Annotated in this window: 41 protein-coding genes and 3 pseudogenes (1 of these 44 running past the window's edge); 17 read left to right on the forward strand and 27 right to left on the reverse strand. The window is 53.2% G+C overall.

What is annotated here, in order from left to right; translation table 11 throughout:
* The 4 genes in view from queC to queF are tightly spaced (at most 12 nt apart) and all read left to right on the forward strand, a layout consistent with a single transcriptional unit that may run on beyond the window.
* On the forward strand, window positions 1–400 hold the 3' portion of the coding sequence (gene queC, locus DL239_RS04280; RefSeq protein WP_167682636.1) for a 7-cyano-7-deazaguanine synthase QueC. It extends 293 nt beyond the left edge of the window; 400 of the gene's 693 nt are visible here — the last part of the coding sequence; its start codon lies off the left edge, out of view; its stop codon occupies window positions 398–400.
* On the forward strand, window positions 400–756 hold the full coding sequence (locus DL239_RS04285; RefSeq protein ID WP_167682638.1) for a 6-pyruvoyl trahydropterin synthase family protein: 357 nt from the start codon (window positions 400–402) through the stop codon (window positions 754–756). The genes queC and DL239_RS04285 overlap by 1 nt, the downstream gene beginning before the upstream one ends.
* Entirely contained in the window at window positions 753–1,481 is a 729-nt protein-coding gene (gene queE / locus DL239_RS04290) for a 7-carboxy-7-deazaguanine synthase QueE (protein ID WP_167682640.1), read from the forward strand. The genes DL239_RS04285 and queE overlap by 4 nt, the downstream gene beginning before the upstream one ends.
* A gap of 12 nt (window positions 1,482–1,493) precedes the next feature.
* A complete protein-coding gene (queF, locus tag DL239_RS04295) occupies window positions 1,494–1,961 on the forward strand; it encodes a preQ(1) synthase (RefSeq protein WP_167682642.1) in 468 nt (155 codons plus the stop codon).
* A 460-nt stretch (window positions 1,962–2,421) separates the two neighbouring features.
* Here queF and DL239_RS04300 read toward each other — a convergent pair whose 3' ends face one another.
* The 5 genes from DL239_RS04300 to DL239_RS04320 all read right to left on the reverse strand — a co-directional run bounded on the left by DL239_RS04300 (window position 2,422) and on the right by DL239_RS04320 (window position 6,924).
* Window positions 2,422–3,348, reverse strand: a complete 927-nt coding sequence (locus DL239_RS04300) for a carbohydrate kinase family protein (RefSeq protein WP_167682644.1) — start codon at window positions 3,346–3,348, stop codon at window positions 2,422–2,424.
* A gap of 18 nt (window positions 3,349–3,366) precedes the next feature.
* The gene (locus DL239_RS04305) at window positions 3,367–3,990 is read right to left on the reverse strand and encodes a nucleoside/nucleotide kinase family protein (protein WP_167682646.1); all 624 of its coding nucleotides are present in this window, start codon (window positions 3,988–3,990) and stop codon (window positions 3,367–3,369) included.
* Window positions 3,987–4,754, reverse strand: a complete 768-nt coding sequence (locus DL239_RS04310; protein ID WP_167682648.1) for an ATP-binding cassette domain-containing protein — start codon at window positions 4,752–4,754, stop codon at window positions 3,987–3,989. The genes DL239_RS04305 and DL239_RS04310 overlap by 4 nt, the downstream gene beginning before the upstream one ends.
* Window positions 4,754–5,815, reverse strand: coding sequence for an ABC transporter permease (locus DL239_RS04315; RefSeq protein ID WP_167682650.1), 1,062 nt, complete (start codon window positions 5,813–5,815; stop codon window positions 4,754–4,756). Before DL239_RS04315 ends, DL239_RS04310 begins: the two co-directional genes overlap by 1 nt.
* Window positions 5,816–5,910: 95 nt before the next feature.
* Window positions 5,911–6,924: a sugar ABC transporter substrate-binding protein gene (locus DL239_RS04320; protein ID WP_167682652.1), complete on the reverse strand. Its 1,014-nt coding sequence runs from the start codon at window positions 6,922–6,924 to the stop codon at window positions 5,911–5,913.
* A 195-nt stretch (window positions 6,925–7,119) separates the two neighbouring features.
* Here DL239_RS04320 and DL239_RS04325 point away from each other — a divergent pair, with 195 nt between their 5' ends.
* Both DL239_RS04325 and DL239_RS04330 read left to right on the forward strand, forming a co-directional pair.
* The gene (locus DL239_RS04325) at window positions 7,120–8,319 is read left to right on the forward strand and encodes an ROK family transcriptional regulator (RefSeq protein WP_167682757.1); all 1,200 of its coding nucleotides are present in this window, start codon (window positions 7,120–7,122) and stop codon (window positions 8,317–8,319) included.
* 90 nt (window positions 8,320–8,409) lie between these two features.
* Window positions 8,410–8,871: pseudogene (locus DL239_RS04330) on the forward strand (tyrosine-type recombinase/integrase); the annotation flags it as partial.
* A 253-nt stretch (window positions 8,872–9,124) separates the two neighbouring features.
* Here DL239_RS04330 and DL239_RS21790 read toward each other — a convergent pair.
* A complete protein-coding gene (locus DL239_RS21790) occupies window positions 9,125–9,259 on the reverse strand; it encodes a hypothetical protein (protein WP_255456223.1) in 135 nt (44 codons plus the stop codon).
* Between the two features lie 269 nt (window positions 9,260–9,528).
* On the opposite strand from DL239_RS21790, the gene DL239_RS04335 reads away from it, so the two are divergent.
* The gene (locus DL239_RS04335; RefSeq protein ID WP_167682654.1) at window positions 9,529–11,736 is read left to right on the forward strand and encodes a vWA domain-containing protein; all 2,208 of its coding nucleotides are present in this window, start codon (window positions 9,529–9,531) and stop codon (window positions 11,734–11,736) included.
* A gap of 404 nt (window positions 11,737–12,140) precedes the next feature.
* On the opposite strand, the gene adh is transcribed toward DL239_RS04335, so the two are convergent.
* From adh to feaR, 4 genes are all read right to left on the reverse strand, one after another.
* Window positions 12,141–13,664: an aldehyde dehydrogenase gene (gene adh, locus DL239_RS04340; protein WP_167682656.1), complete on the reverse strand. Its 1,524-nt coding sequence runs from the start codon at window positions 13,662–13,664 to the stop codon at window positions 12,141–12,143.
* Between the two features lie 126 nt (window positions 13,665–13,790).
* Window positions 13,791–14,750: a helix-turn-helix domain-containing protein gene (locus DL239_RS04345; RefSeq protein ID WP_167682658.1), complete on the reverse strand. Its 960-nt coding sequence runs from the start codon at window positions 14,748–14,750 to the stop codon at window positions 13,791–13,793.
* A gap of 724 nt (window positions 14,751–15,474) precedes the next feature.
* Window positions 15,475–16,221, reverse strand: coding sequence for an SDR family NAD(P)-dependent oxidoreductase (locus DL239_RS04355; RefSeq protein WP_167682662.1), 747 nt, complete (start codon window positions 16,219–16,221; stop codon window positions 15,475–15,477).
* A 120-nt stretch (window positions 16,222–16,341) separates the two neighbouring features.
* Window positions 16,342–17,262: a transcriptional regulator FeaR gene (gene feaR, locus DL239_RS04360; RefSeq protein ID WP_167682664.1), complete on the reverse strand. Its 921-nt coding sequence runs from the start codon at window positions 17,260–17,262 to the stop codon at window positions 16,342–16,344.
* A 324-nt stretch (window positions 17,263–17,586) separates the two neighbouring features.
* Between feaR and DL239_RS04365 the strand changes: the two genes are divergently transcribed.
* The 6 genes and pseudogenes from DL239_RS04365 to DL239_RS04390 all read left to right on the forward strand — a co-directional run bounded on the left by DL239_RS04365 (window position 17,587) and on the right by DL239_RS04390 (window position 23,946).
* A complete protein-coding gene (locus tag DL239_RS04365) occupies window positions 17,587–18,855 on the forward strand; it encodes an ABC transporter substrate-binding protein (protein ID WP_167682666.1) in 1,269 nt (422 codons plus the stop codon).
* Window positions 18,856–18,917: 62 nt separating this feature from the next.
* The gene (locus tag DL239_RS04370) at window positions 18,918–19,643 is read left to right on the forward strand and encodes an ABC transporter ATP-binding protein (RefSeq protein WP_167682668.1); all 726 of its coding nucleotides are present in this window, start codon (window positions 18,918–18,920) and stop codon (window positions 19,641–19,643) included.
* A complete protein-coding gene (locus tag DL239_RS04375; RefSeq protein WP_167682670.1) occupies window positions 19,630–20,334 on the forward strand; it encodes an ABC transporter ATP-binding protein in 705 nt (234 codons plus the stop codon). The genes DL239_RS04370 and DL239_RS04375 overlap by 14 nt, the downstream gene beginning before the upstream one ends.
* Window positions 20,331–21,203: a branched-chain amino acid ABC transporter permease gene (locus tag DL239_RS04380; protein ID WP_167682672.1), complete on the forward strand. Its 873-nt coding sequence runs from the start codon at window positions 20,331–20,333 to the stop codon at window positions 21,201–21,203. Before DL239_RS04375 ends, DL239_RS04380 begins: the two co-directional genes overlap by 4 nt.
* Window positions 21,196–22,206 carry a branched-chain amino acid ABC transporter permease gene (locus tag DL239_RS04385; protein ID WP_167682674.1) on the forward strand — a complete coding sequence of 337 codons (1,011 nt, stop codon included), beginning with the start codon at window positions 21,196–21,198 and terminating at the stop codon, window positions 22,204–22,206. Before DL239_RS04380 ends, DL239_RS04385 begins: the two co-directional genes overlap by 8 nt.
* A 695-nt stretch (window positions 22,207–22,901) precedes the next feature.
* A pseudogene (locus tag DL239_RS04390) lies at window positions 22,902–23,946 on the forward strand (tyrosine-type recombinase/integrase).
* A 393-nt stretch (window positions 23,947–24,339) separates the two neighbouring features.
* On the opposite strand, the gene DL239_RS04395 reads toward DL239_RS04390, so the two are convergent.
* Both DL239_RS04395 and DL239_RS04400 read right to left on the reverse strand, forming a co-directional pair.
* The gene (locus DL239_RS04395) at window positions 24,340–25,257 is read right to left on the reverse strand and encodes a transcriptional regulator GcvA (RefSeq protein ID WP_167682676.1); all 918 of its coding nucleotides are present in this window, start codon (window positions 25,255–25,257) and stop codon (window positions 24,340–24,342) included.
* A gap of 583 nt (window positions 25,258–25,840) precedes the next feature.
* The gene (locus DL239_RS04400) at window positions 25,841–26,809 is read right to left on the reverse strand and encodes a LysR family transcriptional regulator (RefSeq protein WP_206188331.1); all 969 of its coding nucleotides are present in this window, start codon (window positions 26,807–26,809) and stop codon (window positions 25,841–25,843) included.
* 96 nt (window positions 26,810–26,905) lie between these two features.
* On the opposite strand from DL239_RS04400, the gene DL239_RS04405 reads away from it, so the two are divergent.
* Window positions 26,906–28,645 (forward strand): arylsulfatase, encoded by a 1,740-nt coding sequence (locus tag DL239_RS04405; RefSeq protein ID WP_167682680.1) that lies wholly within the window; start codon window positions 26,906–26,908, stop codon window positions 28,643–28,645.
* Between the two features lie 353 nt (window positions 28,646–28,998).
* Window positions 28,999–29,632 (forward strand): annotated as a pseudogene (locus DL239_RS04410) (tyrosine-type recombinase/integrase).
* 284 nt (window positions 29,633–29,916) lie between these two features.
* On the opposite strand, the gene DL239_RS04415 reads toward DL239_RS04410, so the two are convergent.
* The 14 genes from DL239_RS04415 to DL239_RS04485 all read right to left on the reverse strand — a co-directional run bounded on the left by DL239_RS04415 (window position 29,917) and on the right by DL239_RS04485 (window position 47,047).
* A complete protein-coding gene (locus DL239_RS04415) occupies window positions 29,917–30,582 on the reverse strand; it encodes an ankyrin repeat domain-containing protein (RefSeq protein ID WP_167682682.1) in 666 nt (221 codons plus the stop codon).
* A gap of 56 nt (window positions 30,583–30,638) precedes the next feature.
* Window positions 30,639–31,121, reverse strand: a complete 483-nt coding sequence (locus DL239_RS04420; protein WP_167682684.1) for a GlcG/HbpS family heme-binding protein — start codon at window positions 31,119–31,121, stop codon at window positions 30,639–30,641.
* 91 nt (window positions 31,122–31,212) lie between these two features.
* The gene (locus tag DL239_RS04425; RefSeq protein ID WP_167682686.1) at window positions 31,213–31,821 is read right to left on the reverse strand and encodes a response regulator transcription factor; all 609 of its coding nucleotides are present in this window, start codon (window positions 31,819–31,821) and stop codon (window positions 31,213–31,215) included.
* On the reverse strand, window positions 31,818–33,332 hold the full coding sequence (locus tag DL239_RS04430; protein ID WP_206188332.1) for a sensor histidine kinase: 1,515 nt from the start codon (window positions 33,330–33,332) through the stop codon (window positions 31,818–31,820). Before DL239_RS04430 ends, DL239_RS04425 begins: the two co-directional genes overlap by 4 nt.
* Before the next feature lie 814 nt (window positions 33,333–34,146).
* The gene (locus tag DL239_RS04440; RefSeq protein WP_167682690.1) at window positions 34,147–34,722 is read right to left on the reverse strand and encodes a sarcosine oxidase subunit gamma; all 576 of its coding nucleotides are present in this window, start codon (window positions 34,720–34,722) and stop codon (window positions 34,147–34,149) included.
* Complete coding sequence (locus tag DL239_RS04445) at window positions 34,715–37,672, reverse strand: sarcosine oxidase subunit alpha family protein (protein WP_167682692.1); 2,958 nt, start codon at window positions 37,670–37,672, stop codon at window positions 34,715–34,717. The genes DL239_RS04440 and DL239_RS04445 overlap by 8 nt, the downstream gene beginning before the upstream one ends.
* Window positions 37,669–37,956: a sarcosine oxidase subunit delta gene (locus tag DL239_RS04450; protein ID WP_167682694.1), complete on the reverse strand. Its 288-nt coding sequence runs from the start codon at window positions 37,954–37,956 to the stop codon at window positions 37,669–37,671. The genes DL239_RS04445 and DL239_RS04450 overlap by 4 nt, the downstream gene beginning before the upstream one ends.
* 11 nt (window positions 37,957–37,967) lie before the next feature.
* Entirely contained in the window at window positions 37,968–39,218 is a 1,251-nt protein-coding gene (locus tag DL239_RS04455; RefSeq protein WP_167682696.1) for a sarcosine oxidase subunit beta family protein, read from the reverse strand.
* Between the two features lie 102 nt (window positions 39,219–39,320).
* Window positions 39,321–41,156, reverse strand: a complete 1,836-nt coding sequence (locus DL239_RS04460; protein ID WP_167682698.1) for a BCCT family transporter — start codon at window positions 41,154–41,156, stop codon at window positions 39,321–39,323.
* Between the two features lie 100 nt (window positions 41,157–41,256).
* On the reverse strand, window positions 41,257–42,267 hold the full coding sequence (locus tag DL239_RS04465; RefSeq protein ID WP_167682700.1) for an Ldh family oxidoreductase: 1,011 nt from the start codon (window positions 42,265–42,267) through the stop codon (window positions 41,257–41,259).
* A gap of 12 nt (window positions 42,268–42,279) precedes the next feature.
* Window positions 42,280–42,927, reverse strand: a complete 648-nt coding sequence (locus DL239_RS04470) for a DUF3726 domain-containing protein (protein ID WP_167682702.1) — start codon at window positions 42,925–42,927, stop codon at window positions 42,280–42,282.
* Window positions 42,924–44,618 (reverse strand): hypothetical protein, encoded by a 1,695-nt coding sequence (locus DL239_RS04475; protein WP_167682704.1) that lies wholly within the window; start codon window positions 44,616–44,618, stop codon window positions 42,924–42,926. Before DL239_RS04475 ends, DL239_RS04470 begins: the two co-directional genes overlap by 4 nt.
* Before the next feature lie 3 nt (window positions 44,619–44,621).
* Window positions 44,622–45,596: a membrane dipeptidase gene (locus DL239_RS04480; protein WP_167682706.1), complete on the reverse strand. Its 975-nt coding sequence runs from the start codon at window positions 45,594–45,596 to the stop codon at window positions 44,622–44,624.
* Complete coding sequence (locus tag DL239_RS04485; protein WP_167682708.1) at window positions 45,596–47,047, reverse strand: aldehyde dehydrogenase family protein; 1,452 nt, start codon at window positions 47,045–47,047, stop codon at window positions 45,596–45,598. The genes DL239_RS04480 and DL239_RS04485 overlap by 1 nt, the downstream gene beginning before the upstream one ends.
* 97 nt (window positions 47,048–47,144) lie before the next feature.
* Here DL239_RS04485 and DL239_RS04490 point away from each other — a divergent pair, with 97 nt between their 5' ends.
* Both DL239_RS04490 and DL239_RS04495 read left to right on the forward strand, forming a co-directional pair.
* Window positions 47,145–48,035 (forward strand): LysR family transcriptional regulator, encoded by an 891-nt coding sequence (locus tag DL239_RS04490; protein WP_167682709.1) that lies wholly within the window; start codon window positions 47,145–47,147, stop codon window positions 48,033–48,035.
* A 484-nt stretch (window positions 48,036–48,519) separates the two neighbouring features.
* Entirely contained in the window at window positions 48,520–49,119 is a 600-nt protein-coding gene (locus tag DL239_RS04495; protein ID WP_240931716.1) for a dimethylsulfonioproprionate lyase family protein, read from the forward strand.
* Between the two features lie 539 nt (window positions 49,120–49,658).
* Here DL239_RS04495 and DL239_RS04500 read toward each other — a convergent pair.
* On the reverse strand, window positions 49,659–51,896 hold the full coding sequence (locus DL239_RS04500) for an ATP-binding protein (protein ID WP_369410536.1): 2,238 nt from the start codon (window positions 51,894–51,896) through the stop codon (window positions 49,659–49,661).
* Window positions 51,897–52,825: the final 929 nt, after the last annotated feature.

Raw genomic sequence — 52,825 nt, forward strand, 5'->3', positions numbered from 1 at the left:
TGCCATCATGTTGTCGATTGCCTTTGGTGTGGCTGCAGCCAAACAGGCCAATGCGGTTGCAACCGCAGTACATGGGGGCGACCATTTCATCTACCCAGATTGCCGCCCTGACTTCACCGAGGCCTTTGAGGCGATGCAGGCCAAGGCATTGGATGGCTATGCCAATGTGAAGCTCTATACGCCGTTTGTGCATGTCCCTAAGTCGGCCATCGTGACCGAAGGTGCCAAACATGACACGCCCTTTGCCGACACCTGGTCCTGTTACAAAGGCGGCGAACAGCACTGCGGGCGCTGCGGTACCTGCGTCGAACGGCGCGAGGCGTTTCATGTTGCCGAGATCCCGGATCCGACAGATTACGCTGATCCTGACTACTGGAAATCTGTGCTGGAGAGCGCCTGATGTATCGGATTACCAAAGAGTTCCACTTCTCTGCAAGTCACCAGCTCTGCTCTCTGCCCAGTGACCACCCCTGCGCCCGCATGCACGGGCACAACTACATCGCCGAAGTCGAATTGGCCGCAGAGGAGTTGGACCAGAATGGCTTTGTTCTCGACTATCGTGAGCTGAAACCCTTAAAAACCTGGATCGACAATGAATTGGATCACCGCCATCTGAACGAGGCTTTTGACCACGACATGGTCACCTCCGAATACCTGGCCAAGAAAATCTATAACTTCTGTCGGGCACACTGGCCCCAAACCAGCGCCGTACGAGTCAGCGAAACCCCCAAAACCTGGGCTGAGTATCGACCATGAACCGCTTACGTATCGCCGAGATTTTCGGCCCTACCATACAGGGTGAAGGCGCCGTGATTGGTGTTCCGACTGTCTTTGTAAGGGCCGGTGGATGTGACTATCGCTGCTCGTGGTGTGACAGCCTGCATGCGGTGGACAGCAAATTCCGCCACGATTGGAAACCAATGACAGCCGCTGACATCTTTGCCGAGATCGAGCACCTGTCAGGGGGCGTGCCCCTAGCCCTATCCCTATCCGGTGGCAATCCTGCCATTCAGGATTTCTCGCAGCTGATCGCCTTGGGCCAAGCCAAAGGGTATCGCTTTGTCATGGAAACCCAAGGATCAATTGCACAAAACTGGTTCAGCGAGCTGTCCACACTGATCCTCAGCCCCAAACCGCCATCTTCGGGGGAAACGGTGGACTGGGCCAAGTTCGACGACTGCATCACCCAAGCCAAACAGGCCGAAACGGTGATGAAGATCGTGATCTTTGATGTGGCCGACTACAATTGGGCACGCGAGGTCGCGACGCGCTATCCAGACCTGCCGCTATATCTGCAGCCAGGCAACCATACTCCACCACCGCTTGAAGCCGAGGATGCCGAGGATGCCGAAATCAACATGGAAGGTATCATGAACCGCTACGAGTGGTTGATCGACAAAACTTTGGGGGATCACTGGTATTCCCCCACAATCCTGCCACAGCTGCATGTGCTCGTCTGGGGCAACAAACGTGGCGTTTGAAGGAACATGACAATGGCAAATGACGACACCTATGCAAACCTGACCCAGCTTGGCGGCAAAACCGAGCTGCCAAACTCGCCAGAAGAAGCGGTGCTGGAACGCGTTCCAAACCCGCAGGCCGGAGCTGACTATGCAGTGCGTTTCACTGCGCCCGAGTTCACGTCGCTGTGCCCCATGACCGGGCAGCCCGATTTCGCCCACATCGTGCTGGACTTCGTCCCCGGTGATTGGTTGGTCGAAAGCAAATCGCTGAAACTGTTCCTTGGTTCGTTCCGTAATCACGGCGCTTTTCACGAGGATTGCACTGTTAGCATTGGCAAGCGGCTTGTGGAATTGCTCGAGCCCAAGTGGCTCCGCGTCGGCGGTTATTGGTATCCACGCGGAGGAATCCCGATCGATATTTTCTACCAAACTGGCGAGCAGCCATCGACAGTTTGGATTCCGGATCAGGGCGTCCCGACATATCGTGGCCGTGGATAATCAAAGTTAGACCGTGTTTGTTTCAGCGAACACGATCAATTCTGCTTTGTCTTTTGACAAACTGTGAACATCTGAGGAATTGCTCCTCATTGCTTAATGTATGCTCACTGCAAGGCTATGAGGTTCACGGCTTCACTGTCTCTGGATTGAATCGCCGTTATTCACGCCCCATAGCGGCACGCCCAAAAAAATTTGAAGGCGTCAGTTAGGGCCGTTTAGTTCCTGTCAGGGCAAGCTGCGGCCGGACTATGCAAAGTTCGCTTTCTGAGCGTTGTTGCCATTGAGGATGATTGCATTCTATGGCCGGTTCCAGCCCTTCTACGACATTGGTGCCCAGTGCAGCAGGAGGAACGTCTGGAGCAGAAAGGGCGAGTTCCGGACCTTCGCTGCTGTTAAATTCAAAGTCTGCTTTGGGCAACGCAAATTTAGTGACGACTGGGCTTCAGTTTATTGCCCCTTTTTAAAGTTCATTGGCCCAAGGGGGATTAGAACCTGCACGTGACACAGCAATCGCGGCGGCTCTGGCACCATTCAGTAGAGCCTGTTCCAGTGCTTGCCCGGGTAGCGTTTTTAACTCGCTCTTCCTGAGCTGGTCAAGTTCGAACAATTTGGCCAGAACCCCGGCATTGAAAGTGTCCCCGGCTCCAACCGTGTCGACAATTTGTGCCTTCTCTGCGGCGACCGCCACCTCGGTTCCGTTGGGCAAAAAGCCCGTCGCCCCTTTGCTTCCTTGGGTCAGGAAAATCACAGACGGCCCCTTTTCCAGAAGCATCCCGGCTTTTTGAGATAGCGACATCGGCCCCGGTAACATCCAATTCAGGTCATCATCAGATACCTTGACGATATCCGACCGCGCGATCATTTGCTCTATCCGGACGCGGTACCGCGTTACATCCTGGATAAACCCTGGGCGGATGTTCGGATCCAGCATCACCACCCGATCACCCCCCTCCCGTTCCAGCAAGGCGGCATAGGCATCTGCGCAGGGTTCGCAAGCCAGGCTGATCCCACCGAAAAACAGCGTCGACACGCCTTCTGTTAGGTCAGGAATTTCTTGAAGCTCCAGCATTCGTCCGGCAGTGTTTTCATCAAAAAAACTATAAGCTGCTTGTCCATCGATGAGTTGCACAAATGCGAGTGTGGAAGGCCGATCAGAAGCAACGACGTTTGATGTATCAACGTTGCTAGCTTCTAGCGCAGCCATAAGCTGCTGGCCAAACATGTCGCTTGAAATTCCGCTCAGCAAACCTGTCTGAACCCCAAGCCGCCCCAAGGCGATTGCACTGTTGAACACCGCACCACCCGAATGAGGCGCAAAACCTATGCCTCCAGCGGTAGTTGATGATGGTATCATGTCGATCAATGCTTCACCGCAGCAAAGTATCACTTACGTTTTCCTTTTTGGTTAGATAATAATGTCTGCGTGCAAGGCGAATGAGTCTATCAACTTTGCATTCGCCAAATCGTTTTCTTCGGCTCGTCTTCTGGCTTGTTCAGGTGACAGACCATACGATAGCCAACGTTCTATTAGTCGACGTTTTAACGTGACCCCCGGAACCTCCAACCTCAGCGCCAGGTCCCAATGGTGACGCAGGTCTCTCCAGCCCGGTTTATCAAACAGTAGGTAGTTGCCTTCGACAATTACGGTGTCGCACGCCTTGTTCACACAACCCGCAGCCGCGATGGCGATATCCCGGGACCGGTCAAATGTGGGGAAGTAGACTTCGGGTTCATCGTGAAGCCGAGTGATAAGTTGCAGGAACCCATGCATGTCAAATGTTTCAGGAGCCCCCTTGCTGTTAAGAAGACCGCGTTCGACAAGGATCTCGTTGTGCAAGTGGAAGCCATCCATCGGCAAAACCTGGGCAGAGCAACCTTTTTCATTCAACCGATTGACAAGTATTTCTGCCTGGGTGGACTTGCCACTGGCCGGTGAACCGGCCAGAGCCACCAATCGACGCACCCCCGACCGGGGGGACGCCAGAACTTGTTCCGCCAGATCCTCGATAGAGGGATTAATACTGCTCATGCCGCTCTTGGGGCCTCTTTGGCGCCGGTCATAAATGCAACAGCGTCGGACATTGTATAATCCTTGGGATCAATGACACAAAGCCGTTTGCCAAGACGATGCACATGGATGCGGTCAGCGACCTCAAACACATGTGGCATATTGTGACTGATCAGAATGATCGGAATGCCGCGTGATTTTACGTCCTGGATAAGCTCCAGAACTTTGCGGCTTTCCTTGACCCCCAATGCCGCAGTTGGTTCGTCTAGGATGATGACCTTGGACCCAAAGGCCGCTGCCCGCGCCACAGCAACCCCTTGGCGTTGCCCTCCTGAAAGCGTTTCGACAGCCTGATTGATGTTCTGAATTGTCATCAAACCCAGCTCCGTCAGCTTGTCGCGGGCGAATTTCTCCATCGCGGCGCGATCAAGCTGGCGCAGCCATTTCCCTCGAAACCCCGGTTTTCGCAGTTCGCGCCCCATGAATATATTGTCAGCAATCGACAGTGCAGGCGACATGGCCAGTGTTTGGTAAACAGTTTCAATCCCAGCTTCGCGTGCCTCGATAGGAGAGGCGAAATTCACGTCTTTCCCTTCCAGTGTCACGGTGCCTTCGTCTGGGATCACGGCCCCGGACACAGCCTTGATCAGTGAGCTTTTACCCGCGCCATTGTCGCCAATGACGGCTAGGATTTCACCTGGCATGAGGTCAAAGTCACAGTTGTCGAGTGCGGTAACCTTGCCATAGCGTTTGACCAATCCGCGGCCTTTCAAAATCGGTTCCATTATGAAGCTACCTTTCTGATCCACTGGTCTACGGCGACCGCAGCAATGATAAGCGCCCCGATAAGCAGGAATGTCCATTGAGCGTCAGCGCCAGACAGACGCAGGCCCAGAGTGAAAACCCCAACAATTAGAGCCCCAAACATCGTACCCAGAATGGAGCCGCGTCCGCCAAACAAAGAGATGCCTCCGATCACCACGGCGGTGATGCTTTCGATATTGAGAAGCTGGCCGGATGTGGGCGACACCGAGCCAATCCGACCGATCAGCGCCCAGCCTGCAAAAGCACAGATCAAACCCGCTAAAGCGTAGACCGAGATCAGCACCTTCTTGACGTTCACGCCAGACAGTTCAGCAGCTTCTGGGTCATCGCCTACAGCATAGACATGGCGCCCCCATGCGGTGTGTTTCAACACATATGCTAGGGTGAGAACCAGGACAATCATCAGGACAACACCCAATGTAAAGACGGCGCCGCCAACTTTGAATTTGGCCCCCAGCAATTGCAACAGTGGGGCCTGTTTTGCGATGTCTTGTGAGCGGATGGTTTCGTTGGCAGAATATAAAAAATTAGCTGCCAGAACAATCTGCCACATACCGAGTGTCACGATAAATGGTGGCAGTTTCATGCGGGCAATCAGCCAGCCATTCAGCGCACCAATGGCGGTTCCAAATGCTAAACCACAGGCGATGGAAACCACTGGCGGCACACCATAGCGGAATGTGAACTGCCCCATCACCACCGAGGATATCACCGCAATCGCCCCTACGCTCAGGTCGATACCAGCGGTCAGAATGACAAGCGATTGCGCCGCAGCGACGATGCCCACAATCTGAACCTGTTGAAGGATCAGCGTCATGGCAAAGGGTGAAAAGAACTTCGAACCCAGAATAAGACCAAAGACAACAACTGCTGCCAATAGGACAATTAATGGGACAAGTGCAGGCGTGGTGTGCAACGCGTGGTGAAAACGAGCAACCAGCCCTTTCTCTTGATCCTCAAATGAGGCGATTTCGGGCTTCGCATTGCCTGCGGCGACCTCGAAATTATCGGACTGGGTCATTGGTTTCCTCCCCGTCGATGAAACAAACGGTATTTGTAGAAAAGGCGGGTCGTTGCCCGCCCTTTCCATCAGTATTCAGGTGAGTTGGGTATGGATCAACCCCAGCAGAGATCTGCACCCTTAGCGGTGTCGACACTGGAGACGCCATCCACTGGATGATCTGTGACAAGTGCCACACCGGTATCAAAGAAGTCTTTGCCGTCAGTCGCCTGCGGCTTGACACCATCTTTGGCCCAAGCGGCAATCGCCTCGATGCCTTTGGATGCCATCAGTAGTGGATACTGCTGCGATGTGGCTCCGATGACACCGTCCTTGACGTCAGCAACGCCAGGGCAACCACCGTCAACCGACACGATCAGAACCTCATTCTCGCGTCCAAAGGATTTGAGCGCTTCATAAGCTCCGGCGGCAGCAGGTTCGTTGATTGTGTAAACAACGTTGATCGACGGATCCTTGGCAAGAAGGTTTTCCATCGCCTTGCGGCCACCCTCTTCGTTTCCTGCAGTCACATCATTACCAACAATACGCGGGTCTGTTTCATCACCCCATTTGTTTGGGTCGCCCAGATCAATACCAAAACCCTGCAAGAATCCCTGATCGCGCAGAACACCAACGGTTGGCTGGCTTACGCCCAGATCAAGCATCGCAATTTTCGCATTTGCAGCATCATCACCCAAAGCAGCGGCGGCCCATTGTCCAATCAGCTCACCGGCAAGGAAGTTGTCGGTCGCAAAGGTCATATCTGCAGCATTGATCGGCTCAAGCGGCGTATCCAGCGCAATCACCACTAGACCCGCATCGCGTGCTTGCTGAACAGCAGGAACGATCGAACTGGTGTCAGACGCGGTCAGCAAAATGCCGTTGGCGCCATTGGCGATACAGGTCTCGATGGCCGCAACCTGGGTTTCGTGGTCGCCGTCGACTTTGCCAGCATAGCTGCTGAGCGTGATGCCCAACTCAGCCGCCTTGGCCTCTGCGCCTTCACGCATCTTAACGAAAAACGGGTTGGTGTCAGTTTTGGTAATCAAGCATGCACTGATGTCATCAGCCGAAGCGGTGCCGACCATCGCAGCCAAAGCCAGGGTCGAAGAAGTCAGAAGTCTTTTCATAATGTCCTCCCGAGGATCATTCTAATTTGTCGGATCAGGCTCCTCCCAAATCCGAACCCCAGCAAATGCAATGCCGTGGGTTGCCCTCTTAGAAGCTTCGATTCTGTCCGCGCTGTCAATAAATAAATAAACTTTATTAATTAATCAAACTTCGATAGCTTCCCTCTGTGAAAGGAGGTGATTATGGTAGGCCTCATGGATGGCGGTAAAATCAGAAGCTTAAGTGGGGGCGTGAACCAAAGTGGGGTTCGCGACCATAATGAACGCCTGCTTTTGTCGATGTTGCAGCGGCAAGGGGCGATGCCGGGAAGTGACATTGCCCGGCGCGCTGGATTGTCCGCACCTGCTGTCTCAACGATTTTGCGCAAGCTGGAAAAAGACGGTTTTCTAAAACGCGGAGAACCGGTGCGCGGAAAAGTAGGTAAACCATCAATCCCGATGAACTTGAATGCCGACGGCGTATTGTCAATCGGTGTAAAGATCGGGCGGCGCGGCGTTGATCTACTGTTGTCGGACTTCACCGGAAATGTACGACTGCAAGACCACATGACCTATGATTACCCCATACCAGACACCGTGTTCACCTTCCTTGAAAAAAGTCTCTCGGATATTCTAGACGGGATGAGTGCTGACACAAAAAACCGGCTGTGCGGAATTGGAATAGCCACCCCGTTTGAACTCTGGAAATGGAATGATCTGGTCGGCGCACCCGCCGAGAAGTTTCGGTCCTGGAAAGACGTGGATTTTGATCAGGCCATTCGCCGGTTCAGCGACCTGCCAGTTTTTGTCGTGAACGATGCGACGGCGGCGTGTAGGGCCGAACATCTTCATGGTCGTGGTAAGGAATTCAGGGATTACGCCTATTTCTTTATTGGGTCGTTCATCGGTGGCGGTATCGTTATGAACAACACCGTGTTTGAGGGTAATCAGGGCAACGCCGGAGCGCTCGGAGCGATGCGCACAACAGGCCCACTTGGGGAAAGTCGGCAATTGGTCGATGTCGCCTCTATTCATCTGCTTGAAGCACGTTTGATCGAAGCTGGCCTAAACCCTGATATACTCTGGCAACAACCGCAGGACTGGAGCGCTTTGTCGCGCTATGTTGATCCTTGGCTTGGTGAAACAGCACAAGAACTGGCCAAGGCAGCCTTGTCGATTTGCTCGGTGGTTGATTTCGAAGCAATCCTGATCGACGGTGCTTTTCCCGCCGCTATAAGAGAAGAATTGGTCGATCGCGTACGGCGATACCTGGTCAACCAAGATACTCGGGGATTGATTGCGCCACAGATTGAAACCGGCAGCATAGGTGAAAATGCGCGGGGTATCGGTGCCGCTAGTACCCCAGTTTTCTCACAGTTCTTCTTGAACACAAATGCAGGGTTGTCTGCAATGTAGTATGAACCTTTTCAGATTTTGAAATTATGTACACAGTCGATGAAGCCGTGGAGCAACCCGAAGCGCATCGATCCGACGTGATGATATCTTCTGACCAATCCAATTCATCGCGTGTTCTTTGAACTACTCCTGTTTATTGGTCTTAGAAGAACCGAGGCACTTACTCTTCAATTGAGGCAAATCCAGGAAGATCAGATTCACTTGCCGATGACGAAAAACGGCCGGAGTTTTGATTTACCTATCCGGCAGGCACACCATGAGATCCTGGCACCGCTGCGCCCTCTCAGCCGTCAATGGGTGTTTCCGTCTCCAAAATCGGTGGCAGGGCACATCACAAAACCGGAAAGGATCAAATTCAACCCTCACATGCATCGCAGGACATTTGCGACGGTTGCCATGGAAGCTGGAGTTCTGGAAGAGGTCGTCGGTCGGTTGCTGAACCATACGCCGCTGTCGATAAATGGGCAGAGATATACCCGGCCATCTTTGGATGCACTTCGGCCCGCCATGGAAATCGCATGCAAGGAAATCTCGGATCGTATCGAAAACTAGCGCCGTCAGCTGAATAATACTTCAGAACCGGACTGCGGTTGCTAGCTAAGTTTGGGGGGCGACCTGAGCTCAATGGGCACTGCCCTCCCTGCCCGAGAGAGACAGCAGTGCTGGCGATGATGTTCTACCGACGGGTCACGAATGCATTGTAGAGGTTCTCACATGTGACAAGAAAGGCCTCGCCGGTCGGATACCCCTGCTGTGTCGAATAAGCTAGTACCCCGTTACCATCCGTCTTCAAAAATATATCGGTTCACCAACCTGTTCGACCATGGCACTTAGCGGAGATTGCAGGGTTGGGGTTGGCGTGCTCAAGTTCGGACGAGGTCAGGAACTGGGTGTAGCCTGAAATATCTGCGATCAATAAATAGCCGGTGTGAGTGGTCATCGCGCAGCCTCCTCGGGCATTTCATGCGTTGCAATTCTTACCTTAGAAACTGAACTGGTTTGAATTAGAAGAAAGGCCATCTATTTGATTGCAGACCAGAGCACGTGTCGCTGGTCTGCAAGTATTAGCGCCCAAAATATGATGGCGGGCTGGGGCGGAAGTTTGTGCTTTGCCAATTCAAGACGGCCACAGTGTGACGCGCACTTACACAAAGCCACGATAAATCCGACTAAAATTACCTCATGTTGCTATGCAAAGGGACTGACGATATGACTAGATTATTTCTTACCGTCTGCACCGCCTTGTTCGTCGTCTTATCGTCCACCAGTTTCGCACAAGAGCAGTCACGGGCTATTTTAGTGCTTGATGGCTCTGGTTCAATGTGGGGGCAGATCGACGGCACAGCTAAGATTTCAATTGCACAGGACGTAGTGGGCGACTTACTCCAATCATTGCCCGAGAATCAAAAACTGGGGCTGACGGTCTATGGTCACCGCCGCAAGGGAGATTGCAGCGACATCGAGACTATCATCACCCCTGAGGCTGGTCAGCATGGGGCTATTGTCGAGGCTGTGAACTCGATCAAACCCAAAGGGAAAACGCCGATGACGGATGCGGTGATCGCCGCCGCCGAGGCTCTGCGTTATACTGAGGAAACAGCCACTGTTATCCTAGTCTCTGACGGGATTGAGACCTGCAATCCAGACCCTTGCGCCGCGGCACGCGCGTTGGAAGAAGCGGGTGTAGATTTCACCGCCCATGTTGTGGGCTTCAATATCGGAGACCCCGAGGCAATTGCCCAGATGCGCTGTATGGCCGAAGAAACGGGCGGCACATTCAGAACTGCAGATACTGCAGCCGAGTTAAGCAACGCGTTAGCAGTGATAGCTACACCGGTGCCAGCTCCAGAACCAGAACCTAATCCTGTCAGCCTGCAGGCCTATGCTATCGATGGGCGAAATGGCCCGCGCATCACCGACGGTTTGATCTGGAACCTGACCTCGCTCGACGGTGTAATTCTCGAAAATCAGGCTGTTTCTGACATCAGGGTCGAAGTGGAGCGCGGTGAATACGTGATCTCTGTTCTGCGGATTGCCGACGAAGCCTTTGATGAGCAGCGGTTTGGCATAGGATCAGTGGACAAGCAGATTGTGCTGGAGCTGCCTGAACTTCGCCCTCCGGCTACGATTGAGGGACCTGCGACTGCGATTGCCGGGTCCACGGTACAGGTGCGTTGGTCTGGTCCAGATCAAAAGGGAGATCTGATTTCTGTCGCCGATCCGGAAGCCTCCTCACCCTGGATCAACTATGCCTATACAAAAAACGGCCCGCTTCTAGATCTGGTGATGCCTTCGGTTGAAGGGGAATACGAAATGCGGTATGTCTCAAGTGACCATCGCAAGGTGCTGGCCACTCAGAAAATCTCAGTCACCCCGGTTGAGGCCTCGGTTACGCCGCCTGAGGCCTTGCCTGCCGGTGCCACTGTATTTGTCGACTGGGTCGGCCCCGATTATCAAAGTGATATTATTGCTGTCACCGCACCGGGAACGGACCAACTGATCAACTACGTCTACACTAGGCATGGATCACCTGCAGAGCTCATGCTACCAACTGATCCCGGCAACTATGATATTGTCTACCGAATGAGCCAGAAAAACCGGATGCTGGCCCGTGTGCCGGTAACTGTTTCAGGCTTGCAGTATTCAGTGAGCGGACCGGCGTCCGCGCCAGCAGGAAGCGATGTGCAAGTCGATTGGGTTGGTCCGGACTATCGCAGTGACATCATTGCGGTGGCCGAACTCGGCGCCGACAACCGGAAATACCTCACCTACACCTATACTAAGGAAGGCAGCCCGCTTGATCTGACCCTCCCGCTGGAAACAGGGCAATATGAAATCCGCTATATTCTTGGACAAGATCGTGTGGTGCAGGCGACAACGGAAATCGAAGTGACCGCGATTACCGCCAACCTGAAAGCCCCACAGACTGCATCTGCAGGCAGCATCATACAAATTGATTGGTTAGGCCCGGACTACAGAGGCGACATCATTGTCGTCAGCAAACCCGGTGAACCAGATCGCAGCTACCTGAACTACAGCTACACCAAGGGCGGCACACCGCTCGATCTTACTCTTCCTGCATTCCCCGGTAACTACGTTGTGAAATATCTGGCCGGGGCTGCGCATAAGTCACTTGCGACATCTAACATCACCGTGACGGAAGTATCAGCCACGTTGTCAGCACCGGCAAGCACATCCGTCGGCGACAAGATTGAAGTAACCTGGACCGGCCCCGATTATCGAGGCGATTTAATCGCAATTGGTGAGCCTGGTGAAAACTACACAACATACGCATACACAAAGAAAGGATCTCCGTTGACGGTCGCCGCCCCCAACAAACCGGGTAGCTATGAAATCCGATATGTCATGAGCGCTGACAGACGGATTCTGGCTGTGACTCCTCTCACTGTCCAATAATTTCAATAGACCAGGCGGTAATTGAAGCCCCCGCTTCAATCAGGCTGGCGACTTCGTTGTATCAGTTCCCAACGGCGGTTTATTTTTTCTGCAGCGCAACGTCTCCGAGGCAAGGCGAAGGTCGGCTTAGGGCGGTGATTACTCGACTTCGGCTTAAAGTGAACCCGACGTTGCAAAGGGCGTTAACTGCGCATTGCTTCCGTTGGTATTGATCTCGTCTAATGGCCGATCCCAGCCCAAACCAAACCTCTGCTTTGCTAGAAAGTCGCTAGGAAGCCCCTGCAGGTTAGGCAGAATTTCTGTTATGCACTGCAATCCACGCCATCGTCTGCTCTGTGCGTTTGGCTGTTATTCACTGCAAACATCAGAAATATGCGGGCGCCTTTTGGCACCCGCGTTTTGATTTAGAAAAAGCCCAGTTTGTTGGGGTTGTAGCTCATCAAGATGTTCTTGGTCTGCTGATAGTGGTCCAGCATCATCTTGTGGTTTTCCCGTCCGATGCCCGACTGTTTGTAGCCACCGAACGCCGCATGGGCGGGGTAGGCATGGTAATTGTTGACCCAGACGCGGCCTGCCTCAATCGCACGCCCAAAGCGGTAGCAGGTGTTTGCATCACGTGACCAGACACCTGCGCCGAGCCCATACATACTGTCGTTGGCGATCGCCAATGCTTCGGCCTCGTCCTTGAAAGTTGTCACCGAAACAACCGGGCCAAAAATCTCTTCCTGGAAGACACGCATCTTGTTGTGGCCTTTCAGGATGGTGGGCTGAATGTAGTTGCCCCCCGCCAGTTCACCGTTGAACTTGGCTGCGCCGCCACCGGTCAGCACCTTAGCACCCTCCTCGACACCAATTGTCAGATAGGAAAGGATTTTTTCCTGTTGTTCGACAGAGGCCTGTGCACCCACCATGGTGTCGGGATTGCGCGGATCCCCCTGTTTGATTGCTTTAACGCGGGCGATGGCGCGTTTGATGAACTCCTCATAAATGTCTTCCTGAATCAGTGCGCGGCTGGGACAGGTGCAGACTTCGCCCTGATTGAAGGCAAAAAGCACAAACCCTTCCACTGCTTTGTCGAGAAACGCGTCATCTTTGGCCATCACGTCACTAAAGAAGATGTTCGGACTTTTGCCGCCAAGCTCCAGTGTCACAGGAATCAGATTTGCGGTTGCCGCTTCCATGATTTTACGCCCAGTCGCTGTGGAGCCTGTGAACGCGATCTTTGCGATGCGCGAAGAGCGGGCAAGAGGCGAGCCCACTTCCAGCCCGTAGCCGTTGACGATATTTAACACACCTGCAGGCAGGAACTCCGCCATGATCTCAGCAAGGATCATGATGGCCGCAGGTGTCTGCTCGGCGGGTTTAAGCACAATGCAGTTGCCCGCCGCGAGAGCCGGGGCAAGTTTCCAGGCCGCCATCAGGATCGAAAAATTCCACGGGATGATCTGTCCTACTACGCCCAGAGGTTCATGGAAGTGGTAGGCGACTGTGTCCGCATCGATCTCACTCATATTACCTTCTTGACCACGCAACACACCTGCGAAATAGCGGAAGTGGTCGGCGGACAGCGGAATATCTGCGGCCATGGTTTCACGAATGGGTTTGCCGTTGTCCCAAGTTTCAGCCAGAGCAAGACGCTCGAGGTTTGCTTCGATTGCATCAGCAATTTTCAATAGGGTATTTGAACGCTCGGCGGCCGGTGTTCGGCCCCAGCTTTCCTTGGCTGCGTGGGCGGCGTCCAACGCCAATTCAACATCAGCCTCATCGGAACGAGCACATTCAGTGATCGCTTCACCGGTGATTGGCGTGACGTTGGTGAAATAGCGGCCATTCACAGGTGGCGTGAATTTCCCTCCGATGAAATTGTCATAGCGGGGTTTAAAAGGCGAAACATAGGTGCCTGCCTCAGTGTGGGTCATGTCGTTCATTTGGTATCTCCTCCAAAACCGGACCTCCTCCGGAATTGCTAAGGAGCGTGGCTTGCAGAAGGAGCGCTGTCTGCGGGCCGGGCCATGGCGTTTTGCAGAAGTGTCTCAGGGCTGAGACAGAAGCGATTAGGTTTGATCCAATCCCAACCGTTTCATACGGCGGTAAAGTGTCGCGCGCCCAATGCCGAGTTGGCGGGCAGCTTCGGAGACATTACCGCCCGCGCGCGTCAGTGCGCGAATAACCGCGGCCCGTTCGGCCTTTTCAAATCCGGTTGGCCCGTCCGCGCGGCCCAACACATCATTTGCCGGGCGTGGGGCCAATGCGCCCAAAGGGTCAAAGCCGAAAACGCGTCGAGCTTCGCGCGTCGCACCAATGATCAGATCATGGTCATCGACGGCAAGAAGTGTAGCAGCCTCGGCATCGTCGCTTTCGGCTACAACAATGCGGGCCTTTTCAAAGGCCGCTCGAAAATTTGCTTCTTCGATAGCGCGCGCGGTTTGGGCAACCTGCGCCCCAATCAGGCGATTGAAGGCTTCTGTTTGATCGGCCCGCGCCGAGGACACGTCCAGCGCCGCCATGATCTGGCCTTCTGCGCCATAAATGGGCGCATCAATGCAGCTCATCGCCGTGTTGCGGGCGTAGAAATGTTCATCTCGGTGGATGATGACCCTCCTTTGCTCAGCCAGACATGTCCCAATGCCGTTGGTACCCTCGTGCCGTTCGCTCCAGTCAGCGCCGACACACAAGCCCCAAGCCTCAAAAACAGCAGTGTCCGCTGCGGAAATTCGCTGATCCAGAACCACCCCATCATCATCAGTAAGTAGAACCGCACATCCCGATTGGCCGACGAGAGAATATAAGTTGTCCAATCTAGGCGCGGCTACAGTCATGAGTTTTTCGAAGGCGCCGAGGCGCTCACACAGGTGGGTACCCTCCAGTCGCCTGGGTCCTCGGTGCTCGCCCGGATCGAGACCGTGCCTTTCCGCGGAACGGCGCCAGCTTGCAGCCAGCCTTGAGAGAGCTGCGGCAGAGGTGGAATTCGCGACCTCCAGAACTTTTTCGATGTGGGCGACAGTTTTGGTCATGAGCTTTCGACAAAGTGGATTGATGCAGCCTATGAGAAAGAGATTATATAAGCAAACTGCGGGAACCAATTCTGTCTCAGAACTGAGACAGTCGGACATCCTCTTTTGATAACCGCTAACAGTATCTCTTTAGGTCGAGTGATCTTGCATCCGCCGGATGAGTGGAAAATGGATTCCACTGACAGCGCGATTGGCTTTAGTCGTCGTAAAATTCCGCTTTGAACCGGTCTTGTTAGTCCAGTAAGACTGATACGGCCGACTTTGTAAAATGTTACTATCTGCGCACAGCCGCCACTGGGTCTCAGCTCAGCGAACTCCCTCTTTCAGCCCGAAGCGGTCATCGACCTCAGTTTGTCTGTTTTTACAAAGCGGTTCCTCACTGGGCTGGGGGAGGGAAACTAGTTTACAGCGAAATAACTACTTTCCAACTCATTCAATTTGCGCCGAACACGCAAAACGCGCTTCAGTATATAGCAGTGTCGAACTGGCTCGTGGACAACAGCTCCTCAACTGCCACCAAATTTGCGGACAGCGTTGCGGTTTCCTACGATCCGTCAGGCCCAGATGATGTAACTGCCCCGACGCAGTCGGTGCATCACGGAGTGTCTGCAATGATCCAGACGGTAGGTTTAACGCTTTAATTTTCTGGCTAAGCAAAGCCGCTCGGTTTACCGCAAAGGGTGACACGTGCCCCCCACAAACAGCCCGGGCACATGGCTGAAGCTCACGTGCTCATTCCGCCGTCAACCATGAGGGTTGTGCCGGTGGTGTAACTTGACTGGTCCGAGGCAAGGTACAGGACGGAACGGGCAATTTCATCTGCTCTACCATGACGTCCCAACGGGGTTTGGGCATCAAAAAAGGCGCCTCCATCAGACTGAAGCAAATCGCTCAAGTCGTCTTCCACGGCTTTTTGAAACGCGTTGTCGATAGCCCCTGGATGAATGGTGTTGACCCGGATATTGCGAGGAGCCAGTTCCTTGGCGAGACAGCGCATCAATCCGATTTGTGCATGCTTTGCAGTGATGTAGCCATATACGCCGGGGTCTCCGCGGGTGCCTGCGACGCTGGATGTAATGACAATACTACCGCCGTCGCGAATATGGGGGACCGCATGTTTGCAAATCAAAAACGCGCCTTTTACGTGGACATCATAGACCGAAGAAAATATCTCTTCGGGGTATTGGTCGATTGGGGCGACAACGCCAAAATTGCCAGCGTTACTAAAGACGACATCAATTTCACCCCAACGATCAACGGTTTGCGATATCAAATGGGCTACGGCCTTGGCATCTGTCACGTCGGTTTTAATATAGGCGAAATTTTCACCCGACAGCCCCTCGGGGGCATGATCTGCGAGGTCGGCCAGCATGACTTTGGCACCCTCGGATGCAAAGAGCTTTGCGGTTGCAAGCCCGATGCTGCCTGCGCCACCGGTCACAATACAGACCTTGTTTTCAAGTATACCCATGTCGCAAGCCTCGTCTGGAAATTAAACTTTCAAAAGACGATAACTGCGCTGACGTCCACGTTTCTTGACTGGCACTGCCTGTTAATTGATCGGCAATGCCGGACTTGCCCCAAGACTGTATTAGTTCTGTTGTCGATACGCGCGCGGCGACATACCATATTTTACCTTAAAGGCGCGCGAAAAGTGAGCGGCGTCACCGAACCCCCAGCGGAACGCGATGCTGGTAATATTTTCGTGTTGGTGTTGGGGGGCGCGCAGTTGGCGGGCGCATTTCTGAAGGCGTTGTTCGCGAATATAGGTACCCAGTGTTCCCTTGCGGCCCTCAAACAACCGGTAAAGTGAACGAACCGACATGCCGACCGCCACAGCAATGTCCTCTGGTGCCATTTCATTCTTTAGGTGCTGATCAATAAAGGTCGCGACCCGCGAAAAATCCCCGATGTTCCCGCCGGTCCGTTCAGAATCATCTGCCATGGGCGCCAGCAAAGTCACCATTGCCTCTTCCATTGCCTGGCTTTCGTGGTCGCCAAATAAGCGGTGGCTGGGCGACATCTGGTGTAGAAAACCGGCCAACACTTTTCCAACCGGGGATTGCGAGGAAAGGGTTTCGCAGACCCGGGCCGAGCCAAATTTTAGGCGTGGTTCCAAAATATCGCAGGGTATGTGGAACGAGTAATGCTGGGTCGCCTCCAGATATGTGAATTCGGACTGATACCGAGAGTCAATCAGAGCGAAATCTCCAGGATTTAGCAATGCCTGTTTGTCCTGCTGCGACAAAACTGATCGGCCAGAGTTTTGATAAATCAGGAAAAAATCTGATGGGTCTTCCGATTTGATGTGCTTAGGCAGCTTACGAAGCGAGTGGGCGTTTGTCCGGATTGAGGCAAATTCCAAACTGGAAAGTTTTTCCAGTGAGATGCATCCCATGAAGTCCGAAACGTTATCCTGAGACTTTGTCTCAAAGCCGCCACAGATGAGCTGAATTTGCTTGCGCCAACTCTCAAGCCTCGCTCTTCCGTCGGAAAAAACGGGGCGATCCATAACGTGATCTATCTGCAAGTTTTGCGTCGCATCCAACGTACTCAATACCAATACCACCCCCGAATTTACGAAAACCGTAACAACAGATCCCAAATTTAGTCAAGAAATACGGTGAATTGGAAATCTCGGGCATTTCGGCGGCAATTGGCGATGCTGGTCAATAACGTGGCAACAGCAGTCAAGAGACCGCGGATTATCCTTCCTAACCTGAGCCCCACAATAGATGAGAATTTGGGACATCAATTGCTGTCGGCAGAAACAGCAAAAGCATGTGTGTCAGATGGAAACGGCCAAACGTCCCAAACGCAACAAAGGGAGAATGACATGAGTTTAAGTAAAGGCACATCAAGGCTTGCGCTTCTAACATCGGCGGCGGCACTTACCCTTGGTCTGGGTGCAGCAGGCGCGTGGCCAGATACAATCAAAATTGGTTACATCAGCCCACTGACGGGCTCGCACGCCGAGTTCTCTGAAACTGATCCATTTGTGCTGGCGACAATGCAATCGTTGCTGGAAAACGGGTTGGAGATCAGCGGAGAACATTACGATGTCGAGATCATCTCAAAAGACAGCCAGTCCAGCACTGACCGGGCCGGCAATCTGGCAGCTCAGCTGATTTATGACGACGATATCGACCTCTTGCTCATTCAGGACAGTCTTAGCTCCATCACCGCCGCAGATCAGGCAGAACTGAACGGCGTGCCTGCAATTTCAACCATGATGCCATGGCAGGCGTGGATGTTCCCGCGCGGCGGCGATCCTGCGGTTGGATTTGAGTGGAGCTATCATTTCTTCTGGGGTTTGGAAGACGTGATTGCGGCCTATCAGGATATCTGGACATCGGTTGACACCAACAAGACAGTGGGCGCGATTTATTCGGCCGATCCGGGTGGCGAGGCGTTTGGAAGCGCAGATTTTGGCATTCCCGCAGCGCTGGGGCAGCTAGGCTTTGGGCATGTGAACTCGGGCCATTTCCAAGAGGGCATTGCAGACTTCTCACCGCAGATCTCCAAGTTCAAAACCGAAGGGGTCGAGATCATTGCCGGGCATTCGCACGTACCTGATTTTTCAACCTTCTGGACCCAGGCGGCCCAGCAGGAACTGGAGCCAAAAGTTGTGACCATGGCAGCAGCTTTGCTGTTCCCGTCCGGGCTTGAGGCGCAGGGTGATCGCGGTGACGGCCTAACCACAGAAGTCTGGTGGACACCGGGCTTTCCTTACAGTTCATCGTTGACCGGGCAAAGCGCTGCAGAGCTGGCTGGGCAGTATGAAACCGATACAGGCCGCCAGTGGACACAGCCGTTGGGTTATTCGCACGCGATCTGGGAAATCGGGATCGAGGCGCTGAAACGCGCTGGTGACCCGCATGATAAAGAAGCCGTGCGTGATGTTCTGGCGAGTGGAAATTTCGATACCATTGTTGGGAACGTCAACTGGGCAGACACACCGATCAAGAACGTTGCCAAGACCAAAGTTGTTGGTGGCCAATGGCGCTTGGGTGGCGATCATCAGTACCAATTGCTGATCACCAACAACGCTTCCGCACCTGAAATCCCTGTTGAGGCAAGCGTGGTCCTTTTGGGCGACCTGTAAGAGACGACCATTTCTGCGCCCGCCCAAATGCGGAGGGCGCAGATAATTTCGGGGGTAGGGAAATGCTTGAACTGAAGAATTTGACCAAGGCCTATGGGGCCTTGCGTGTTGTCGACGATATGACGCTTGAAATCGCCCAGGGGGAAACGCTGGGTATCATTGGTCCAAACGGGGCGGGAAAGACATCGTTGTTTTCGGTCATTGCGGGACAGGTCGCAGCCGACAGCGGAGAGATCCGGTTTTGTGGTCAGGACGTGACCCGCAGACCTCCATTTGAGCGTTGCAAGGCAGGGCTGGGCCGGACGTTTCAGGTCCCGCGTCCGTTTCACGGCATGACTGTCTTTGAAAGCGCTCATGTCGCGGCCAGTTTTGGTGCTGGGCTGTCAGGGCAAGCCGCCAGTGATTTTGCTGCCCAGGCGGTTGAGCGGACCGGGCTTCTCCGGCACCTAAACGAACCCTGTTCGTCACTTACCCTGTTGGACCGAAAACGGATGGAGTTGACCCGTGCGCTGGCAACCAATCCCAAGATGCTGCTGCTTGACGAAATAGGTGGCGGGCTGACCGATCATGAAATCCACGAGCTGATCGATATTCTGAACCAAATCCGGGACTCAGGCGTGTCAATCGTCTGGATCGAGCACATCGTTCATGCGCTGACATCTTTTGTCGACCGGCTGATCGTCATCAATTTTGGACGCAAAATCGCGGACGGAAACCCCAAAGAAGTCATGGCCCTGCCTGAGGTGCATGAGATTTACATGGGGGTCGATATTGATGACGCTGCTTGAGGTCGAAAATATCAAATCCGGTTACGGCCCGATCACAGCTTTGTTTGGGGTCAGCCTGTCGCTGAGCAAAGGTAAAACGCTGGCCCTGATCGGTGCCAACGGTGCGGGAAAAACCACACTGCTGCGCACCCTTACCGGCCTCAATAAGGTCAGCGATGGCAGTGTTACTTACGAAGGGCAAGACATCTCATCCCTGAGTTCTCATCAGATCGCGTCACTGGGCATCACAATGGTGCCCGAAGGGCGTCGGTTGTTTCCGTCGCTCACGGTTGAGGAAAACATTCTGATGGGGCGCTGTTCGGGACGCAATGGCCCATGGGAACTGGACAAGGTGTACGAGCTGTTTCCGATCTTGAAAGAGCGGCGCAATCACCTTGGGACAATGCTGTCCGGAGGGCAGCAACAGATGGTCGCCGTTGGCCGTGCGCTGATGTCGAACCCGCAGGTCCTGCTGTGTGACGAACTGTCTCTGGGACTGGCGCCAATCATCGTTCAGGACATCTATAAAACCCTTCAGGTGGTTTCAGATGCCGGGGTCAGCCTGATTATTGTTGAACAGGATATCCAGCAGGCTATCGCCAACTGTGATGAGTTCATGTGCATGCGGGACGGGTTGATCGTTTTGCAGGGTACCAAAGAGACCGCAAATAGAGCGGAAATTGCACATGCTTACTTTGGGACAGACAAATGACCGGATTGATTGACATGTTGGTGCAGGGCCTCCTGCTCGGGGGCTTCTTTGCGCTGTCCGGGCTTGGGTTGTCCCTGAGCTTTGGCATTATGCGCATCGTGAACATTGCACATGGTGATTTTCTGGTGGTTGCGGCCTATCTTGGCGTGGTGATCACCGGGCTCTTTGGGATAAACCCGATCGTCGCCATCGCTTTGATTATGCCGTTGATGTTCGTTCTGGGCTGGGGATTGCAAAAAACCATTCTGAACAGGGCCGTAGATGGCGGAGAGCTGTCGCCGTTGCTAATCACCTTTGGCCTGTCGATTGTGTTGCACAATGCACTACAAGAGATCTTTTCAGCCGACTTCAGAAGCCTTGATGCAGGTCCGGTCGAAGTGGCCAGCCTTGCCATCGGCGACATTCGGATAGGCTGGTTTGCTTTGTCGATCCTGATCGTAGCAGTTCTGGTTTACGCACTTGTGAGCTGGCTTATGCGCAAAACCACCTTTGGGCGCATCGTGCGCGCCACAGTGGACGATCCAGAGGTTTCGGGACTGATGGGTGTAGATACCAAAAAGGTGTACTGCCTTGGCATGGGTATTTCGATGGCCATTATCGGTATTTCGGGTGCTCTGTACGGCATCAAATCCTCGTTTAGTCCGCTCACCGGCGGCGATCAGTTATTGTTTGCCTTTGAGGCGGTGATTATCGGCGGAATGGGGTCGATCTGGGGCACCTTACTAGGGGGGCTGACACTTGGGATTGCGCAGGTCATCGGGTTCTCTATCCACTCTGGCTGGGGCGCGTTTGCCGGGCATTTAGTGTTCTTCCTATTCCTGTTTCTAAAGCCGTCGGGCTTGCTTTCTAAGGGAGATTCCCATGTATGATGCCCTAACCCAAAGCGCGGTCTGGCGGGTAAAGACTCCCAAATCCGGACTGGTTGCTATTGCTTTGGCCGCGATTGTTCTGGCCTTAGCGCCGGTCGCTATTGGACCCGGAAGCCTGCGGCTGTTGGTCGAGGTTTTTACAATGATCGCTCTGGCGCAGGCCTGGAACCTGTTGGCGGGCTACACTGGATTTGTTTCGGTCGGACAACAGGCGTTCATCGGCATCGGGGCATATGGGATGTTCGCCGTGGCATTGAAGATGGGGTTGAACCCATTCAGCTCGGTCCTCGTGGGGGGCATAGTCGCTGCTGTGATCGGGGCTTTTGCGGCGCTTGCCCTGTTTCGGCTAAGAGGTCCCTATTTTGCCATTGGCACATGGGTTCTGGCCGAGCTGTTTCGGATATTCTTTATCAACACGCAGTACTTCGGTGGCGCCAGTGGTCTGACTTTGGCTCGGGTTCTGCGCGGCATCCCACGCGATGTCCGCCTTAACACAACCTATTGGCTGGCTCTGGCTCTGGCTCTGGGATCGACCTTGTTAATCTACCTACTGTTACGCTCACGCTTTGGTCTGGCGGTTCGCACCGTACGGGACAACGAAGCCAGCGCAGAAAGCGCCGGCGTCAATGTTTGGGGCACCAAGTTCATGGTGTTTGTTCTGGCCTCTTTCATCACCGGTTGTGCAGGTGCGATCCTTTATCTCAACACCATGTTTGTGGGCGCCAATGCCGCCTTTTCGGTGAAATGGTCCGCTCTCATCATTTTCGTGGTGATCATCGGCGGTATCGGGACAATCGAAGGTCCGATTGTCGGGGCTCTGGTGTATTTCACACTACGTGAATACCTGTCTGACTTTGGAACATGGTACATCATCACCTTTGGCCTTGTGGCCATCGCGGCAATGATTGTCGCCCCGCAAGGAATATGGGGCTATGTTGCTGGCCGGTTCAAGTATCATCTCTTTCCGGTAGAGGCCGAAATTTCAAAGGACTTGCCGCGGTAACTCGACTTTGGTGATATGCCCCCCGACGGTATTGATGTACCAAGGTGGGGCAGCGACGTTTCACTGGGGAGAGTGGTCATGTCGGAGATTGTCACGGTTGGTTTCGACTTGGAAAATGTGTTTCAGCTTCACGGATCTGACGACGCGAGCGGAGCGGCTCTGCGTAAGGCGTTGCAATGAGAGCAGGTGTTGGAATTTTTTGGTTTCGCGAGCTTCCGACACGTCCTGCCTGACGTCAGCGCTTATTGGTCCCGATAGGGCAATTTACTAAGAGGGGTTTTCACGCTCATCGTAACTACTGAAGAGTGACCGATGGGAAAACAACCAAAATCCCTGCGGGCAGATCGCCAAAGACCTAGCGACTGACATGGTGCAACTTACTAGCCAGGCCAAACATTGATATCCAAGCCAGTTGCACAATACCCGACGGATGCCATGCTTTCGCAGTCGTTCGATACTGCAATCATTTTGCAGTGAAAGTCCTCTTGACCTCCTAAAGTCAATAAAATAGATCCTGAAAATGTAGAGTGGGCGTTGTGTAATGATAAGACCTCAGCCTTCCAAACAAAGCTCCTGAGTTTCGTGGCGTATCACTGAGCCTCTTAGTCTTTCTTTTTGTTGACTTTTGTATCGCATCTGGTTGCATAGAGTAGCACCCAGTTGCGTACTGCTACCTACAAAAGGCCGACAAAGTTATGCCGAAGCTCACAGAGACATTTGCCAAGAAATTACCTCATGCAAATTCCAGTACGGACAAATACTGGGATGCCGAAGTTAAAGGCTTGGTATTTCCAGAAAGATGTTGGCGGTCAGACCAAGCGCATCTTGATCGGCCGGTTCCCGATCATCTCGGCGCAAGCTGCGCGGCAGACAGCCCTTGGGTTTGCTCTGGAGATGGGCAGAGGCGCTGGGAAAGTGGCGCAAATCGGAGCACCTACTCTTGAGGCTGCGATGGAGCTGTATCTTGCGCGCCCAAAACTTCGCTCAGAGAACCACAAGAGCGGAACACGTGCCCAACTGGAACGACACCTCAAGGATTGGATGCGGTTGCCTCTAGACGAGATCAGCAAGGCGATGTTGGTGCGTCGCCACCAGGACATGGCCAAGACACCATCTGGTGCCAATCATGTTCTGCGCAGTTTCCGGACAATCTACAACCATGCACGCCGGACCTACGATCTGGCTGAGTGCCCTACGATGGCTATCGAGTGGTTTGAAGAAACACCGGATGGCCGGATCATTGGGGATTTGAAGGAGTAGCGGCAAACAATCGACGATCTGAGCAACCCAATTCATCGCGTATTCTTTGAATTTCTCCTGTTTACAGGTCTCAGAAAGACCGAGGCACTTACTCTTCAATGGAAACAAGTCCAGGAAGATCGGATCCACTTGCCGATGACGAAGAACGGCCGGAGTTTTGATCTGCCTATCCTGCAGGTACACCATGAGATCCTGGCACCGCTGCGCCCTCTCAGCCGTCAATGGGTGTTTCCGTCTCCAAAGTCGGTGGCAGGGCACATCACGAAGCCGGAAAGGATCAAATTCAACCCGCACATGCATCGTAGGACATTTGCGACAGTCGCGATGGAGGCTGGGGTTCTGGAAGAGATCGTTGGTCGGCTGCTAAACCATACGCCCCTATCGATAACCGGGCAGAGATACACTCGGCCATCTTTGGATACGCTTCGACCCGCCATGGAAATCGCATGCAAGGAAATCTCGGATCGTATCGAAAACTAGTGCCGTCAGCTGAACAGAATTTCATAGCCAGACTGCGGTTATTGGCTTAGTTTTGGGGTCGACCCGAGCTCAATGTGCACCGCTCTCCCCTGCCCGTGATAGACAACTGTGTCAACGTCGAGTTGTCGATGCAGATGGGCTTGCCTATTGGTGAAGTGACCATCGTTGCTCACGGAGTCTGCAGCGGCTTAGCGGGCCCTCCAGACCGCCACAGGGATCAGTGAAACTGAAGCTTCAAACCTGACCGGACTCCATCAGATTGCGTCCAACCGCAGGTTTGGATGGCCCTGCGCATCACCTATTTTGATGTAAACGCCAAGTCCGGACCTTGTTCGATCCTTGCAGCTTCATCAACTCTGCTCGTTTCCATCTGGGTTTGTTCAGAATTTGTCCCTAAGCAATTCCCGTCCTGTTGCTTTCAGCTTCAGCCAGCAGCCATTCGCAGAATACATTTACTTTCATTTGGCGCCTGCGTCCCACTGGGCAGACTAACCAATAGCCCATATCCGTCCGCAAGGTAAGATCAAAAGGCCTGATCAATCGGCCCGCCTTCAATTCTTCGGCAATCGCAGAATGGCTGATCAAGGCAATACCATCCCCGTTTATTGCCGCTTCGATTGCCATGCTTTCGATCGTAAAACGGGGGCCGTGGTTCACTTTGACACCTTCGACACCGGCTGCCTTGGTCCACATGTTCCAATCCGGTATTTGTATCGTCATCTTACCCCAATCTACGTGGATCAGACGGTGATGCTTCAAGTCGTCCGGGGTTCGCAAGGGGCTATTACCATTCAGAATTTTCGGACTACAAGCCGGGCTAACTTCCTCCCCAAGAATACGCGTTACCTCCAGTCCGGGGTAATCCCCCATCCCGAGGCGAATGCCAACGTCGATACCGTCACGATCAAAATCCCGGGTTTCCAGGGATGCATCCAACCGCACATCGATATCAGGATAAAGATTGGAGAAATGAGGTAATCGTGGCAGCAACCATTTGACTGCGAAGGTGGGGACACAACTGACGGTCAAAAGGCCTGACGCCTCGTTCTGAGCCAGCCGGTCAACTGCTTCTGCTAGCTTGTCAAACCCTTCTGTGACCAATGGCAAGACCGCCCTAGCCTCTTCGGTCAATTGAACCGCCCGTGTCATACGACGAAAGAGGACGACGCCGAGATAGCTCTCCAATTGCTTGATTTGCTGGCTGACCGCGGCAGGTGTTACGAACAGCTCCTCAGCAGCCTTAGAAAAACTCAACCATCTTGCAGCAACTTCGAAGGCTTGCAATGACTTAAGCGGCGGTAGGCGACGCATACAAACCTCCGGAAACGCGACGATTAAGAAAAACTAACCCACAGACATAAAAAACATCGTTTGTGGAAAATGTCCAGAAGAGGCTAACGGAAACTATCAATCAATTATCATCCCGCAGCCAGGAGACACAAGAAAATGAACCACCCGATCAACCAATACCCCGCGCGGTCGACTGCCCTGTCGATGCTGATTTCCGAAGCGTCCTATCGCTTTGTTGTCGCCGTTGCGCGCCGTCTCCAGCGACCACAAAGCTAGCCCATACCAAACACACGATGGATGCTTGAGGTTCCATTTTAACAACGTTTATCAAGCGTGTGGATCGCAGCGAATGTCGGTACACGGCCTTCTGGTCGAAATGTAAATTGTGCAGCAATTAGGTCACTTCACGCGTCCATAAATGTAGCGAACGACCCTGAGCCGACATTCGTCACAAACCCGTTTAATGGCCGTTTCCAGACCATTGTGACAAAGGTTGCTTCTCCAAATGTGCAAATCTGACTTTAGCGGCCAATTTGCGCCCCGTGGGTTATCACAACACAGCGGACATTAAGCAGATGTGTCGAACTGATGACAAAGACTGGTTCTACTCGGCAAAACGACAGGTCAGCACTTCCCAAAGAACATCAAGCGCAGGAAAGGAAACCTTTTTGCGGCGCGCAGCACAGATGTTCCAGTTGAGCACTTGTTTGGTTTGAATTTCCTTCAGCAAACCAAGCGCGGCATGTTGTGCGACGGCATCGGCCCTCCCTCCGAAGATCAAGTCTTTTTTCGAAGCCAAATCAGCCAAAAGGCCATAGTCATCACATTCTATTTTCGGGATTAGCTCCACCATTTGCCAAGCCGTGCGGTCACCCCCAAGGACCTCAGCGATGGCGGATTTCCAGTGTTTATGAAATTTCGGAGCGATCAGGTGTTCGCGGAAGATATCCGCCAAGTGAACAGGTGCATCACTATGTATGGGGTGTTGTGGGCGGGCCCAAAAAGAAACCGGTCTTTTCTCAATAACTTGAATATCCAAATCGCTAAGATCAGGAGTGTGGGTCAAATCACAAATTGCCACATCCAGCGTCCCTCGTCGCAAGGCCTCGAGCGGTTCCTTGGTGGCACTGACCATGATCCGAATGCGCAGTTCCGGCATTTCCTGCAAAAGTTGTTCTATCAGAGGGTTAATCAGGGTGCGTGTGGTCAATGGACCGCAACCAATGTTCAGGGTCGGCGTACCAGTTGACTTTAGCTGCTCTACGCCCTGTTCAAAAATGCTACTGGCATCTTCCAGAGCATCAAGCAGGTTTAAAAACTGTTGCCCCGCTGAAGTTACCTGCGCACCATTCCGGCGGCGCTCGAATAAAATATTCCCTGCATATTCTTCGGCCTGAGTGATGTAACGGGAAAAACTTGCAGGTGAGGCCCCCACAGCTTGAGCCGCTTCACGGAAGCTTTCGTAACGGGCAAGTGCTTTCACTGAACTGATGATCTTCGTGCCAATCACAGGAGTTACTCCATCCGTTCCAATTAATGAAACGTAGTTACCAAGTCGCGATCCTGCTGTCATCACCTGTCGCATGGGTTGAGCGGACATGCATAATAATTGGCGCAGTAAACAGCGCACCATTCGCAAATTAACTTTCAACTCAAATAGGAATTTCCAATGTTTCAGAGACAAATACTCTATTCCACGTTAAGCGCATTTGCGTTTTCGTTAGGTGGGTCGGGAGCCCAAGCTGACGAGACGCGCCCCAATATCCTTATGATAATAGCAGATGATATGGGGTTCTCCGATGTCGGTGCCTTTGGCAGCGAAGTCGAAACCCCAGCCATCGACCAGCTTGCCGCCGACGGTATGCTGTTTACCAATTTCCATGTCGGCGCGTCTTGCTCGCCCACACGTACGATGCTGATTAGTGGTGTTGATAATCACCTCGCCGGCCTGGGGAATATGGCTGAAATTCAAGCTGATAACCAATTTGGAAAACCCGGATATGAGGGACACTTGAACGACACAGTTGTTACGATGCCGCGCCTGTTGCAAGATGCTGGTTACCACACATACATGACCGGCAAATGGCACCTCGGCAGCAAACCGGGATCAATCCCGCATGATCGCGGTTTTGAGAAATCATTCATATTGGCCGAAAGTGGTGCCGACAATTGGGTCGAACAGCCCTATGCGCCCTTCTATGAGCGTGTGCATTACTTTGAGGACGGAGAGCTCGCGAGCCTCCCCAAGGAGGACTACTTCTCATCGAATTTCTATACGGATCGAATGATCGAATACATCGACAGTAACCTTGATGATGGCAAACCTTTCCTCGCTTGGGTTGGATATCAGGCCATGCACTATCCCCACCAGGCCCCAAAAGAATTCATCGACAAATATGACGGTGTCTATGATGAGGGGTTCGAAGCACTACGTTCCACGCGCCTTGCCCGTCAGAAGGAACTGGGCTTGGTTTCGCCAGACGTCGGGCTCGATCTTGAGATGCTCAACACGTCTTATGAGCCATGGCAGATGCCAGATTGGGAAGCACTTACCGACGAGGAAAAGGCCTTCCGCTCACGGCAAATGCAGACTTATGCAGGCATGCTCGACAACATGGATGTCAATATCTCAAAGCTGCTTGCCCATCTCGAGAAACGCGGCATTGCGGATAACACAATCGTTGTCTTTTTGTCTGACAACGGTCCAGATCCCAATCAGCTGCCGCTGTCCGAGGCCTACCGCGAGTGGTACAAAGCCAACTACGACAAGGTTTATCTAGAGGACTTTGCTGGCGACTATTCGAGCATGGGCCAAAAAGGCGTTTACGCCGACTATGGCCCGGGTTGGGCAGCAGCGTCTGCAGTGCCGGGTAGCTATTTCAAGACATTCTCAACCGAGGGCGGCCTGCGTGTTCCTTTGATCGTGCGCTTCCCTGGCGTAGTTGAGCCAGGTAGCCGCATCGACAGTTTCTCTTATGTGCGGGACATCATGCCAACGCTACTCGAAGTAGCCGGTGTTGACATGCCTGGTCCGGTTTATGATGGCCGGAAAATCAATGTGCCGGATGGGATTAGCATGCTTCCTGTACTGATGAGTGAAACCGATACAGTTCGCGGCGATGACAATCCCGTCGGCTATGAACTTGCGGGCTCCAGCGCAGTGTTTCAGGGTCGTTATAAGTTGATGCAAAACCTTGAGCCAAAGGGAACTGGCGATTGGGAACTCTATGACATTGAGGCCGATCCGTCCGAGCTTACTAACCTTGCTGGTCAGATGCCTGATCTCGTAGAAGAGCTAAAAACTTTCTATGCATCCTACTCTGAACGGGTGAACCTTGTTCCTGTTCCGGAAGGCTACAACCCGCTCGAACAGACGGTAATTAACGCCAAACGCGGCGGTACCCACTGACAACCTACAATCTTGCACCATCCCGTTTCGGGGTGGTGCGCATATCCTTTTGTACTGCGACCCCTTGCTAATGGCCCCTTTGCGGGATCGTCTCTTCAAACTCTCGCAGTCTAACCTGCGTCATCAGATGTCCACACTCGGCTTTGCAAAGGTCACTATCTGCGCATTGCCGCCGTCGGCTCACACTGCAACGAAAGTCTGTTCTCCGCCTTAGCGTCGAAATATGCATGGTGCATCATCCGGTTTTTTGTGTTCAAACTAGGCTTTCTCAGTTCTTCTCCGGTTCGTGGTAGACAGCTGTGTCAACGTCGGGTTGTCGACGTGGATGGGCGTGGTGGATTGGAGAAAACATCATGCAATTGCAAAACTTGCCTGCTATTCGTGCCTGCCGCCCGGCATGGAACAAAGGGCGCATTGTCGGGCAAAAGCGACCACTGCTGCCCAAACACGTCTGGGCGATCCGCGTTCGCCTGGAGATCGCGGGCAATCATCGCGATCTTGCACTTTTCAACCTAGCCATCGACAGCAAACTTCGAGGATGCGATCTGGTTTGCCTAAAAATCGCTGGCGTATTTGCGGCAGGACAGGTCAAAGAGCGCGCATCGATCATCCAGAGTAAAACAAAAAAACCCAGTCCGGTTTGAGATCACAGACCGAACGAGGAAATCGCTCTTATGCTGGATGGCCGACCCATTGATGAAAGGGTCTAAGTACTTGTGGCTGGGGCGGTTCCATGAACGCCTGCACATCTCGACACGCCAATATGCGCGGCTGGTTCGTGAATGGTTCAAATCCATTGGGCTTGAACCATGCGCCTATGGAACGCATTCGATGCGCCGCACCAAGGTTTCGCAGATTTACAGGAAGACCGGCAACTTACGCGCGGTTCAGCTCCTGCTTGGTCACACAAAGATGGACAGCACGGTCAGATACCTCGGCGTTGAGTCGGAAGACGCTCTGGCAATCTCTGAAGCGGTTGAAATCTAGAAAGTTGGGCCGATTTTAGGGTCGGCCCACTCTGGATCTTCATTTTAGTCAGAGCGATCTTTCGTTTCGAGCCCGCATCTGAGATCAATGCTGTACCCTGCACATTTCGGTATTAAGGACGGTGAGCTGCTATTCGCTCCAATCTGCATGGAGGTCTGCTCAGTGGGCAAAACTGCCATTCTCCGCAGTTGCACCGACGGTGGCTATGGGAAAGTTGCAAGGAGTTTCGTGGGCACGGCAGCCTTCAAAATATCACACCTTGATAGGTGTTATTGCCATACCTCCTATTTCAGGATGTCAACCATTTCGGTGTAGCCGCGTGATGTGGCGTGTTGCAGCGCTGTAACCCCATCGCGATCGCCGATAGATTTATCTGCGCCCGCCTCAACGAGGATCTGCACCGTTTTGATGTGATCTTTGCCACCGTCACCCAAGACAACCGCTTCAATCAAAGCCGTCCACGCCAGATTGTTGATATGATCCAGTGGAGCGCCACCAGCCACCAGGCGCGCCACGACATCATGGTGCCCAAGGTGGGCAGCGGCAATCAAGGCGGTGCCGTCATAAACGCTGGTGATCAGGTCGGGCTTGTTGCCAAGCTGCATGGCAAGCGAGACCATCTCAGGATCATTCGCCACCGCTGCAATCGTCAGAACATCATAGATACCGTCTTCCAAGGTATTCATATCCGCGCCACCGTTTGCGAGAGCTATCAGCGCGTCATCATGTGAAGCAAAGGCCGCGATATGCGCAGGGGTGCGCAGGGACCGATCACGGATGTTCAGGTCAGCACCTGCTGCGATCAGACGGTTGATTTCATCTACATCGCCCTCATGGGCTGCGAGATGCAGACCGGTATAAGATACGATGTCCGAGGCAAACGGGGCCGTTTGTGCATGAGAAGCACCAGCGTTGCCAATTGCCAAAGCGAACAGCAAAAAACGAAGCATGATTTTTCCTTTTAATGAGATTGGCCCGTCCCAGTTCAGGAAGGGCCGCGATTGGATTATTCAGCGCCGATTGCGTCAAGACCTGCACGCGCACATGTCTCGTCAATTGCACCGGATGGCGCGCCACCGACTCCGATGCCTCCGACCAATGCTCCATCGATTTTGATAGGTAATCCGCCTGCCTGGATCACCAGACGGCTGTCCATATCGCGCAGGCCGCCGTTTTCAGGTTTGGCGCCAATAAAGCCCGCAAGACCTGCCGTGTCACGGCCCATGCTGGCGGATGTAAAGGCCTTACCTGTGCTGGAGCCAACTGTGTGCGGGCCTGCGTTGTCTGCGCGCAAATGCACTTTGGTCACACCGCTGCGCGCAACGATTGCAACGCTGACATTGTAGCCCTCAGCAGAGCATGCTGCGATGGCGGCTTGTGCGGATTTGGTTGCCATATTGAGCGGCAGATAGGGCGCTGTCGGCAGGTCTCGGGCAAAGGCCGCGATTGGTGTCAGAAGCGCTGTCGCAAGAGCAATAGAACGGATCATCGTGTTTCTCCTTTTGTTGAACTGATGCTCCGGTTGTAATCTGCCATGTGGATTGGCGGCATTCGTAGCCTCCACAAAAGACACCGTAGTTCTACTGATCAGCCTGTGCATCCAGCCAATACCGTGTCAGTTCGGCTGCCGAAGACGTGCCCGCTTTGGCCGCAATCGCTGCGCGGTGACTTTCTACCGTGCGAGGCGACAGGGTAAGCGCATCAGCGATTTGCTTGGTTGTCAGGCCCTTCGCGATCATCTCCAAGACTTGTTGTTCGCGTGTGGAGAGATGCTGCACCAATGCCACCGCCTCAGCGCGTTCTGCTGACGCCTGCTGGTGGCTTTCAAGTTCTCGGTGACCCTTCTGGATCGCGTCGATCAAGTCTTGCTCGTCTACCGGCTTGCTCAAAAAATCGATCGCGCCATTGCGAAACGCGCGCCTGCATGCCTCGATATCGCCATGCCCGCTGATAATAACAGTGGGCCATGATACGCCCTGGTCAGTCAGCTTTTCTTGTAGTTTTAGGCCCGAAATTGCGGGCATCCTGATATCAAGGATCAGGCAGCCTGGCGTCAGACCTGCCGCTTGCGCCAAGAATGTTTCGGGCGACGCAAAGCTGCGTACTTTCAGCCCGACGGTTTCCAACAGCAGGCTTAATGCGTTGCGGACGGCTTCATCATCATCAACGAGATAAACATGATTGCTCATGTTGCCACCGCCTTGGTTGAAAGCGGCAGGGACAGGCGGAAAGTGGTTTGGTTGGTGGCGTCCAACAGCATGATATCACCGTTCATTTCCTCGACCAGCCTTTGGCACAGCGCGAGGCCAAGCCCCGTTCCGTCCGGTTTTCCTGTCACGAAAGGTTCAAAGATGCGGGGTTTCAGGTGTTCAGCCACTCCTGGCCCGGTATCGCTGACATCCAGAACAGCGAACGGACCATCGATATGCGTGTTGATCCTGACCTGTGCCGCATCCGAGGCATCAAGCGCATTACGTACGAGATTAAACACAATCTGTTCCAGCTCAACCGGATCAGCGTCAACAAAGAGCGGTTCCTTATGCAACGATAGTGTAATGGCAGCCCCCTTGGTCTTGGCCTCCAATGCCAACAGGTTCTGAACGCTTTGGGCAGCTTCGTGGACAGAACAGCTCTTAGAAGGCGCACGGTTGGGTTTGCTCCAGCGTCTCAGGCGATCAAGGATATTCGCTGCGCGCTGTGCTTGGGACACTGTGTCGTCCAACACAGAGCCAAGACGTTCAACATCACCGCGCCGCGCCAAATGACGTCCAGCCTGTGCTTGGCTCAGGATTGCGGTCAGCGGTTGCGCCAGTTCATGCGCCATGCCGCTGGCCATTTCGCCCATTGCATTGACGCGCGACGCATGGGCAAGCCGCGTTTCCTGCGCGCTGAGTTTGGCGCGGCTTTCCGCATCTTTGGTGCGTGCGCGTTGTTTGAAGCCGAAGGCCGCCAGCAAAAAGAGTGCTGTGACCATTGCGATTACAGAGATTACTTTCCTGACCGGCAAGAGGTCAGACAGACCGACCGCCAACGAGGTCTCAAACACCAAGGGCTGAGACACACTCCCTAGCGGTTTGGAAAACCCAGTCTCGCCTGATGCAACCTGACCCACCAATGCCGTTTGACTGTCTGGCGTGGAAAGGCGCAAAGAAGCCGATGGCGCGTCCCAAAATGGATCATCTGTGGCAATCAGCGCGCGGGCGTCGATCACCAGCGCCAAACCATGCTGAGCCACGTCGGAATTGGGCGTGCGTTTCACAAGCAGGTAATGATCCGACAAACTAGGCATTTTCCCGATTTGCAGAGCCCCTGTCGAGCGGCGCGCCAATTCAACGACACGTTCCCTGGCCTGTGTCGAGAGACCGGGTTGCGTTTCTATTATCGGTTGGGACGGATCATATGGGACGACATTCACCGAGGTAATTCGTGGATAGAAGCGCGTGATTGTTGCCGCAACATCCAATACCAGATCTTGCCGCTCAACCCCACCCGCCACAAAAATCGCAGACAAAGAAGTCAAATGCGCATCATGTTGATCCGCCCGTTGGGAGGCTAAGCGATGCAGTGTTGCACTTTTGACCGTCAGTTCACGGACCACGTTTTGCCGTTCAAAAAACGCCACCCCGCTGAGCCCAAGTATGACGGCAAACGACCATAGCAAAGCATTTCGCCAGGAAATTATTGAGTATAAGACTGCCATCTGCATTCATCGCAGGTGTGGGCACAATCACCAATCCGTATTTCTACGGTTACATGGCTTTGCTTCAACGACCGTTCGACTGAGATTCCAAATCGAAAGGATCCGTCACATTCACATTTCTTCAGCGCAAATGAGCGAAATTTGATGCAGAGGGCAGCATTTTTCAATCTGGGCTCAAAGCAGACTTGCGGCGGTGCAGTAGCACATCTGCTGCAAAAGTACGGATGCCCCTATGTGGCCCATGACTGGATCCAGCCCTTCTACGACATTGGAGCACAGTGCAGCATGAGGGAGATTTGAAGCTGGAAGGGCGGGGGAGTAACCATTCGCTGCGCATTGCACCAATGTCAGCTAAGTGGACAAAATTTGATTTCGCCGCAGGTTCGCCAAAAGCCGCTTTAGCGAACAGATTGCGGGCAGCACCTCAATCCCTGATGCATCGTCCCGTCTTTTCGAAATTGCTGATGACTAGCTGCCCCATCGAGCATCCCGACGCCTACTAGGCAATGCACCGGATCAATGGATGTGGCGAGCCTGTTGACCTTCACTAACACCCTCTCCTGTTTCGTTGTCCTATGTGCTAATCAGAGGAATATTATCTAGGACACGATTGATGAGCGATAAACAGTTGACGATGGATCCAAGCCTAAATGTCCTGGGCAACGAACTTAAACCCTGCTCTAATTCTCCAATGACAGGGGTTTTCTCGATGGTTGCTGTAAAACTGGGGACGCCGATACGGGGAAGCATACTGTTTGCTGCATAATGACCAAAGAGTTCTTGGCCTTTTCAGTATTCACAAATGTGCCGGTTGCTATTCAGCCGGTAAAATCGCCACCGCAGTTCCAATCAGTGCTTCATGCAGGCTGCCTGCAGATGATCTCGGTCCATAAATAGAGTAGTAGTCTCTGGCGGTTTCACAACGGATAAAGCAGCCGATATGGTGAATAGTAGACCGTACAACTGTCCCCGATTGCATCATTTGAACGTCGATTGCCGTCAACTTCTCGAACGCGGATTTGACCTCAGGTCCGCTTATGTCGTATCGAACCCATCCATCACTCTGATCAACAACAGAGCCCAACTTGCCGATCCCTTGTGCAACCCGGCCAGCAAGCGCCGATTTGATGTCCCAACGAGCCTCAATCATCCACTGGTCAGGTCCAATCCACCAAGCACTGACCTCAGTGCCGGTGGCCGTGCCTCCGACTCTGGGAAGGCGCACTCCCAACTCTTTTTCCACACAGCTTTGTAACAATTCCGTCTGGCCTCGACGTGCGGCAAGAGACACGAGCTCTGTGACGCAATGCTCGGCGATGCAGGTCGTGCCAAAGTGTTCCACAGCCGGCGTTGTATTGCCCAATGGCGTCATCATTTGCAGATCAGTCACGGAGCCGCTCTCCTTCTGGATCGATAAAATGAGGGGAGAGAACTTCGACTGCAACTTCACCTCCCTCCAAAGGATTTACGGCCCGTAACGTTTCGCCCAGCCGGTCGTGACCATTCTTCAGAAAACCTAGTCCAATGGAGTGGCCCAGATTTGGTGAATGGATGGCTGAGGTAAGATAACCCTGATCATTGGCGGCATCGGTTGGGGCCTCATTGTTCATCAGGTGCATGCCGGACACAATAAAATCTCCCTTGGACACCGGTTGAAACCCCACCAAAGTCAACTGGTCTTCTCCATTCAGACCATCACGCCTGCTCAGCGTTGCACCGATGAAGTCTTTTTTCTTCGACACCATGCGACCAAGGCCCAGGTTCAGGCTGGTGGTGGTGCCATTCAGCTCCGCCCCTGCAGCGTGGCCTTTTTCTACACGCAACACACCCAGTGCTTCTGTCCCATACGGCACGACATCATATTCGGCACCTGCTGCCATTAGACTGCGGATCAGGGCATCCCCAAATCGAGCCGGTACTGCCAGCTCGTAGGCAAGTTCACCTGAAAACGAGATCCGAAACAGGCGCGCCCGCAGCCCACCGCAGATCGTGACTTCCCTGCACGCCATGAAGGGAAAAGCCTCGTTAGAAATATCGTGCTCCGGGTCTACAACTTTTTGAAGCACTTGTCGTGAGTTAGGACCGGCGATCGCATATTGTGCCCAGGCTTCGGTTGTAGAAATCATCTGCACATCCAGATCCGGCCAGAGGCATTGGCGTGCAAATTCCATGTTGCGATAAACCAGCACCGCATTTGCGGTGGTGGTTGTGACCACAAAGTGGTCTTCCGCAAAACGTGCAGCGGTACCGTCGTCATAAGCGATACCGTCTTCGCGCAGCATTATCCCATAGCGCACTTTCCCCACCTGTAATTTGGCAAATCCGTTGGCGTAAATCTTGTTCAGAAAAGTTGCAGCATCACTGCCTTGGACATCTATTTTGCCCAAAGTTGTCACATCACAAACACCTACAGATTTACGAACCGCTCGTGCTTCGCGATCAACAGTTTGCCGCCAATGGGTTTCCCCCGGCTGTGGAAACCATTGTGCCCGCAACCAATTCCCGGTTTCGACAAAGACTGCGCCTTGCTCCTCTGCCCATTTATGGCTCGGCGTTTTACGGGTTGGGTGAAAATCTTTGCCAACTGATCGTCCTGCCAATGCCCCAAGGGCAACCGGTGTATAGGGTGGCCGAAACATAGTCGTGCCGGTCTCGGGTATGGCCTTGCCGGTCAACTCTGCCATCACAGCCAATCCTCCTATATTGGAAGTCTTTCCCTGATCGGTGGCCATGCCCAATGTCGTGTAGCGCTTCAGATGTTCGACCGACCGGAACCCTTCCTGATGGGCCAATGTCACGTCTTTGACGGTCACATCATTTTGCAGATCAACCCAAGCCCGGCCTTTGGCACCGTTGACGTGCCAGAATGGTGTAAGCGATGGATCAGCATCCTCGGCCTTGGGCAGCTCGATTCCCTGCCCGGTCAGGCCAATGTTTTGCAACGCCTTCAGTGCTTCATTCATACCCCCTTGCAACGCCCTCGAAGTTGAAAAATCACCCCTTGCAGCCCCTGCAACCAATTGACCGGGCGGCAAGTCCCGCCTTGGGACAAAGCTGGCAATGTCCTCACACCATTCCGGACGGGACCGTTGGTGACAGGTGAGACTAAGGTTAGGGTTCCAACCACCGCTGACCGCCAAAGCCCCGCAGGCGAAACTACGAATCTCACCATTTGCCAAACGGGCCTTGATCGACTTCAAACCGCTGCGTCCACTGCTGTCGATAACCTGGGCGCCGGCCAAGACCTCTACACCGGACAGCCTTGGAGCGTCTTGCCGTATATCAATGATTGCCGGAATTGAAATGCCTTTTCCCAGCAGGTCCTTAGCTGTGCGATGACCATCATTGCTGTTTGTAAAGACCACAACCGATTGCGCTGGGGTCACTGCCCACCTGTTAGCGTATGCACGCACTGCACCGCCCAACATGACACCTGGGCGATCATTGTTCTCAAACGCGATGGGACGTTCAATGGCGCCAGTGCAAACCAAAGCCTGTTTGGGATATATCCGCCATAGGACCTGGCGCGGTTTCCCCTGTTCAGGTGACGCCATATGGTCCGACACCCGTTCCAGGGCGCTGTAGACACCGTGGTCGTAGGCCCCATTCACAGTTGTACGGAGCAGGATGCGCACATTGTCCATGCTGCTCAACTCAGCTTGGACTCTTGCAACCCAATGTGCGGCTGGGTCATCGCCAAGCGCCATATCCTCAGCGATTAAGCGACCACCAAGCAGGAATTCCTCCTCGGCAAGCAGCACTCTAGCTCCAGAGCGCCCCGCTGTCAGCGCAGCCGCCAGCCCGGCAGGACCTGCGCCAATTACCAACAAATCACAGTGTAAGAACCCTTTATCGTAAAGGTCGGGGTCGTTCTGCATCGATAAGCTACCCAACCCGGCAGCCCGTCGAATGATCGGCTCGTATAGCTTTTCCCAAAAGGTCGCAGGCCAAGTGAACGTCTTGTAATAAAATCCCGCCGTCAGGAAACCGGACAACCGGTCGTTCACAGCCAGCAGGTCATATTTCAACGATGGCCAGTGGTTTTGCGACCGTGCAGTCAACCCATCAAACAACTCTGTTGTTGTCGCTCGGGTATTGGGGTCCTGCCTAGCGCCACTGCCCAGTTCGACTAAGGCATTTGGTTCTTCCGATCCAGCGGAAAAGATTCCCCGTGGGCGGTGAGACTTGAACGAACGACCAACCAAACGAACATCATTGGCCAGTAATGCCGAGGCCAGGGTATCCCCCTGATAGCCTTTATAGGCTTTACCATTAAACGAAAAAGACAACGATTTACTACGGTCTAGTCGACCACCACTCAGCCGGTTAACTTGCGTCATCTGCTGCGCCCATGTGAGCGGGCAACATCGCTTGCCAGCTCTACCTGTGTTATTTCGTGAGTCATCGTATTGCGGGTAACCACCAACCAGGACCGGTCCCCTTGCTCATGAAACCAAAGCTCGCGGTGCAGGCCCGCCGGGTTATCCCGCAGGTAGAGGTAGTCATGAAATTCTTGCATAGCGTTTTCACTTTGCCAATCCGGACGATTAATCAGGCTGGCATCACCGAGATAGGTAAACTCCTGTGCATCTCGCGGGCCCAGTAAGGGATGAGGAATGATCATATGGTCTCTCTTCAGTGCAGGTTGGGCTGCGCGCCCTGCCCTTTTTCATCAATTATCTGCCCTGTGCGAAATCGATCGAGACGATACGCTGTGGCGGTTTTATGCGGACGGTCTGTTGACATCAGGTGGGCAAAGGCAAAACCAGCAGCAGGCGTTGCCTTGAAACCGCCGTAACACCAACCGCCGTTGAAATAGAGACCGTCAATAGGCGTCTTATCGATAAACGGGGATCCATCCATCGACATGTCCATGATGCCGCCCCAACTGCGCAACAGACGTACGCGGCCCAAGGCCGGGATCAGGGATATCCCGCTTTCTGCGACGTCCTCGACAGCAGGAAGGTTGCCGCGTTGTGCATAGGAATTGTAGCCGTCGATATCGCCGCCAAAGACAAGGCCGCCTTTGTTCGATTGGCTGCAATAAAAATGGCCTGCGCCATAGGTGATGACTCCGGGCAATGTGGGCTTTAACCCTTCGCTGGCAAAGGCCTGCAAGACATGGCTTTCGATAGGCAACCGCATCCCTGCCATGGCCATCACCCGGCTGGACGAGCCAGCGACGGACACACCGAGTTTGGTTGCACCAATAAATCCTTTTGTGGTTTCAACCCCCAGGCAGCGCCCATTTTCGATGCGAAACCCGGTGACTTCACAGTTTTGGATGATGTCGACACCCCGTCGGTCTGCCCCACGGGCATAGCCCCAGGCCACCGCATCATGACGCACGGTGCCGCCACGTCGATGCAGCAATCCACCCTTGATCGGGAACCGCGCATTATCAAAATTCAGGAAGGGATAGAGTTTGCGAACCCCATCAACATCCAGCAACTCGGCATCTGACCCGTTCAGGATCATTGCGTTCCCCCGCCGACGTGCCGCGTCTCGTTGGGCATCGCTGTGCACAAGGTTCAAAATACCGCGCTGGCTTACCATGGCGTTATAGTTCAGTTCCTGCTCTAGACTCTCCCAGAGCTTGAGCGAAAACTCATAGAATGGTTCATTGCCATCCAGCAGATAGTTTGATCGGATGATGGTCGTGTTGCGCCCAACATTGCCCCCACCAATCCAACCCTTTTCAACAACCGCAATGTTTGCTTCGCCAAACTCACGGGCAAGGTAATAGGCTGTTGCCAAGCCGTGACCGCCGCCGCCAATGATGACAAAATCATAACTCGGTTTTGGCTTGGAATCGCGCCAGACAGGTCGCCACCCTTTATGGCCGGTCAACGCTTCGCGAATGACCCGAAATCCACTGTATGTCATGGTATTCTCTATTTTCGGAGGAGGCGTTAGCGTCGCTCAGTACACATGAGTTACGCGCTGTTAGAACGAGCGGGCCACTACAGCCCGCCCGAGAATTATTAGTTACTCGGCAGGTGCAGCTTTTACTGCGCTATGCTTGTCACGCAGCCCATCACGATACAGCGCCTTGGCCAGTGACACACACATCAGCCCCATCACCATCGTGAACGGTAAAGCACCGATAATCATCGCGCTTTTCAACGCTTCCATCGGATCTGCGCCGCCGTTGTTTTTACCCGCGATCAGCAGCGTACCGATCACCAAAGTCAGGATCACACCCCAGACAATACGGTGTTTGGTACCTGTTTCCTGCTCACCACCGGACATGATGGTGTTCATCACCAGAATGCCAGAGTCAGCCGAGGTCACCAGGAAGGTCAGGATCAAGACTACACACATAACGGTGATCGCAGTCAGGAAACCACCCGAGAGCATTTCACCCAGAGTCACAAACAATTTTGCAGTGTTTGAGGCTCCGATGATTACGCCGTTGGCGTCCCCGGTTAGTTCCAGATCAATCGCCGTGCCACCCAGAATGGTCATCCAGGCAAAGCAAACCAAAGTAGGTGCGAACACACATCCGACGATGAATTCCCGGACCGAACGACCTTTGGAAATGCGAGCTAGGAACAGTCCAACGAAGGGTGAGAATGCGATCCACCAAGCCCAGTAGAACGTGGTCCAACCAGCCTGCCAGCCGAACTGACGTCCCGCGTTACCAGCATCGTACACAGCAGCGAGAGTTTCCTCTGGCAGTGCTGCAGCGGCACCTTCTAGACCTGATTTAAACCCACCAAAGGAACCCCAGGCATTGGTTGCCCCCGCCATCAAATCACCGGCAAGAGGTTTGGCTGCTTCCGGCAAAGCCGCCGCAAAGACCTCTGGGGACTGCGGTGTATATGGACCAAAACTAAGCGCGGCAAAGTGCAGAATGTAGTCCATCAGCGCAGTGGCATAGGTGGTCATTGCAAACAGGAAGGATCCAAAAATCACAAAGGTCAGCAGCAGGATAATCGACAACACTAGGTTCAGGTTCGACAGGTATTTAACCCCACGTCCCACACCAGAAACGGCTGAAATGATCGACAACCCCATGATAATCACCAAGCCAGCAACAAGACCCACGGTACCAGGGGCCGGAGCATCGCCGGTCATGTCCATCATCCATTCCATGCCAGTGATCGCATACAGCCCATCAATGAACTGGCTGACACCGAAACCGATGGTAACTGACACACCCAAAATGGTGGCAACAACACCCAGAACATCGACGATGTGACCAAAGATTCCGTTTACATATTTTCCAAACAATGGTGTTAGGGCGGATCGGATCGTCAACGGCATATCACGCGTGTAAGCATAGTATGCCAAAGACAACCCAGTCACCACATAGATCGCCCAGGCGTGGATGCCATAGTGCAGGAATGTATAGCGGTATCCAGATTGTAAGGCTGCTTCGGCATTGCCTGTAACCTCACCGGAAACCACCACCGGGTTTGATCCCCACAGGCCCATGGGCTCGGCAGTGGCGAAAACCATCAGCCCAACACCCAAACCAGCCCCAAACATCATCGAGAACCACGAGAAGTTTGAAAATTCAGGCGCCTCGCCTGCGCGTCCCATGACCCGTTTTCCGGTTTGCGGCAACGCGGCTACAATAAACAGGAAGAACGCGAATGCCCCAACGATCACAATGTAAAAAGCGTTAAAATCCCCCAGAATTTTCCAGTTTAGACTTCCCAAAGCGCTGTTTGCATTGGCGGGCCATACTAGCGCCCAGACGACCAGCAAGGCCATTGTGATCTTACTGATAAGCGCAATTGGCAGACTGTACCCTTCATAGAATCCAGCTTCTGCCTTTATAATTTCCAGCTCCGTAAATGGAGGCTTGATTGACATTGGAACTCTCCCTTCCACTGTTGGCTCATTTAAGAGCATTTGGAATGGGTTACTCTGTAACCCCTCCAATTGGCCTGCCTTCCCCTGACAGGCAATACCCCTAACCGAGGAGTGCCTCGATCCGGGCAAGAGTTGCGGTGTTAACCGCAACGCCTTGTGTCTGCGCCAAAGCGCGCTTTTTCGTGCGTCCATCCCCTGGCAAATGTGCGCCATCCTGTTCATGAACCGCGTTTGCAAGGTCCGCGATACGAGCGGCAAACTGATCTCCGGATGTTGCTGCTGGATCGATTGCCAGGAAAAATTGCCCCGTTTTAGGTGGCCCCCCAGCGGTGCCGGAAAACGGCGAAGCTTTGATACCCAAGGTGGCCCCACTCAAAGCCCCAGCCATCATTTCAACCAGCAATGCAACTCCGACACCTTTGTATCCTCCGGATGGGGCCATAGAGCCCTTTAGGCCAACATTTGGATCAGTGGTCGGGTTGCCGTCCCCGTCCAAAGCCCAGCCAACAGGTATCGGTTTGCCTTCGCGCGCATGCTTCATCACTTCACTCTTGGCGATGGTACTGGCACTCTGGTCGATCAATATCGCTGGTTTTCCATCAATTCCCGGCGCGGCAATCGAAAAGGGATTAGTGCCGACAACGGGTTTGTATCCCCCCGATGGCGCGATTGACGCCGGTGCATTTGTGAATCCAAGCCCAACCAGACCCGCTTCAGCCAAACGATTAGTGTGGTACCCCAGAACGCCGCAATTATATGAATTGTGGATAGACAGCACCGCAACGCCCTGTTGACGGGCTAGTGGGATCAGCTGTTCAAACCCCTTATCAATAGCCGAATGCGCAAACCCCGTAGCTGCATCCACTGTGATCACGCCTGGGCGCGTCACTTCCAGTTTGGGTACAGCTTGGCCATCGACTTTGCCACATTGAACGTGCTCTGCATAAATCGGGATATAGGCCAACCCGTGGCTGGCGACGCCGTCCGCCTCGGTCGCGGCGGTCGCAATCGCCAGAGGGCGTGCGTTGTCCGCAGAGGTTCCAGCCGCCACTAGCGCTTGGAACGACAGCTCTTCGATTTCAGCAAGACTTAGGGTTCGGGTATCAGTCATGACGTCTCCGGATTAGTCATTATCAGTTTGCCCACCCCCTGCCCCAAGGCGCCGCGACGTTTCCGTTGCGGGCGCATAGGTCAGCGCGGCAAGTGCGTTGAGGTCGTGCCAGTTCTGGCTGCGGGGATTGGCACGACAGGGCAATTTCGTGGGCATGGTCATCGGTGCAGTTTGGGCAATCACCAATCGATCAGCACGTTCGACATAGGGCGTTGTCTCAACCGATAATTGTAGATCAACGGTGTTTCCATCCGTTGTGATGGTTGCGCCTTCCCAGGTCACCAGCAGACAGGTTTTGGCTAAACGGGCGACCGCCGCAACAAACGGCAGAATGAACAGCGGATTGGACAGATCGCGGATCTCGACACCATCCGAAGCAACCTGCGCTGCACAATCCGACAACGCGGTGCCCGTTTGTATCGGGCAAAGCGTCCTTAACTGCCCACGCCATTCACCAGATAAAGACTGCGGTGCCTGCAAGCGTTTACTTTCAGTCTGGCACTCGCTCAAAACGCTACTCAGCAGCCGACAACCGTCAAAGTCCTGCGCGCAAAGCCAACGAGTGGCTTTAGATGCCTCTTCCGCGACCCCCCAATCCAGCCCCGCCCCACGAGCCGCCCGCTTGCTGAGAGCCTCAATTTCGTTCAGCGAATAACTCATTGCGCGCGCTCCGAAACCGGATAGACCCAATAATCGGCATTCTCTTTCGTAAGTTCACTGGGGTACGGCGCACCTTGGAACATGCAAATTCGCACCCACCGGTCTGAGCGTGGGTCAAAATGTGTGGCGCCAAAGAAGGACAGCTTGGCCCGCAGCATATCGATCGGCAGAACATCTTCGCTGATGGTATTGTCTTGGATCTCGCTATACGGCGCAGAGGCGTTGATCTGGGCACGCCTTACGGTGTGCCGGTGTTCGGGGTGGACCAACAGGAACTCCGCGACCGTAATGTCTTGATCCCATTCACCAAGCGTGACAAAGGCCCGTGCCGCATCCCGTGCCGGAGCCAAGGGCTGTTCATAGTCGGCTATCGGTTCCTCAAAACGAGCCCCAATGCGTGGCTCAAGCTTCTCAGCAGATACATACCAAGCACGCGCGCAGTTTTCTGAGCTGGACCAATCCAATTCCAACGCCCAACCAAAACAGGATACGATCAGGTTTTTCAGGGTCCTAATCGACATGCTGCCGTCGATCAAAAAAGCATCTGAATTGCTGTCTGACAAACAGCTCGACAGATCATCCACTAGGTGCCCATAGGGCTCCATCAGCAATGAGACTGTCAGTTCCTGACCTTCTTCGCTCAGGTTTGCCTCACACCACTGAACGAGATGGTCCCAGGGGTGCTCTTTTGTAAGTTCATGCTCTGCAAGGTAATTAGTAAGTGCATCCAAATCCGCCCGAAGAGCGTCCAGCTTTGCGATTTGCATTGGATGTTCAGAATGCCATTGAGCTATCGAACGAGAGCTACACTCTAGCGTCTCTTGGAACAGAGAAATTTCATTCTCTGATGCGAGAAATACCTGCCGGACCCGTAACAATGCCTCTTCGCGCGCCATGATCCAATTGTTGAATAACATGGGATGGTTCACGATGAACGGCGCCATGCCAAGCCCGGTCGAATTGCCAATCCCAAGCTGCCGCGCAACTTTGGGATCTAGCCGCACTGCTGTATCTCCACCTTTGATCAGGGCTGCGTGTTCAACTAGATCCCGTACAAAAGCGCGGGTCAGGAATACCGAAAGCATCTCAGCTTGGAACGGCGCGGCAAACTCCGACCTATCCGCGATCACCTCGCGGTCGGCGGCTCCAAATTTTCCAGAGCCATAAACGGCCGTTGTACGCATCAGATAGCCGACGCCCGCCAGTTGCTCAGAGTCAGGTTGCTGACCGGCGGCTAAAGATTCGACAACATGCGTCCACAAACGCACCGAGCGATTTGCCCTTGAGAGGGAGAGCTCGCTTTCACTCACCCGACCAGCTTCTTGTAAGGGAACGTTTTGCGACAGTCGCGCAATGTCACTGGCATCCGGGATGCCATCAAACAATGTGAACGTAGCATCCCACGCCTCTGCAATGACCCGGTCCGATCGCATTTCCGCCGGCAGTTCATGCGCAAAAGCGACCAGAGAATAGGTACGTACTGGGCCCTTGGCACAATAGACTGCGTGGCCTGTACCATCCGCCCCAATGTTGAAGACAGGGCAGGTAAACTCCCAGGCTTCATCCGCCATGCGCCGGGTCAAAATCCGCATAAAGCTAAGGCGACATTGGTGCAATGAACCGAGTCTCTTGAGTCGCATAACGCGTTTAGGATCGCGGCGGGAGACTGTTAGAGGGGCGCTGCCTATCATGCGTCAGGCCTGCGGCGAGAAATTTGCGGCATAGAAGCGATGCCAGTTGCCGCCAAGGATCGAAGTAATTTCAGCGTCAGACATCCCTACCCCACGCAGCCCGCTTTCCAGGCTCCCAAAATCACGGTTGTCACGAAACCATTCGGGCATGTCGGGGAAACCCGGTTTGTCTGCTGAACCCTCACCGTAGTCGATGTCTTTGGTCCATCGACCGACACGCATCCACTCAACGGTTGCATCGGGCTGGTCCTGGCAAAGGTCGCTGCCAATGCCCAAATGCTCGATGCCAAACCGGTCGGCACAACGGGCGATCATCTCGCAGAACTCATGCAGAGTGCAGTCCGATTTATTTTTCAGATGATGTGGGTAGATCGAGAACCCAAACATGCCACCGTTTTCGGTCACAGCCCGGATTACATCGTTTTTCTTGTTCCGCAGAGCTGGCGCCCAATCAAAAGGGTTTGCGTGAGTGATGGCGATTGGGCGCCCGGATAGATCTGCTGCCTGAATGGTGGAGCGATCCGCCGAATGGCTCATGTCGATAACCATACCAACGCGGTTCATCTCTTTGATGACCTGTCGACCCATTCGGGTTATTCCAGTGTCTTCACTCTCATAGCAACCAGACGCCAACAGCGACTGATTGTTATAGGTCAGCTGCATGAAACGGGCACCCAGCGTGTGCAGGATTTCGATCAGCCCAATGTCATCCTCCATTGGGCTGGGATTTTGAAAACCAAAGAAGATAGCGGTGCGCCCAGTTTCACACGCCGCATCAATGTCGCTGGCCCATTGGCCCTTCATAATCAGATCTGCGTATTGTTCGAACCAGCGGTTCCACTTTTCGAAATTCAGAACCGTTTCACGAAACGTCTCGTGATAGGCAATGGTGACGTGGACGGCATCCACGCCGCCCTCCCGCAACTGCCGAAAGATCTTTTCGGACCAATTGGCATATTGCAGGCCGTCGATACGCATTAGACCGGTATCCCCGCGCTGATATAGGCAGTTTTGACGGTGGTATAGAACTCTGCAGCTGACTTACCCTGTTCGCGTGGCCCGTATGAGCTGTCACCGCGCCCACCAAAGGGCACGTGGTAATCAGTGCCTGCGGTTGGCAAGTTAACCGTCACCACTCCAGTGCGCGCATTGCGGCGGAAATGCGTAGAGCGGGCAAGGCTCTGCGTTACGATACCTGATGTCAGGCCAAAATTGGTGTCATTGACTACGCTTAGGGCCTCGTCATAGCTGCCCACTTTGATCACCGAGGTCAGAGGCGCAAACATTTCCTCGCGGTTAATGCGCATGTCATTGGTGGTGTTCAGGAATACTCCGGGCGACATGTAAAAACCATCATGCGGCATATCTAATCGGGCGCCGCCACAAGCCAATTCTGCCCCTTCGGATAGCCCCAGATCAACGTAGGCCAGATTTTCATCAAGCTGTTGTTGACTGACGACTGGCCCCATCTGGGTTCCAACCTCCAGCGCGTGGCCCACCTTCATTGCTTTGGTGCCAGCAACCAGTTTTTCTACAAAGCTGTCGTGCACGGCACTATGGACTACCAGCCGCGAAGAGGCCGTGCATTTCTGACCTGTACTGCCAAATGCCCCCCCCAAGGCCAGCATAACAGCCAGATCCAGATCGGCGTCATCCATCACAGCCAACGCGTTTTTGGACCCCATTTCCATCTGAACCTTGGTCAGGTTTTGAATGGCAGCAGTGGCAATCCCCTTGCCCACAGGCAACGACCCAGTAAACGAAATTGCGTTCACTTTAGGGCTTTCCACCAGTTGTTGACCGATAGAACGGCCAGAGCCCATCACAAGGCTGAACAACCCCTTTGGAATGTCCTGTTTGGCAATGATTTCCGCAAGCGCCACGGCCGAAGCCGGAGTGATATTGGCAGGCTTCCAAACCACAGCATTACCATAGCAGAGCGCCGGAGCAATTTTCCACGAAGCGGTGGCGGTTGGAAAGTTCCATGGGGAGATGATGGCAACAACCCCCACCGCTTCTCGGCGCACGTCGATTTCGACACCAGCGCGCACCGAATCCGCATTTTCGCCCAGTTGACGAAGGCATTCAGCAGCGTAATAGGTAAAGAACTGCCCGGCCCGAAAAACTTCGCCTTTGCCTTCGGCCAGAGGTTTACCCTCTTCCCGGCTCAGCAAAGTACCCAACTCCTCGGCCCGCGCCATCATCTCGTTGCCGATATTCATCAACACCGACTGTTTACGCTCTATGCCGTAGGCAGCCCATTCCGCCTGCGCGACTTGTGCCTGGCTAAGGGTCTCTTCCAGCTGATGGGTGCTCGCCTGCGCGAACATGCCAATCATATCGCTCAGATCCGACGGGTTGCGGTTTTCGCTTTCGCTTTCTCCCGCAGTCCAGTTTCCAGCAATCAAGTTCAGTTTGGTCTCAGACATCAGTTTTCCCACGCATTGAGTTAGAGAAAGAATGGACTCCACTAGTGATATCAGTCAAATTTAAATAACTTAATTAAATTTCAGGACTTTTGAAATCATGGCGATCAAAATAGAAATGTTACGTAGTTTCAGCGCGGTAGCTGAAGCCGGGAATCTGGGCGATGCGGCGACAAGATTGGGTAGGACGCAGTCCGCAGTCTCAATGACGCTCAAACAGTTGGAGGATCACCTCGGTCGGCGCCTGTTTGTCAGTGATCGCAAAAATCAACTGACACCGGTTGGACAGCAGATTTTTGAGCTCGCTGGAATTGAGTTGCGCCAGTTTGACGACACCATCAAGGCCATTCAAGCCGCGGCGGTTGCTCCACAGGGCCTTGTACGCGTAGCCTCTGTGCCGTCGGTCGCAGGACTTATGTTCCCCTCGATGGTGCAAAAATTCCGTGATGTCTGCCCCGGAACCAAGATTGAACTGCGCGACACGGATTCCCAGCAGGTGGTCGACGCTCTGAGCAGGGGTAAAGCTGATATCGGCATCGCCTCCAGTCACCACACGCTGAATGGAATTCAACAGACACCACTGTTCTCAGATCGCTTCGGGCTCATTTGCTCGCCGCGTCATCCGTTAGCCTATAAGGCGGGCCCAATACACCTGACTGATGTGGTGTCGGACGCGTTCATCAAGAACGATTTGTGCCTCTCAGTTGAGTCAGAAAGCTTTCAAGAACTAACATCCCATGCGGATCTCTCTGCCCGAAACACCCTATCGCTAATTGCAATGGTTCGATCAGACAAATGGGTTACGATATTGCCCAAGGCCGTGCTGCACATAGCACCGTCAGATTTAGTCTTTCGGGAAATTTCAGACTTAACATCCCGGCGTCAGGTCAGCTTACTGTTGCGAGAAAAGTCACCGTTCCAAGACTATGCTGAAAAGCTAAAGAAAGTCATTCTATCCATAAATTGGGAAACGCTCATAAGCGCAGGTTAGTCTGCAAGGCACTGCAAAGTATGTTGATCGCTCAATTCCCGGCGCGGCCGAGGCGATGGTCAACGTATTCCGTGTCTATGTGTTTCAGTGCGACCCTATTCTGCACTCTTGGGAGCACTTCAGGGCAAACCCCAGAGCTTCAGCACACCCACGCTTAGCAACATGGTTTCACGTAGACGTGGACCTGATGAGGTGGACGGCCTCCTGCACTGCGCTGAAGCCTGTTTGTGGCCCGAACCGTACCTTCGTGCTGTTTGGGGCGAAAGGCGGCTGCACCGTATCATCACATTTTCATACGTTTGGTAGATGTCTCGTAGTTGAGCGTATTCAAGGTAGTTCGTTGCGATGCCTCTGCGCAGATTTCTCGTATCAGGTATTCGCTCCTGTTGCGGAATGGACTGCTCATACAAGCCTGTCTGTTTTTGCTGCATTGCTAAAAACTCAATCTTCCCCAACTGTACCGCAAAAGAGAGGTTCGACCACCATGATGCGCCCCAAACCAATGCAGGAGTTCCTCGATGCAATCATTTCGGCCGCCGACCATTACGTGACCGACCCCAACGGAAAGGAATCCCTGGCAAAGATTAGAGCGGCCCTTCAAACGCCGTCTAAGATATCTGATGGAGCGGGGGCACAATTGCCGATCCGCGAAAGTTTAGAAGAGGTGGCTATTCCATCGCATTTTCATGCGCCTGAGCTTCGCCATTTGGTGGAAACCTTCCTCAGGCTTGAGCCTATGCTCAATTGGCGTCGACGGTCAGGTGATATGTCTCGCGCGAGCGCAAACTTTGCAGAGGGCCATGCAAACGCAAACATAGTCGGTCCAGGTGGCATCGAACGGCGGACCGACGTCTGGCTTGGTGTCACCCTGCTTTCGCCGAATGTTAGGTATCCTGACCATAGCCATCCACCGGAAGAAACTTATCTGGTATTGAGCAATGGCTCCTTTTGTCATGGTGACAGCGAGTGGTTCGAGCCCGGTATCGGCGGCACGTTTTACAATTCGCCTGGTATTGTGCATGCAATGCGTTCTGATAACACTCCACTTCTTGCATTCTGGTTGCTGTGGGCTGGTGCGGAGTAAGGCGAGCTAACGAACTCGCTTGGAAACACAATGTGGTTGCGAACGACCCTAACCGGACCTTCATTCCAAACCCGTCTAACGGCAGCGGTCAGCCCTTCTACGACATCCGTGCTGGGTACAGCATGACCCGTTAGATCGAGCACAAAGGGCGCATAGCCGACATTAGCAGCGCTTGACACGAATGTCGGTTATGCGCGGCCCACGCACCTGACAAATTTCAATTGTTGCACCAAGATTGACTTGATTCTGCATCGCAGAAAAACCGTTCCAAGTTCAAATCTGTGAGCTTTTGCAACCTGAAAAACGACTGGTTTCAGAGCCTGATCTTATCCGTCCTCAACCCCCCAAAAAATCAAAAAGGTTGACTAACTAGGTGCCCCGAACGGGTGTGAGGGGCTCCGTCATTGGCCGCTGGACATCACAACTAAAAGTATAGCGCTATGGAGCTCTTGAACTACGAAGGAGAGCAGGCGTCGATACGATGGATTGGTTTCTTAAATCTATACTGTCTTGAAAACTGTTCTCAAATGCGAGTGCTCTTAGCCAATTAGGACTGAACGAATAGTCTGTGACAACAATACTCGTTCCATCGGTTTTTGGAGGAATGCGTAGCCTTCTTTCACCAATGCAATTTCAGTCAACGGGCCTTCAGGATACCCAGACATAAGAACAATCTTGATTCCTGGGTGTAAGATACTTACCTGTCTCGCAAAATCCAATCCACTTTGCCCCCCTGGCAGGACCACGTCAGTCAGAATAAGGTCAGGATGGGGCTTTTGGGTTACTGCCTGCATTGCGGCTTTTGCATTGCTTGATAGTGAAACGCGATAGTTCATAGCTTCCAAAGTTTCAAAAATCACTTTTTGCACATCTGGATTATCTTCCAGAACATGTATGTGTTCACCTTTACCTTGAATGACATCACTGGGTCGGGAAACTGCTTTTGTCTCTTGTACGCTACTAGAGCGTGGAAGGGTGATGGAAATTGTTGTCCCTTCACCAGGCGCTGTTTGAATCGTTGCGTCACCGCCAGACTGTCGTGAAAACCCGAATACCATTGACAATCCAAGGCCACTGCCTTGGCCGACTTCTTTAGTTGTGAAGAATGGCTCAAACGCTCTCGCTAAGGTATTTTCAGACATACCTAGGCCAGTGTCGCGGATAATTATTTCCACGTATTGCCCTGGTTGAAGGGAAGACTCGATGTTCGAACGTCCACCTCCACCCGGAATTTCTCTGTTCTTGCATTCGATGACCAGTTTTCCGCCCTGTGGCATTGCATCCCGCGCATTAAGTGCCACGTTCAAAATAGCACTTTCAACTTGGGTGGGGTCTGCATGAATGGCCCATAAATTGTCTTCCAATTGAGTGGTCACGGAAACTTCCTCGCCAAGTACACGTAGCAAGGTTTTACTGATCGTAGAGACCAGGTCGAATAGATCTACTGACCTAGGAAGCAATGTCTGCTTTCTAGAAAAAGCAAGTAAATGACGCGTAAGTTCTGCACCTCTTTGGGCTGCTTTAATGATTTGACCGGCCAATTCATGGTCAGGATCGTCAACAATCCCTAGCAATTCTGCGTTGCCCTGCACGACTGTCAGAAGATTATTGAAGTCATGCGCAATGCCTCCTGTAAGCTGCCCTATGGCTTCTAGCCGCTGAGCGGAAAACAATGACGCCTCAAGCCGTTTTCGGTCGGAAATATCTGTTAAAAGTCCAACAGATCTCTTTGGGACTCCAGCATGGTCAACTACACATTTACCCAGGGCGTGAAACCAGCGAAATTCACCAGTTCCCATTAGAAATCTATGCTCATGATGGAACGGAACATCCGGCTCATTTAAATGCCTATCAAGTTCCGCCCGATAGGAAACTACATCCTCTGGGTGTACAAGATCGGCTATACCTGAGGAAGCAAGAGCGACACGAAAATCACTTGGATCATACTTCAGGGCCTCAATAAAACTTGGTGAAACAAAGAGATGATCTTGTTCAATGTCCCAATCCCAAATTGCTGCGTTTTGCGTAGCCAAGGCATATCGTTCTTCACTCTCTGCCAACTTCCTTGTTCGTTCGATAACTTCCGCTTCAAGCCTTTCGTTCAGTTCTTGCATCTGACGTTGAATAATCGCCTGCTTGGTAATGTCCTCCTCACTTAAGACGGCAACAAAGGTACCAGTGACCGGGTCACGTCCACGGCGTGCAAGAATTCTGTGAACCCTAAAGCCATTTTGCGTACGCATCTCCTGCTCTGTATCGAAACTCTGTCCGCCAGTAGCAGTCGACAAGAGTTGCTTGGCAACATCGGGATCCTTTAGGCGCCCAACCATGTCATTTCCAAGCAACCCGGATGTAGCTGTGCCATAGCAATTCAAAGCTGCCGGGTTTTGAGCCAGTAAACGACCGTCCGCGGAAAACGTGCTGACCATCAGAGCGGAGGCGCGTGCCGCTTCGAGAATGCGAAGAGATTCTTGGTCAGTGTTGTTGTCAAAATACTGTTTAACTTCGATCAATACAGCGTTCACGTTGGCTTCAATGTGAACCGGCAGAAAAGACAAACTGACGGTTTTCGGATCGCCGTTTGGATACAACGTCCAAGTGTCCTGTATCCGTTCCGATCCACTGGAACTGTTCACGATTTGCTGCAACCTAATTCGTACTGTATCGCTGTCAGTGGAGAAGTCTCGATCCAGCAACTCTAGAAGGTTATGCGCTTCCCAAAAGTCAATGCCTGCTGGGTTTGCCCACCATATTTTGTGCCTATCCACATCAAACACCCATAGCGGTGTAGCCAGTTGCGCGAATTGGCTAAGGTCATCATGACTTGAAAACTGGATGATCGCTCCAATCTGAATGATGTTCGGTTCTTAGTTCATCAAATGTATATTTGATGCTAATCTTTGCTGAAGGGTAATCCAAGCCATAATTCAAAATTCCAGACTATCATTTTCGCTTGGCGATATTGGTTCTAGAGGCCAAGTCTCCACTATGTGAACAGCAGCTACTGTAGGTGTACCACTCACACTCGATCAGATGAAATTCACCAGAGCCGAGAGGAGTGTGAGCTGCCTCCCTCGAAGCTGCAATCAGGTCAAATCATTTTCGATTTGGCTATTTAAGGCCAGTTTCAGTTCATCTCTAGTTGGAGTGTTCAAAGTAAGTACCCAATTCCTTTCTTCTTGGTCAATTTTGCTTGGCGCCCTTGGGCTGAAAACGGTCATTGGTCATCATTTGCACAAATGGCAGCTCAAAGCCGTTCGTTACATGTCGACGTGTCCCGAGAGCCGACTTTGCAAAGGTCAATAACTGCGCATTGCCGCCGTTGGAGCTGACCGCAGTGAAGGTCAGGTTTCCGACCTTTGTGCCGAATGCTGAGGAAGGTCAGGTATCTTAAAGTGTAGATATGTAAAGACCTTCGGGACACTTCCTGTAAATTACCCAATTTTGGGTGGAGGAAGTTTTGATGACGAACGAAGAACGCCCTTGAGACTGTTCCGCTAGGGGTCCTCAAGAGGAAAGCCGTAGATATCAACTAAGGCTGGCGGCTTACCTCTGGCCCATTTTCAAAAAACTACCCACCACGCGCAACCCGCCGTTTTTGCCGCTTGCATGTGCGTCGGCAGAGTTTTTGGGTCCAAAGGCGGCCTAAACTAAGTGAGAGTTTGGCTCATCTGGTTGGTTTGATTATGCGGCGCGTTGCCTGTGA

The organism is Parasedimentitalea denitrificans (genome assembly GCF_011813015.1).
Lineage (GTDB): Bacteria > Pseudomonadota > Alphaproteobacteria > Rhodobacterales > Rhodobacteraceae > Parasedimentitalea > Parasedimentitalea denitrificans.

Bases quoted from the DNA above. Each gene is read 5' to 3' on its own strand.
- DL239_RS04355 (WP_167682662.1), bottom strand. From the start codon at position 16,221: ATGGGTATACTTGAAAACAAGGTCTGTATTGTGACCGGTGGCGCAGGC.
- DL239_RS04395 (WP_167682676.1), bottom strand. From the start codon at position 25,257: ATGCGTCGCCTACCGCCGCTTAAGTCATTGCAAGCCTTCGAAGTTGCT.
- DL239_RS04335 (WP_167682654.1), top strand. From the start codon at position 9,529: ATGACTAGATTATTTCTTACCGTCTGCACCGCCTTGTTCGTCGTCTTA.
- DL239_RS04315 (WP_167682650.1), bottom strand. From the start codon at position 5,815: ATGACCCAGTCCGATAATTTCGAGGTCGCCGCAGGCAATGCGAAGCCC.
- DL239_RS04480 (WP_167682706.1), bottom strand. From the start codon at position 45,596: ATGCGTATCGACGGCCTGCAATATGCCAATTGGTCCGAAAAGATCTTT.
- DL239_RS04475 (WP_167682704.1), bottom strand. From the start codon at position 44,618: ATGATAGGCAGCGCCCCTCTAACAGTCTCCCGCCGCGATCCTAAACGC.
- DL239_RS04320 (WP_167682652.1), bottom strand. From the start codon at position 6,924: ATGAAAAGACTTCTGACTTCTTCGACCCTGGCTTTGGCTGCGATGGTC.
- DL239_RS04455 (WP_167682696.1), bottom strand. From the start codon at position 39,218: ATGACATACAGTGGATTTCGGGTCATTCGCGAAGCGTTGACCGGCCAT.
- DL239_RS04495 (WP_240931716.1), top strand. From the start codon at position 48,520: ATGATGCGCCCCAAACCAATGCAGGAGTTCCTCGATGCAATCATTTCG.
- DL239_RS04370 (WP_167682668.1), top strand. From the start codon at position 18,918: ATGCTTGAACTGAAGAATTTGACCAAGGCCTATGGGGCCTTGCGTGTT.
- DL239_RS04375 (WP_167682670.1), top strand. From the start codon at position 19,630: ATGACGCTGCTTGAGGTCGAAAATATCAAATCCGGTTACGGCCCGATC.
- DL239_RS04425 (WP_167682686.1), bottom strand. From the start codon at position 31,821: ATGAGCAATCATGTTTATCTCGTTGATGATGATGAAGCCGTCCGCAAC.
- DL239_RS04485 (WP_167682708.1), bottom strand. From the start codon at position 47,047: ATGTCTGAGACCAAACTGAACTTGATTGCTGGAAACTGGACTGCGGGA.
- DL239_RS04325 (WP_167682757.1), top strand. From the start codon at position 7,120: ATGGATGGCGGTAAAATCAGAAGCTTAAGTGGGGGCGTGAACCAAAGT.
- feaR (WP_167682664.1), bottom strand. From the start codon at position 17,262: ATGGATCGCCCCGTTTTTTCCGACGGAAGAGCGAGGCTTGAGAGTTGG.
- DL239_RS04415 (WP_167682682.1), bottom strand. From the start codon at position 30,582: ATGCTTCGTTTTTTGCTGTTCGCTTTGGCAATTGGCAACGCTGGTGCT.
- DL239_RS04365 (WP_167682666.1), top strand. From the start codon at position 17,587: ATGAGTTTAAGTAAAGGCACATCAAGGCTTGCGCTTCTAACATCGGCG.
- DL239_RS04465 (WP_167682700.1), bottom strand. From the start codon at position 42,267: ATGACTGATACCCGAACCCTAAGTCTTGCTGAAATCGAAGAGCTGTCG.
- DL239_RS04380 (WP_167682672.1), top strand. From the start codon at position 20,331: ATGACCGGATTGATTGACATGTTGGTGCAGGGCCTCCTGCTCGGGGGC.
- DL239_RS04490 (WP_167682709.1), top strand. From the start codon at position 47,145: ATGGCGATCAAAATAGAAATGTTACGTAGTTTCAGCGCGGTAGCTGAA.
- DL239_RS04430 (WP_206188332.1), bottom strand. From the start codon at position 33,332: ATGGCAGTCTTATACTCAATAATTTCCTGGCGAAATGCTTTGCTATGG.
- DL239_RS04400 (WP_206188331.1), bottom strand. From the start codon at position 26,809: ATGACAGCAGGATCGCGACTTGGTAACTACGTTTCATTAATTGGAACG.
- DL239_RS04305 (WP_167682646.1), bottom strand. From the start codon at position 3,990: ATGAGCAGTATTAATCCCTCTATCGAGGATCTGGCGGAACAAGTTCTG.
- queE (WP_167682640.1), top strand. From the start codon at position 753: ATGAACCGCTTACGTATCGCCGAGATTTTCGGCCCTACCATACAGGGT.
- DL239_RS04445 (WP_167682692.1), bottom strand. From the start codon at position 37,672: ATGACGCAAGTTAACCGGCTGAGTGGTGGTCGACTAGACCGTAGTAAA.
- DL239_RS04450 (WP_167682694.1), bottom strand. From the start codon at position 37,956: ATGATCATTCCTCATCCCTTACTGGGCCCGCGAGATGCACAGGAGTTT.
- DL239_RS04285 (WP_167682638.1), top strand. From the start codon at position 400: ATGTATCGGATTACCAAAGAGTTCCACTTCTCTGCAAGTCACCAGCTC.
- DL239_RS04385 (WP_167682674.1), top strand. From the start codon at position 21,196: ATGTATGATGCCCTAACCCAAAGCGCGGTCTGGCGGGTAAAGACTCCC.
- DL239_RS04470 (WP_167682702.1), bottom strand. From the start codon at position 42,927: ATGAGTTATTCGCTGAACGAAATTGAGGCTCTCAGCAAGCGGGCGGCT.
- DL239_RS21790 (WP_255456223.1), bottom strand. From the start codon at position 9,259: ATGACCACTCACACCGGCTATTTATTGATCGCAGATATTTCAGGCTAC.
- adh (WP_167682656.1), bottom strand. From the start codon at position 13,664: ATGAACGACATGACCCACACTGAGGCAGGCACCTATGTTTCGCCTTTT.
- queF (WP_167682642.1), top strand. From the start codon at position 1,494: ATGGCAAATGACGACACCTATGCAAACCTGACCCAGCTTGGCGGCAAA.
- DL239_RS04460 (WP_167682698.1), bottom strand. From the start codon at position 41,156: ATGTCAATCAAGCCTCCATTTACGGAGCTGGAAATTATAAAGGCAGAA.
- DL239_RS04405 (WP_167682680.1), top strand. From the start codon at position 26,906: ATGTTTCAGAGACAAATACTCTATTCCACGTTAAGCGCATTTGCGTTT.
- DL239_RS04420 (WP_167682684.1), bottom strand. From the start codon at position 31,121: ATGATCCGTTCTATTGCTCTTGCGACAGCGCTTCTGACACCAATCGCG.
- DL239_RS04310 (WP_167682648.1), bottom strand. From the start codon at position 4,754: ATGGAACCGATTTTGAAAGGCCGCGGATTGGTCAAACGCTATGGCAAG.
- DL239_RS04345 (WP_167682658.1), bottom strand. From the start codon at position 14,750: ATGACCAAAACTGTCGCCCACATCGAAAAAGTTCTGGAGGTCGCGAAT.